Source organism: Streptomyces sp. Ncost-T10-10d (assembly GCF_900091955.1).
GTDB lineage: Bacteria > Actinomycetota > Actinomycetes > Streptomycetales > Streptomycetaceae > Streptomyces.
In genome coordinates, this window is the sequence record NZ_FMDF01000012.1 from 55,740 (window position 1) to 113,410 (window position 57,671).

General features: G+C 70.0%; 47 protein-coding genes and 1 pseudogene (1 of these 48 only partly in view). 19 read left to right on the plus strand and 29 right to left on the minus strand.

Annotation, left to right across the window (positions count from 1 at the left end; genetic code table 11):
- The 3 genes in view from GA0115254_RS01285 to gcvPA are tightly spaced (each overlapping or abutting the next) and all read right to left on the minus strand, a layout consistent with a single transcriptional unit that may run on beyond the window.
- On the minus strand, positions 1-497 hold the 5' portion of the coding sequence (locus GA0115254_RS01285) for an ATP-NAD kinase family protein (RefSeq protein WP_093893394.1). The gene continues 877 nt to the left of window position 1, outside the view; 497 of the gene's 1,374 nt are visible here — the first part of the coding sequence; its start codon is at positions 495-497; its stop codon lies beyond the left edge, outside the window.
- Positions 494-2,086: an aminomethyl-transferring glycine dehydrogenase subunit GcvPB gene (gene gcvPB, locus GA0115254_RS01290; protein ID WP_093893395.1), complete on the minus strand. Its 1,593-nt coding sequence runs from the start codon at positions 2,084-2,086 to the stop codon at positions 494-496. Before gcvPB ends, GA0115254_RS01285 begins: the two co-directional genes overlap by 4 nt.
- The gene (gcvPA, locus tag GA0115254_RS01295; protein ID WP_093893396.1) at positions 2,083-3,474 is read right to left on the minus strand and encodes an aminomethyl-transferring glycine dehydrogenase subunit GcvPA; all 1,392 of its coding nucleotides are present in this window, start codon (positions 3,472-3,474) and stop codon (positions 2,083-2,085) included. Before gcvPA ends, gcvPB begins: the two co-directional genes overlap by 4 nt.
- A 145-nt stretch (positions 3,475-3,619) precedes the next feature.
- On the opposite strand from gcvPA, the gene GA0115254_RS01300 reads away from it, so the two are divergent.
- Genes GA0115254_RS01300 through GA0115254_RS01320 form a run of 5 tightly spaced genes read left to right on the plus strand, consistent with a single transcriptional unit; the run spans position 3,620 to position 10,949 of the window.
- Positions 3,620-4,957: an ABC transporter substrate-binding protein gene (locus tag GA0115254_RS01300; RefSeq protein WP_093893397.1), complete on the plus strand. Its 1,338-nt coding sequence runs from the start codon at positions 3,620-3,622 to the stop codon at positions 4,955-4,957.
- Between the two features lie 4 nt (positions 4,958-4,961).
- A complete protein-coding gene (locus GA0115254_RS01305) occupies positions 4,962-5,888 on the plus strand; it encodes a carbohydrate ABC transporter permease (RefSeq protein WP_093893398.1) in 927 nt (308 codons plus the stop codon).
- Positions 5,885-6,742, plus strand: coding sequence for a carbohydrate ABC transporter permease (locus GA0115254_RS01310; RefSeq protein WP_256102335.1), 858 nt, complete (start codon positions 5,885-5,887; stop codon positions 6,740-6,742). Before GA0115254_RS01305 ends, GA0115254_RS01310 begins: the two co-directional genes overlap by 4 nt.
- Positions 6,739-8,772 (plus strand): beta-galactosidase, encoded by a 2,034-nt coding sequence (locus tag GA0115254_RS01315; protein ID WP_093893399.1) that lies wholly within the window; start codon positions 6,739-6,741, stop codon positions 8,770-8,772. The genes GA0115254_RS01310 and GA0115254_RS01315 overlap by 4 nt, the downstream gene beginning before the upstream one ends.
- Complete coding sequence (locus GA0115254_RS01320; protein ID WP_256102336.1) at positions 8,769-10,949, plus strand: MGH1-like glycoside hydrolase domain-containing protein; 2,181 nt, start codon at positions 8,769-8,771, stop codon at positions 10,947-10,949. Before GA0115254_RS01315 ends, GA0115254_RS01320 begins: the two co-directional genes overlap by 4 nt.
- Before the next feature lie 187 nt (positions 10,950-11,136).
- On the opposite strand, the pseudogene GA0115254_RS01325 reads toward GA0115254_RS01320, so the two are convergent.
- The 6 genes and pseudogenes from GA0115254_RS01325 to GA0115254_RS01350 form a co-directional block, all read right to left on the minus strand.
- A pseudogene (locus GA0115254_RS01325) lies at positions 11,137-12,995 on the minus strand (APC family permease).
- Between the two features lie 179 nt (positions 12,996-13,174).
- A complete protein-coding gene (locus tag GA0115254_RS01330; RefSeq protein ID WP_093893400.1) occupies positions 13,175-17,098 on the minus strand; it encodes a hypothetical protein in 3,924 nt (1,307 codons plus the stop codon).
- Positions 17,099-17,264: 166 nt separating this feature from the next.
- Positions 17,265-18,140: a carbohydrate ABC transporter permease gene (locus GA0115254_RS01335; RefSeq protein WP_256102337.1), complete on the minus strand. Its 876-nt coding sequence runs from the start codon at positions 18,138-18,140 to the stop codon at positions 17,265-17,267.
- Positions 18,137-19,099: a carbohydrate ABC transporter permease gene (locus tag GA0115254_RS01340; protein ID WP_256102338.1), complete on the minus strand. Its 963-nt coding sequence runs from the start codon at positions 19,097-19,099 to the stop codon at positions 18,137-18,139. Before GA0115254_RS01340 ends, GA0115254_RS01335 begins: the two co-directional genes overlap by 4 nt.
- Positions 19,096-20,403: an extracellular solute-binding protein gene (locus tag GA0115254_RS01345; protein WP_093893401.1), complete on the minus strand. Its 1,308-nt coding sequence runs from the start codon at positions 20,401-20,403 to the stop codon at positions 19,096-19,098. The genes GA0115254_RS01340 and GA0115254_RS01345 overlap by 4 nt, the downstream gene beginning before the upstream one ends.
- Positions 20,400-23,318 carry an alpha-L-rhamnosidase gene (locus tag GA0115254_RS01350; protein WP_218105497.1) on the minus strand — a complete coding sequence of 973 codons (2,919 nt, stop codon included), beginning with the start codon at positions 23,316-23,318 and terminating at the stop codon, positions 20,400-20,402. Before GA0115254_RS01350 ends, GA0115254_RS01345 begins: the two co-directional genes overlap by 4 nt.
- Positions 23,319-23,633: 315 nt before the next feature.
- Here GA0115254_RS01350 and GA0115254_RS01355 point away from each other — a divergent pair, with 315 nt between their 5' ends.
- Complete coding sequence (locus GA0115254_RS01355) at positions 23,634-25,232, plus strand: alkaline phosphatase D family protein (protein WP_256102339.1); 1,599 nt, start codon at positions 23,634-23,636, stop codon at positions 25,230-25,232.
- A gap of 115 nt (positions 25,233-25,347) precedes the next feature.
- On the opposite strand, the gene GA0115254_RS01360 is transcribed toward GA0115254_RS01355, so the two are convergent.
- Positions 25,348-27,465, minus strand: coding sequence for a glycoside hydrolase family 6 protein (locus GA0115254_RS01360; protein WP_093893403.1), 2,118 nt, complete (start codon positions 27,463-27,465; stop codon positions 25,348-25,350).
- A gap of 533 nt (positions 27,466-27,998) precedes the next feature.
- Here GA0115254_RS01360 and GA0115254_RS01365 point away from each other — a divergent pair.
- Complete coding sequence (locus GA0115254_RS01365; RefSeq protein WP_093893404.1) at positions 27,999-28,394, plus strand: SSI family serine proteinase inhibitor; 396 nt, start codon at positions 27,999-28,001, stop codon at positions 28,392-28,394.
- Positions 28,395-28,428: 34 nt separating this feature from the next.
- On the opposite strand, the gene GA0115254_RS01370 is transcribed toward GA0115254_RS01365, so the two are convergent.
- The 5 genes from GA0115254_RS01370 to GA0115254_RS01390 all read right to left on the minus strand — a co-directional run bounded on the left by GA0115254_RS01370 (position 28,429) and on the right by GA0115254_RS01390 (position 32,896).
- On the minus strand, positions 28,429-28,587 hold the full coding sequence (locus GA0115254_RS01370; RefSeq protein ID WP_107451288.1) for a hypothetical protein: 159 nt from the start codon (positions 28,585-28,587) through the stop codon (positions 28,429-28,431).
- 66 nt (positions 28,588-28,653) lie between these two features.
- Complete coding sequence (locus tag GA0115254_RS01375; RefSeq protein ID WP_093893406.1) at positions 28,654-29,604, minus strand: cytochrome c oxidase assembly protein; 951 nt, start codon at positions 29,602-29,604, stop codon at positions 28,654-28,656.
- 112 nt (positions 29,605-29,716) lie between these two features.
- A complete protein-coding gene (locus GA0115254_RS01380; RefSeq protein ID WP_093893407.1) occupies positions 29,717-30,745 on the minus strand; it encodes a 6-phosphofructokinase in 1,029 nt (342 codons plus the stop codon).
- 149 nt (positions 30,746-30,894) lie between these two features.
- Positions 30,895-31,623 (minus strand): type 1 glutamine amidotransferase, encoded by a 729-nt coding sequence (locus GA0115254_RS01385; RefSeq protein WP_093893408.1) that lies wholly within the window; start codon positions 31,621-31,623, stop codon positions 30,895-30,897.
- Between the two features lie 34 nt (positions 31,624-31,657).
- A complete protein-coding gene (locus GA0115254_RS01390; RefSeq protein ID WP_093893409.1) occupies positions 31,658-32,896 on the minus strand; it encodes a Mur ligase family protein in 1,239 nt (412 codons plus the stop codon).
- Positions 32,897-33,010: 114 nt separating this feature from the next.
- Between GA0115254_RS01390 and def the strand changes: the two genes are divergently transcribed.
- Entirely contained in the window at positions 33,011-33,556 is a 546-nt protein-coding gene (def, locus tag GA0115254_RS01395) for a peptide deformylase (protein ID WP_093893446.1), read from the plus strand.
- A gap of 12 nt (positions 33,557-33,568) precedes the next feature.
- Here the strand turns inward: def and GA0115254_RS01400 are convergent, their stop codons facing one another.
- Positions 33,569-34,219: a TetR/AcrR family transcriptional regulator gene (locus tag GA0115254_RS01400; RefSeq protein WP_093893410.1), complete on the minus strand. Its 651-nt coding sequence runs from the start codon at positions 34,217-34,219 to the stop codon at positions 33,569-33,571.
- 173 nt (positions 34,220-34,392) lie between these two features.
- On the opposite strand from GA0115254_RS01400, the gene GA0115254_RS01405 reads away from it, so the two are divergent.
- Entirely contained in the window at positions 34,393-35,619 is a 1,227-nt protein-coding gene (locus GA0115254_RS01405; protein ID WP_093893411.1) for an acyl-CoA dehydrogenase family protein, read from the plus strand.
- Between the two features lie 141 nt (positions 35,620-35,760).
- Here the strand turns inward: GA0115254_RS01405 and GA0115254_RS01410 are convergent, their stop codons facing one another.
- From GA0115254_RS01410 to GA0115254_RS01420, 3 genes are all read right to left on the minus strand, one after another.
- The gene (locus GA0115254_RS01410; protein WP_093893412.1) at positions 35,761-36,249 is read right to left on the minus strand and encodes a glutathione peroxidase; all 489 of its coding nucleotides are present in this window, start codon (positions 36,247-36,249) and stop codon (positions 35,761-35,763) included.
- Between the two features lie 96 nt (positions 36,250-36,345).
- Complete coding sequence (locus GA0115254_RS01415) at positions 36,346-36,912, minus strand: GNAT family N-acetyltransferase (protein ID WP_093893413.1); 567 nt, start codon at positions 36,910-36,912, stop codon at positions 36,346-36,348.
- Positions 36,913-36,942: 30 nt separating this feature from the next.
- Complete coding sequence (locus GA0115254_RS01420) at positions 36,943-37,524, minus strand: helix-turn-helix domain-containing protein (RefSeq protein WP_256102340.1); 582 nt, start codon at positions 37,522-37,524, stop codon at positions 36,943-36,945.
- 258 nt (positions 37,525-37,782) lie between these two features.
- Here GA0115254_RS01420 and GA0115254_RS01425 point away from each other — a divergent pair, with 258 nt between their 5' ends.
- Complete coding sequence (locus tag GA0115254_RS01425; protein ID WP_370740807.1) at positions 37,783-38,121, plus strand: DUF7144 family membrane protein; 339 nt, start codon at positions 37,783-37,785, stop codon at positions 38,119-38,121.
- 16 nt (positions 38,122-38,137) lie between these two features.
- On the opposite strand, the gene GA0115254_RS01430 is transcribed toward GA0115254_RS01425, so the two are convergent.
- Positions 38,138-39,523, minus strand: a complete 1,386-nt coding sequence (locus tag GA0115254_RS01430; protein WP_256102341.1) for a chloride channel protein — start codon at positions 39,521-39,523, stop codon at positions 38,138-38,140.
- A 35-nt stretch (positions 39,524-39,558) separates the two neighbouring features.
- Positions 39,559-39,942, minus strand: a complete 384-nt coding sequence (locus GA0115254_RS47350; RefSeq protein WP_370740806.1) for a DUF2252 family protein — start codon at positions 39,940-39,942, stop codon at positions 39,559-39,561.
- A 549-nt stretch (positions 39,943-40,491) separates the two neighbouring features.
- On the opposite strand from GA0115254_RS47350, the gene GA0115254_RS01440 reads away from it, so the two are divergent.
- Together GA0115254_RS01440 and GA0115254_RS01445 are read left to right on the plus strand one after the other, a co-directional pair.
- Complete coding sequence (locus GA0115254_RS01440) at positions 40,492-40,938, plus strand: DUF6325 family protein (protein ID WP_176739929.1); 447 nt, start codon at positions 40,492-40,494, stop codon at positions 40,936-40,938.
- Between the two features lie 59 nt (positions 40,939-40,997).
- Positions 40,998-41,291 (plus strand): SHOCT domain-containing protein, encoded by a 294-nt coding sequence (locus tag GA0115254_RS01445; RefSeq protein WP_093893417.1) that lies wholly within the window; start codon positions 40,998-41,000, stop codon positions 41,289-41,291.
- Between the two features lie 34 nt (positions 41,292-41,325).
- On the opposite strand, the gene GA0115254_RS01450 is transcribed toward GA0115254_RS01445, so the two are convergent.
- Entirely contained in the window at positions 41,326-42,033 is a 708-nt protein-coding gene (locus GA0115254_RS01450) for a hypothetical protein (protein WP_256102342.1), read from the minus strand.
- Positions 42,034-42,101: 68 nt separating this feature from the next.
- On the opposite strand from GA0115254_RS01450, the gene GA0115254_RS01455 reads away from it, so the two are divergent.
- Positions 42,102-42,326 (plus strand): DUF6011 domain-containing protein, encoded by a 225-nt coding sequence (locus GA0115254_RS01455; protein ID WP_093893418.1) that lies wholly within the window; start codon positions 42,102-42,104, stop codon positions 42,324-42,326.
- Positions 42,327-42,338: 12 nt separating this feature from the next.
- Here GA0115254_RS01455 and GA0115254_RS01460 read toward each other — a convergent pair whose 3' ends face one another.
- Complete coding sequence (locus tag GA0115254_RS01460) at positions 42,339-43,211, minus strand: acyl-CoA thioesterase (protein ID WP_093893419.1); 873 nt, start codon at positions 43,209-43,211, stop codon at positions 42,339-42,341.
- 49 nt (positions 43,212-43,260) lie between these two features.
- Positions 43,261-45,774 (minus strand): DEAD/DEAH box helicase, encoded by a 2,514-nt coding sequence (locus tag GA0115254_RS01465; RefSeq protein ID WP_093893420.1) that lies wholly within the window; start codon positions 45,772-45,774, stop codon positions 43,261-43,263.
- 137 nt (positions 45,775-45,911) lie between these two features.
- Between GA0115254_RS01465 and GA0115254_RS01470 the strand changes: the two genes are divergently transcribed.
- On the plus strand, positions 45,912-46,703 hold the full coding sequence (locus GA0115254_RS01470) for a metal-dependent hydrolase (protein ID WP_093893421.1): 792 nt from the start codon (positions 45,912-45,914) through the stop codon (positions 46,701-46,703).
- Positions 46,704-46,771: 68 nt separating this feature from the next.
- Here the strand turns inward: GA0115254_RS01470 and GA0115254_RS01475 are convergent, their stop codons facing one another.
- Positions 46,772-47,830, minus strand: a complete 1,059-nt coding sequence (locus GA0115254_RS01475) for a LacI family DNA-binding transcriptional regulator (protein WP_176739930.1) — start codon at positions 47,828-47,830, stop codon at positions 46,772-46,774.
- 116 nt (positions 47,831-47,946) lie between these two features.
- Here GA0115254_RS01475 and GA0115254_RS01480 point away from each other — a divergent pair, with 116 nt between their 5' ends.
- Genes GA0115254_RS01480 through GA0115254_RS01500 form a run of 5 tightly spaced genes read left to right on the plus strand, consistent with a single transcriptional unit; the run spans position 47,947 to position 51,964 of the window.
- Positions 47,947-48,486: an extracellular solute-binding protein gene (locus GA0115254_RS01480; protein WP_176739931.1), complete on the plus strand. Its 540-nt coding sequence runs from the start codon at positions 47,947-47,949 to the stop codon at positions 48,484-48,486.
- A complete protein-coding gene (locus GA0115254_RS01485; RefSeq protein ID WP_256102347.1) occupies positions 48,369-49,241 on the plus strand; it encodes a sugar ABC transporter substrate-binding protein in 873 nt (290 codons plus the stop codon). The genes GA0115254_RS01480 and GA0115254_RS01485 overlap by 118 nt, the downstream gene beginning before the upstream one ends.
- Positions 49,238-50,149 (plus strand): carbohydrate ABC transporter permease, encoded by a 912-nt coding sequence (locus tag GA0115254_RS01490; protein ID WP_093893425.1) that lies wholly within the window; start codon positions 49,238-49,240, stop codon positions 50,147-50,149. The genes GA0115254_RS01485 and GA0115254_RS01490 overlap by 4 nt, the downstream gene beginning before the upstream one ends.
- 4 nt (positions 50,150-50,153) lie before the next feature.
- Complete coding sequence (locus tag GA0115254_RS01495; RefSeq protein ID WP_093893426.1) at positions 50,154-51,020, plus strand: carbohydrate ABC transporter permease; 867 nt, start codon at positions 50,154-50,156, stop codon at positions 51,018-51,020.
- A gap of 59 nt (positions 51,021-51,079) precedes the next feature.
- A complete protein-coding gene (locus GA0115254_RS01500) occupies positions 51,080-51,964 on the plus strand; it encodes a nucleoside hydrolase (RefSeq protein ID WP_176739933.1) in 885 nt (294 codons plus the stop codon).
- Between the two features lie 98 nt (positions 51,965-52,062).
- On the opposite strand, the gene GA0115254_RS01505 is transcribed toward GA0115254_RS01500, so the two are convergent.
- The 4 genes from GA0115254_RS01505 to GA0115254_RS01515 are packed head-to-tail and all read right to left on the minus strand — an operon-like array spanning position 52,063 to position 57,566.
- The gene (locus GA0115254_RS01505; protein WP_093893450.1) at positions 52,063-53,328 is read right to left on the minus strand and encodes a protein kinase domain-containing protein; all 1,266 of its coding nucleotides are present in this window, start codon (positions 53,326-53,328) and stop codon (positions 52,063-52,065) included.
- A gap of 13 nt (positions 53,329-53,341) precedes the next feature.
- Positions 53,342-55,582, minus strand: a complete 2,241-nt coding sequence (locus tag GA0115254_RS45455) for a WD40 repeat domain-containing protein (protein ID WP_370740808.1) — start codon at positions 55,580-55,582, stop codon at positions 53,342-53,344.
- Positions 55,573-56,919 carry a serine/threonine-protein kinase gene (locus GA0115254_RS45460; protein WP_256102343.1) on the minus strand — a complete coding sequence of 449 codons (1,347 nt, stop codon included), beginning with the start codon at positions 56,917-56,919 and terminating at the stop codon, positions 55,573-55,575. The genes GA0115254_RS45455 and GA0115254_RS45460 overlap by 10 nt, the downstream gene beginning before the upstream one ends.
- Complete coding sequence (locus GA0115254_RS01515) at positions 56,919-57,566, minus strand: DUF7019 family protein (protein WP_093893428.1); 648 nt, start codon at positions 57,564-57,566, stop codon at positions 56,919-56,921. The genes GA0115254_RS45460 and GA0115254_RS01515 overlap by 1 nt, the downstream gene beginning before the upstream one ends.
- Positions 57,567-57,671 lie beyond the last annotated feature (105 nt).

The window sequence follows — 57,671 nt, forward strand, 5'->3', positions numbered from 1 at the left end:
GCGTACACGACCCGCCCCGCAAGCCCTGCGGCGGCGACGGAGTCGGCGCCCAGGGGACCGGCGGCGGTCACGACGAGGAGCCCGGAGCCCGGCGGGTGACCGGCCGGAGCGGTGGCCGCCGCCCCGGCCTGCGTGTCGCTGAGCTCATCCGGATCGGGATCCCCGGTGGCGCACGCCGTGCCCTCCGACGCACGGGGAAGCCCATCCGCCGCGGAGGCCGTCGAAGCGGCGCTCACCCGGGTGCGCCGGCTGGACGCGGGGTGCGCCGCGGCTGTCGACTCGCTGCCTCGCCCGTCCCACGCAGGGCGTCTGATCCCTGTCAACCGACCCGAACGTGCCGCCAGTTCACCCAAGGCGGCGGCGGCACGATCCCCCGCCAAGGGGCGGGCGCCCAGCGAGAGTGCCATACGGGTCCGGTCCGGACCGTCGGTACCGCCCAGGCCCACCCGGCCGCCGAGGCCGGCGACCGGGTTGACCACCAGGCCGATCCTCGTCACCGGCCGGCCTCACCGAGCACCTTGCGGCGGTAGGCGCGCCAGGAGACCGCCCAGGTTGCCGGGTCGTCCAGGGCCTCCGGGCGGACCCGGTGGATGGTCGAGCGGTGCGGCGCCGTGCGTACGGTGTCCGGGTCCTCGTACGCCTCACGGGCGATCTCCGCGAGGATCGCCGCGTACTCGTCGAGGTCGGCGCGTGTGTAGGACTCGGTCGGCTCCAGCGTCATGGGTTCCGGCACGACGTACGGGTGGTGGCTGGTCCAGTAGTGCGTACCGAAGTCCGCGGCGCGCAGGCCGATGTCCTCGGAGTGCAGGCCGGTGTCCTCGTGGAGCTTCTCCCAGCTGTAGCGGACCTGTTCGACGCGCGGGCGCCCCGCCGCGTAGGGGATGGAGACGCCCGGGATCTGCCGCACCTTGTGGAGCAGGTAGTTGTTGTTGAGGACGGCCGTCTCCGCGGCGGCTCGCAGGCCCTGTGCGCCGAGCGACATGATCCAGGCGTAGGCACGGACCAGGTTCGGCACGACGCCGTAGAACGGCCGCATCTTGCCGACCGACTCGGGCCGGTCGTCGTCCAGGCGGTACGTCGAACCGTCGAACTCGACGGTGGGGCGCGGCAGATACGGGGCGAGGTCCTCGGAGACCGCGCACGCACCCGCCGCCGGTCCGCCGCATGCGTGGGGCGTCGAGAACGTCTTGTGCAGATTGAAGTGGCACAGGTCGAAGCCCGCGTCCCGGGCGCGCGTGATGCCGAGGATGCCGTTGGCATTGGCCTGGTCGTACGAGCACAGGCCGCCCGCCTCGTGCACGATCCGTACGAACTCCTCGATGCGTGGGTTGTAGATGCCCGTGTCCTCGGGGTTCGTGACGAGGAGCGCCGCGGTGCGCGGGCCGACCGCCGCCTTGAGGGCCTCGATGTCCGGGTAGCCGTCCGCGTCCGGGTGGAGCGTGATGACCTTGAAGCCCGCCGTTTTTGCGCAAGCCGCGTTCGACGGGTGGGAGAAGATCGTCGTGATGACCTCGTCGCGCTGCTCCAGCTCCCCGCGCGCGGCGAAGTAGGCACGGATCATGGCGACGTTCGTGTAGATCGCGGCGGACCCGGCGCCCGGCTGGAGCGAGACCCGGTCCATGCCGGAGATCTCCTTCAGCAGCTGCTCCAGGCTGTGGATGATCCCGAGGACGCCCTGGACCGTGTCCTCGTCCTGGAGGGGGTGCAGCGCCGCGATCCGCGGGTCACGGACGAACTGGTCGTTGACCTTGGGGCTGTACTTCATGGTGCAGGTGCCCTGGCCGACGTCGATGTTGAGATCGGCGCCCAGATTCTCCTGCGACAGCCGCAAGTAGTGGCGCAGGACCTGTTGTTGGGACATCTCCGGCAGTGCGGGCGGCTCGGCGCGGCGCAGCGCGGCGGGTATCACGGCCTTCCCGATGGACGGGTCCGGGGCCGGTACGAGGACGCCTCGCTCGCCCGGCGAACCGAGCTCGAAGATCAGCTCCTCGTCCCAGGAGGCCTGCTGGAAACGGCGGAGGCGCGGCTTGTCGGCGATGCGCGCCTCCTCGGGGGAGACGGACGCGGGCGCGTGCGGGGCGGTCACTTGACGATCTCCTCCAGGGTTGCGGCGAGCCGGTCGATGTCGGCCTTGGTGTGGACTTCGGTGACGCAGTACGTGGCCTCGTGCCCACCGGTCGGCACGCCGCCGAAGATGCCCCGCTCCTTCAGGCCGGAGCGGATCTCGGCGGCGGTCCTGCCGCCCGTGTAGCGGACGGTGAAGTCGGCGAAGTGCAGTGCGTCGCCGTACGGGACCTCGATGCCGGGCACCTCGGCGAGGCGCCTGCGGGCGTACGCGGTGAGTGCGAGGATCGTTTCGCCGATCTCCCGCATGCCCTGCGGTCCCATCAGCGCGAGATAGACGCCGGCACCGATGCCGTGCAGCGCGGCGGCCGTGCCGACCCACTCCTTGCCCTCCTCGCGCAGCGCGAAAGAGGTCCGCTCGTAGGCGACGTCACCGAAGCCGTACTCGCCCTCGACGGTCGTCGGCACGAGGCCGAACAGGCGTGACGGGTACTCGGCGACCAGCGTCTCGTCGTCGCGCGTGGCGATGAAGCCCGCATTGCCGCCGCCGAAGCTCTGGTGGAGGCCGAGCGGCTGGATGTCGCCGCACGCGATGTCGGCGCCGTACGCGGAGGGCGGCGCGAGCACGCCGAGCGTGAGCGGATTGCAGCCGACGACGAACAACGCCCCTGCTTCGTGGGCGAGTCCGGCCAGGCGGGGCAGTGCCTCGTCGACGATGCCGAGCGCGGAGGGCGCGTCCGCGTACACTGCCGCCGTGTCGCCGGCGGCGAGCGCTCCACGCACCGCGCCGAGGTCGGCGCAGCCGGTGTCCGGGTCGACCGGGACCACCGTCACGTCGTGGTCGGGGCGTACGTAGTCACGTATGCGGGAGAGCTTGTCGGCGTCGATCGCGGTGGCGACGAGCACGCGGCGACGGCCCGTGATCCGGCCGGCCATGCGCAGGGCGGTTCCCGAGGCCTGGAAGCCGTCGTACACCGGGACGTTGACGATCTCGACGTCGAGCAGCTCGGCCATCATCGACTGGTACTCCCACAGTGCCTGGAACCGGCCGTGGTCCTCGTAGGGCTCGCCCGCGTACGCGGTGAGGAACTCGCTGCGGTTGACCACCTCGTCCACGACCGCCGGTACGTGGTGCTGGTAGCAGCCGGAGCCGAGGAAGCTGAGAGCCTGTCGCGTCGAGGTGTTGCGGCCGAGCAACTCCTCCATGTGGCGGGTGAGTTCGGCTTCCGAACGCAGCGGAGCAGGCAGGTCGAGGGGGCGGTGCAGCCGGATGCCGCCCGGGATGTCGGCGTAGAAGTCCTCGACGGTCGTCGCGCCGATCTCCTCGAGCATCGCCTGCCGCACGGCCGGGACTGCGTTCGGGATGTAGGGGTGGACGTAGGGGTGCAGGGAGTCCTGGGATGACGTCATGCCGCGCCTTTCGCGTGAGCCGACTCAGTCAGGTCAGTCATGAACCACAGCAACAAAAGTCTTTGGGTGTACACCTCTTGACGGCAGGCTCCGTCATTCAGTGTTCTGAATACAGCATTAGGCATTCAGGCTCCAGGAGGCAAGAGTGTCAACAAGGCCCACCCGACGGGTTGTTCTGGCCACAGGTCTCGCGACCGCGGCATCGTCACTGGTCAGCGGATGTGCCATGGGCGGCGCGGGCGGCCAGGATGCCCGTGACATCGGCGGCAGGAAGGATGACGAAGGGGGCGAGGTCAGCGGAAAGATCACCATCTGGTCGTGGGACGTGGCCGCCAAGGCCATGAAGCGACTCGCCCGCACCTTCGAGAAGAGTCACCCCGGCACCACCGTCGACGTCGTCGACATCGGCTACGACAACGCCTACGACAAGATCACCGTGGGCCTGCGCGGCGGCTCGGGCCTCGCCGACGTCCTCACGGTCGAGGGCAGCCACATGCCGCGCTACATAGGCAACTTCCCCAGCGGCTTCTACGACCTGACGAGCCTCGGCGGCCGCTACGGAGGCGACTTCGACCGCGCCGCGTGGCGCACCGTCACCGGGAAGAACGGCGCGGTCTTCGCCCTGCCCTGGGACATCGGCCCCTGCGCGCTCTACTACCGCACGGACCACTTCCGCGCCGCCGGAGTCGACCCCAACTCTCTGCTGACCTGGGACGACTACGTAGCGGCGGGCGTCCGCATCAAGAAGGCCACCGGCCGCAAGCTGCTCATCATGGACTCCACGGACGCCGGGATCCTGCCGATGCTGCTCCAGCAGCAGGGCCAGTCCTACTTCAAGGGCGGCCGGGTCGCGGTCGACACCCCGGAGGCCGTCAAGGCCCTGACGCTGATGAAGACCCTGCAGGACAAGGGTCTCGTCGACTACGAGAAGGGCTGGGACGGGCTCGTCACCGGCACCAAGGAGGGCAAGGCCACCACCACGCCCACCGCCGCATGGTGGACGGGCACGCTGGGCGACGAGATGCCCGAGCTGAAGGGAAAGTTCGGGGTGGTGCCGCTGCCCGGATTCACCGCCGACGGCATCCGCACCTCCAACATCGGCGGCTCCACGCTCTGCGTTCCCGCGCAGAGCAAGAACCCCCGACTGGCCTGGGCGTTCATCCAGTTCCTGCTCACCGGCAAGACGAACCAGGTCTCCATGCTCAAGCGCGAGGGCCTCTTCCCCGCCTATCTTCCCGCGCTCGACGACCCGTATCTGAGCACGAAGCAGGAGTACTTCGGCGGGCAGGCGGCCCTCGACGTGTTCGCCCGGCTCGCCCGCAACATCCCGCCGGTCGAGAACAACAAGGACGACGCCAAGGCCACGGACATCATGATCTCCGCCGTCACCGGCGTGATGCTCCGGGGCAAGGACCCGCGCGCCGCCCTGAACTCGGCCGCGCGGCAGCTCGCCACGGCCACCGGCCGCGAAAGGGTGAAGTAGCCCGATGGCCGTCCACACCACCTACGACCGGCCGGTCGCCCCCGTCCGTGCCCCGGCCGGGGCACGCCGCAGGCGCCGACGCCCCACCGCCTGGATCTTCGCCGGACCCGCGGCGGCCCTCTTCGCGCTCTTCTTCGCCTATCCGCTGGGCGCGAGCCTCCTGCAGAGCTTCACCACCGAGGACGCCGGTGCCACCCACTGGGTCGGACTCGACCAGTACCGGCGCATGATCCACGACCCCGCGTTCCTGGAATCCCTGTTCAACACCGGGATCATCCTCGTCGTGCAGGTCCCCGTGATGATCGGCCTGGCACTCGTCCTCGCCGTCCTGCTCAACCAGTCCTGGCTGCGCTTCCGCGGCACCTGGCGAGCGGTCTACTTCCTGCCTGCCGTCACCACACTCGTCGCGTACGCCGTCGTCTTCCAGGTCCTCCTCAAGACCGACGGTGGCCTCGTCAACCAGATACTCGGCGCCGTCGGCATCGGCCAGGCCGACTGGCTCAACAGCCCCACCTGGGCCCGCGTCTCGCTGATCGCATCCCTGACGTGGCGCTGGACCGGCTACAACGCCGTCATCCTGCTCGCCGGACTCCAGGCCATCGGCAAGGAGCAGTACGAGGCCGCCTCCATCGACGGCGCCACCACCCTCTCCACGTACACTCGCGTGATCCTGCCGCAGCTGCGCCCGGTCGTCCTGTTCTGCGTGATCACCTCCACCATCGGGACACTCCAGCTCTTCGACGAGAACTACGTCCTCACCCGTGGCGGCCCCGACGACGCGACCCTCACCCCGGTCGTCTATCTCTACAAAGTCGGCTTCCAGCAGCTCGACTTCGGCTACGCCGCCGCCATCGCCTGGGTCGTCGTGGCCCTCATCGCCGCGATCTCCGCCCTCCAGTACGTCGCCTTCGGAAGGGAGCGCCGCCGGTGACCGCCCTCCAGCAGGCCCCCGTACGTGTCCACCCGGCCCGGCGCGCCGGCCGCTATGCCGTGCGCCTGTTCCTCGCGGCGGGCGCCGTCGTCAGCCTGGTGCCGTTCCTCTGGATGGCGATCGCCGCGACGCACTCCACGTCGGACCTGTTCCGCTCGCCGCCGCCACTCCTGCCCGGCGGCCGTCTGCTCGACAACCTCGCGAGGCTCCAGGACACCATCGGCTTCGGGAGGGTCCTCCTCAACAGCGTCGGCATCGCCGTCGTGCACACCGTGCTCAGCTCGCTGATCTCCGCCATGTGCGGCTACGGTCTCGCCAAGTTCCGTTTCCGCGGCCGGGGTCTGCTGCTCGGCGCCGTTCTCGCCACGATGATGATCCCGTTCCAGGTGCTGCTCGTGCCCCTGTTCCAGATGATGGCGAGCGTCGGCTGGATCGACTCCTACCAAGCGGTCGTCCTGCCGTTCCTGGCGAACTCCTTCGGCATCCTGCTGATGCGGCAGGGCTTCGTCGACTTCCCCGACGAGCTCCTCGAATCGGCCCGCATCGACGGCTCCGGCGAACTGCGCACCTTCTACCAAGTCGTGCTGCCGTGCGTGCGACCGCAGCTCGGCGCCCTGGTCATCTTCACGTTCATGGCGCAGTGGAACAGCTTCATCTGGCCGCTGCTCATGCTCAACTCCGAGGACAAATACACCGTGCCCGTCGCGCTCAACACCCTCACGGGGCTCTCCCATGTCGACTACTCAGGACTGATGCTCGGCTCGCTCCTCGCCACCCTTCCGCTGATGGCCCTCTTCCTTCTCTTCCAGCGGCAGTTCGTGGCCGGACTCCTCGGCGGGGCGGTGAAGGGATGAGCCGCCTGACCCGTGTCCCGGGCGTCCTCTACGGCGGTGACTACAACCCGGAACAGTGGCCCGAGGACGTCTGGGCCGAGGACGCCGAGCTGATGCGCGAGGCCGGCGTCACGATGGTGACCGTCGGCGTCTTCTCCTGGGCACGCCTCCAACCTGGCCCGTACACATGGGACTTCGCCTGGTTCGACCGGCTCCTCGACGTGCTGCACGCCCACGGCATCGCCGTCGACCTGGCCACCGCGACCGCGTCACCGCCCGCGTGGCTGATCCGCGCCCACCCCGAGATCCTGCCGGTCACGGCCGACGGCGTACGCCTCGAATTCGGCTCACGCCAGCACTACTGTCCGTCCTCGCCCGAGTACCGCGCCGCAGCCCTCCGCCTCACCCGAGCCCTCGCCGAACGCTACGCACGCCATCCGGCCCTCGCTCTGTGGCACATCCACAACGAGTACGGCGACCATGTCACCGAGTGCTTCTGCGCGCGCTCCGCCGACCACTTCCGCGCCTGGCTCACCGACCGGTACGACACGATCGACAGCCTCAACCATGCCTGGGGCACGGCCTTCTGGTCGCAGCGCTACGGCACGTACACCGAGATCGAACCGCCGCGCACCGCTCCGGGACCCGTCAACCCGACGCAACTTCTGGACTGGCGGCGCTTCTGCTCCGACGCCCTCCTCGAATGCCACCGCGCCGAGCGCGAGGCACTCAGGGAACTCAGCCCGGACATCCCGGCCACCACCAACTTCATGTCGATGTTCAAGGCACTCGACTACTGGAAGTGGGCCGAACACGAGGACCTCGTCTCCGACGACGCCTACCCCGACCCCGCCGACCCGCGCGCCCACGTCAACGCATCCCTCAACTACGACCTGATGCGCTCCCTCAAGGGCGGCCGACCCTGGCTGCTTCTCGAACAGGCGCCGTCCGCCGTCAGCTGGCGGCCGGTCAACGTCCCCAAGAGGCCCGGCCTGCAACGACTCTGGTCCCTCCAGGCCCTGGCCCGCGGCGCCGACGGCATCATGTACTTCCAGTGGCGCGCCTCCCGCGCGGGCGCCGAGAAGTACCACAGCGCGCTGCTCCCGCACCGCGGCACCGCCTCCCGCGGCTGGCGCGAGACCGTGCGCTTCGGCGCCGAACTCGCCCGGCTCGGCGAAGTCACCGGCGCCACGACCCGGGCCGACGTGGCGATCGTCCTGGACTGGGACTCCTGGTGGGCCCTCGAAGCCGATGACCACCCCTCCGCCCGCATGCGCTGGCCCGACCTCCTGCGCCCCTGGTACGCGGCGCTCCACGCCCGCGCCGTCACCGCCGACTTCGTGCCCCCGCACGCGGACCTCGACGGCTACCGGGCGGTGCTCGCACCCAACCTCCACCTTGTGCGACCCGAGAACGCCGTACGCGTCGCCGCCTACGTACGCGGCGGCGGCCACCTCGTGTGCGGCCCCTTCAGCGGCGTCGTCGACGGCCACGACCACATCCACGACGGCGGCGCACCGGGACCGCTGCGGGACGTACTCGGCGTGTCCGTCGACGAGTTCTGGCCGATCCCCGATGGTGAGGCGGTGCGCCTGGACTCCGGTGCCGAGGCCACCCGGTGGAGCGAGTGGATCGAACCCGACGCCCCGGACACCGAGGTCGTCGACTCGTACGCGTCCGGAGAACTGACCGGCCGCCCCGCCGTCACCCGCCATCCCTACGACGCCGGCACCGCCTGGTACGTGAGCGCCCACCTCGGCGAAGGCATCGCAGCCGTGCTCGACGACGTGCTGCGGGAAGCGGGCGTACGCCCTGTGCTCGACGTTCCCGAAGGAGTCGAGGCGACCGTGCGCTCCGGCACACAGGGCACCTACCTCTTCGTCCTCAATCACAGCGACCACGACACGCAGACGCAACTGACCGGGCCCTACGCGGCCGGCGGCACCGACCTGCTCACCGGAGCCACCGTCCGCGACCACATCGGCCTCGGCCCGCTCGGCGCCGCAGTCCTGCGCATCGCCACCGACTCCCTTGGAGAGACCGACCAGTGACCAGACACCGGCCCCTGAGCGCCCTGACCGCACTCCTCCTCGCCGGCGGCGCCCTCGCCGCACCGCAGACGGCCTCCGCCCATCCGCACCCGAAGCCGCCCTCCTCGTACGCCGACGTCCTCGACCTGCGCGGCACCCCCACTGCCGCCGAGCCGGGCGACGACGAGGACAACAACCCCGTCACCGTCTTCGCCGACCAGGGAGCCTGGCACGCCTACGCCCTGCCGAAGACCGGCGACAAGGACGCCTACGGCGGCTTCTCCGGGCCCCTCTACATCGCACAGGAATACCCCTGGTGGCTCAGCAAGTCCTTCAGCCGCATCCGCCTCACCGAACACGGCCGCACCCTGGACCTGGCCGGAGGAGGCACGCCACGCTTCACCTCGCTCCCGGGCCGGCTCCAACAGTCGTACGACCTCGGCCGCGGCCTGCGCCTCACCCTCGAACTCCGCTTCGCCACCGACCGCAGCGCCCTGGTGCGGGCCGAGGTCCGCAACACCGGCCCGGCGCCCCGCACGCTGGGTGCCGACTGGACGGGCAGCCTGTTGCGGCCGGCCGACCGGCCGATGCGCGACGCACCCTCGCTGACCGCCACCGGCTCCGGAGTCGGCGTCGGTTTCGCGAAGGTCCGGGAGACCTGGGAGTACCTGACCGACGGCACGGAACGCTTCGACGTCACGCACAAGGACGCCGTCCGCACGACGGTGGACGGCGACACGTACCGCACCGAGGCCGTGGAACCGGTGACCCTCGCGCCGGGTCGCTCACACAGCTTCGACTGGACCGAGTCCTACACCTTCACCGCAGCCGAGCGCGCGAAGGAGAAGGTAAAGGTCCGTGGCGTACTCGCACACCCCGATGCCGTCGTCTCCGCCGCCGCAGCACGCTGGCGGGGCTATGTCGCCGGGGTGACCGAGGGCGTGCCGGCGGATCGCCGGCGCACGGCCGTGAAGTCGCTGGAGACCCTCGTCACCAACTGGCGTAGCGCGGCGGGGCAGATCAAACACGACGGCATCACACCGTCGATCTCCTACAAGTGGTTCACGGGTGGCATCTGGGCCTGGGACACCTGGAAGCAGGCTGTGGGCACGGCACGCTTCGCACCCGACCTGGCCGAGTCGCAGATCCGCGCCATGTTCGACTGGCAGACAAGCCCGGACTCCACCACGCGCCCGCAGGATGCCGGGATGATCCCCGACGTCATCTTCTACAACGACCCCTCGCGCGGCGGCGGCAACTGGAACGAGCGCAACTCCAAGCCCCCGCTGGCCGCCTGGGCAGTCTGGGAGGTCTACGCGAAGAGCGGGGACAAGGCCTTCCTGCGTGAGATGTACCCGAAACTCGCCGCCTACCAAGCCTGGTGGTACCGCAACCGCGACCACGACCACGACGGTCTCGCCGAGTACGGCGCCACCGTCGACCCCGCCAACAACTCGCCCGAGGAGCGGCGCCTCGCCGCGGCCTGGGAGAGCGGCATGGACAACGCGCCCCGCTTCGACGCCGGCCTCGGCACCGACATCGTCGCCAACCGAGCGGCCGACGGAACACTCCTCGGCTACTCCCTGAACCAGGAGTCCGTCGACCTGAACTCCTATCTCGCCTCGGACCAGGGCTATTTGGCGCGCATCGCGGGCACGCTGGGCCGCGGCGCCGACGCCAAGCGGTGGAAGCAGCGGTCCGCCGCCACGTCCGCCGCCGTCCGAACGACGATGTACGACCCCGCGGACGGCTGGTTCCACGACACCGCGCTCGACACCGGCGCACCGCTCACGGCCCGCGGACGCGGCATCGAGGGCGCCGTCCCGCTGTGGACCGGAACAGCGTCCGAGGCGCAGGCCCGTGCCGTGCGCGACAAGCTGACGGACCCCGGGGAGTTCGCCACCACCGTCCCGTTCCCGACCGTGGCGAAGAGCTCCCCCTACTTCTCGCCGACCACGTACTGGCGCGGCCCCGTCTGGCTCGACCAGGCATACTTCGCCCTCGGCGGCCTGCGCCGCTACGGCTACGCCAAGGATGCGGACGCCCTGACGGACCGGCTCCTCGCCCACGCGTCGGGTCTCGCGGGCAACGGACCGATCATGGAGAACTACGACCCGACCACAGGGGCACCGCTCAACGCGCCCAACTTCAGCTGGTCCGCGGCGCTGCTGCTGCCGATGCTGACAAGCGAGCGGTAGGAGGCAGGCGGCCGCCGTTCGCTGCGCACGGGGCGCCGCTCGGCGTGTGCCCCGGTGGGTGGACCGCCGCTGCCCCGCCCCTGGATGCCACTCCGGCCTGCGCCGCATCCTCACTGGATGCGTAGTCGGTGTACTGCGCGGCGTGGCCCAGGGCGTGGCGGTTCCTTCTTGACGGTCGTGCAGCCGCTCACACCTTCAGGGGCGGATCCAACAGCCGGAACCGCAGTCGGCAGATCACCGCCCCCGTCTCGTGGCGGACTGCGTGCGCGACGACCGCGCCTCGCTGGTTCTGCAACAGCCGCTGCCACATGTGGGCCGGTTCCACCTCGGGGATGAGCACGGTGATCCGTACGCCCGGATCAGCGGCCGCAACCTCGCGTACATATGCGGCGACCGGGCGGCCGACCGAACGGCGCTGCGAGGTCACACGCACCAGAGGGACGCCCGGGTTCCACAGCGCCCAGTCTCGTTCCAGTGCCTCGGTCCGGATGCGGTCCTCGGCATCGGGGTGGCAGACCGTGACCGCGCGGACCTCGTCGCCGAGGGACACGGCGGCGGTGAGGGCCTCGCTGGTGAGCCGGGTGAGGGAGGAGACCGGAACCACGACCAGCGAGCGGTCACGGCGCGGAGGCTCCGGGATGCGGCCGATGCCCAGCCGCTCGCCGATCCTGGCGTACGCGCGGTGGACACACTCGAAGCCGGTGACCAGCAACGGCAGGGCGACCACGATCAGCCACGCGCCGTCGTGGAACTTGGTGGCCGTGACCACGACCGCGCCGACCCCGGTCAGGAGCGCGCCCAACCCGTTGAGCGCCGCCTTGCCGGCCCACTTGGGCCCGCGCACACCGTGCCAGTGGATGACCATCCCGGTCTGGGCGATGGTGAAGCCGACGAAGACGCCGATCGCGAAGAGCGGGACGAGGGTGTTGGTGTCGCCCCGGGAGAGGACCAGGAGCGCGGCGGAGACGGCCGCGAGGGCGAGGACTCCGTGACGGTGGACCTGCCGGTCGGCCTTCAGACCGAAGACATGCGGCAGATAGTTGTCGCGGGCCAGCAGTCTGAGCAGCACCGGAAGTCCGCCGAAAGAGGTGTTGGCGGACAGTGCCAGCAGCACCATGGTGGCGAACTGGACGACGTAGAAGGCGAGATGGTGCCCGAAGGATGCGTCGGCGAGCTGCGCAAGCACGGTCACACCTTCGACCGGCTGCAGCCCGAACCGGGAGATCAGCACGGACAGACCGATCAGCATCACACCCAGCAGCGCACCGAGTACCACCTCCGCGCGCTGGGCGCGGCGGACGGCCGGGGAGCGGAAGGAGGGCACGGCGTTGGCGATCGCCTCCACACCGGTGAGCGCCGAGCAGCCCGAGGCGAAGGCCTTGAGCAGGAGCAGCGCACGACCGTGGTGGCGTTGCCGGCGAGTACGGAGGCATGGCTGGCGGCTGCCTCGGTACTCACCGGCGCGGACCGGAAGAGACCTACCGCGATCAGCGCCAGGATCGATCCGATGAACACCGCGGTCGGCACGACGAAGGCACGCGCGGAATCGACGATCCCGCGCAGATTCACCGCGGTGATCAGGATCAGCACGCCAAGACAGAGCCACAGCCGCTCGTCGTACAGACCGGGGAAGGCCGAGGTCAGCGCGGCCACTCCGGCGGTGACGGCGACCGCGACGTTGAGGACGTAGTCCAGGACCAGTGAGGCGGCCGCGACCAGGCTGGTGCGGCGGCCGATGTGCGCCCTGGCGACCGCGTAGCTTCCGCCGCCGTCCGGGAAGGCCGCGATGACCTGGCGGTACGAGGCCACGAGGACGGCCAGGAGGACGGCGATGGCGAGCGTGACGGGGAGTGTGAACCCGAGTCCGTGGCCACCGGCCGCTGCCAGGACCAGGACGATCGCCTCGGGCCCGTACGCCACCGAGGCCATTGCGTCGAGCGAGAGGGCAGCGAGGCCGGTGAGGGTGGTGAGCTTGTGGCGGGCCCCGGTGCCGGGGGGTTCCTCGGCACTTGGTGCCGTACCGACGTCTGAGGTCAGAAGAGACATGTGCTTCGCGGTCCTTCGATCGGGTCCGTTCAGGGTGTTCCCGCTTCCGGCCGGTGACAGCGGCCAATGGCACGTTCTTGGCGTGAAACGGTGATCTCTTCACGCGTTCTTGACGGGGTGGCAGGGGCGACGGGAACGGGGTGGCCGGGACGACGTCGACACGGGAGGTCAGGACGGTGTCAATGCTGTCCCTGGCCCCCGTAGGAACCACCGATCCGCAGCCGCACAGGACCCAGCAAACCGCTGACACGCTGGCCCGGGAAGACGAAGTGGGTCGGACTCGTCGCGTCCAGGTGCGGTGCCAGCGTCCCGAACACGGTGATGTCGAGCGTATGGGTGCCGGGCCCGACCAGACCTGTCAGATCGAAGACGTACGGGGAGCACACGCGCACCCCCGCGGCGACGCCATCGACCCGCACCTCCGCCGTCCCGCGGACCCGTCCGAGGTCGAGCGACACATGCCCCGGGGCAACCTCGGCGGGCACGGTCACCACCCGGCGGTACCGCACACCGCCGCTGTACTCGGCGAGGCCGTGCGTCTCCCAGTCGCCGACGCGAAGGCGGCCCGGCCCCACCTCACAGCGCACGGGACCGGCCAGCGCGGCACCGCCTTCGTACCCGGGGCGCGTCCGGACGCGCAGGGCCGCGGTCCGGGGCCCGCAGGGGCCACCGGCCGAAAGGCCGACGGTCACGGTCAGCACGCCCCGCGAGTCGACGGTGGTGACCGGCCCGGTGCACTCGGAGCCGTCCACGAAGACAGTCGTCTCGCCGCGCACGAGCGCAGTCAACCGGGTGGTGCCCGGCGGTAGTTCGCACCACAGCCACTCCACCGCCCCCCGGCTCCCCGGGACCGCGAACCGGACCGGCACCACCGAGCCGTCGTCCACGGTCGGCTCCAGCCAGGCGGCGCCCGGCAGCGGATGAGGGCGGCGGCGCAGATGCAGGGCGGCCGGGTCACCCACCGGCTCGCGACGTACCGCGACCGGCACACGCCCCTCCGCGTTCTCGGTCCACCAGCGGGCGTCGCTGTGCAGGGTCGCGACACGGTTGCCGTTCCCGTCGTCGAAAACCGCGTCCACCAGGACCGCGCGGTCGCCGCCCCCGGACGTCTCGACCGTGATGTCGTTGTCACCGAGGCGCAGGGCCACCGCCACGTCATGCCGTCGCACGCGCGGGACCGCGTGATCGGCGTACGGGTCGAATCCGCCCTGCCTGCCCACCACTTGTCCATTGACGCGCAGTACGCAGGGCACGCGCGCGGCCACCTGGACGACGGCCCGGGCGGGGAGGGCGGAGAGACGCAGCGTGGTGCCCATCGTCCCGGAGGCATGAATCCATTCCGGACGCCTGTAGCGCTCCGGATCCCGTACGAGCGCCACATGCGCCCGCATATCGCAGTCCTGATCAGGCGTCAGCTCCAGTTCGAGCAGACGGCGGCCCGCTGCCACTCCTACCGGGCCCATCGCGAGGTGGCCTCCGTCGTCCAGGGCGACGGGTGCCCCGTCGAGCCGGGCCCGCTTCGCCGCCGCGGCCCCGATCGCGAGGTGTCCGTCGAAGGCCTCGTCGAGGTGCAGTTCCATGCGCACTCGCACCAGCTCTTCGGCGGCGGTGGAGCCGATGTGCACGAACTCCTCCGGCACATGACCCTTGGGCCCCAGAACGGCGCGATGGATCGGGTCCTTGTACACGCCCAGGGTGTCGGACCATTCGAGGGCCGACGGGACATCGGGGCCGGGGCCGTCGCCGAGCACGAGCGCGTGCGGGCCGAACGTCGCGTGGACCGTGGTCGCGACCGGCACATCGGCGCGATCCGGCACGGCCCAACCGTCGCGTACGCCGTCCTCCCCGTCCTCTTCCACGCGGTGCCGGAACGTCCGGCATTCGGTGACGGCCGGACCGGCGGGCGGGCCGGTCGCGGGGCGGGCGAAGTCGCCCCAGGTGTTGTCGAGGGTCGGCACGAGCGTCATGTCCCAGTCCGCGTCCGGAGGGATCTCGATGGTGGTGATGTCCGGCGCGGGTACGTCGGCCGCCAGAGGCATGGCCGTCTCCCGGGTCCCCGCCGGAAAGACCAGCACCGCTGCCGGGCCCGTATCGAACGGGACATCGACCTCCACGGCCCGGTCGTCGTCATCGGCGGCCCGCACCGGAAGCGTCCGGGGAGCGCCGCCGAACGGATCCAGCAGGACCGCCGGGCCCACCACGTCCCGCACCCGCACCCGTGCGCCGCGCGCATAGCGGTCCGGATCGAAGTCGTATCGGGCATCCAGCCAGCCCAGTGCGGCACCCCGCTCGTCGGGGGCCGCGACGGCCGCTCGGGTTGCCCGTGGGGCGGCGGCGGTCAGGAACACCACCGTGGCGCCGTCCACACGGCGCGCGAGTGCGGGGACCGGGGCCCGGACCACCGGGTGCGCCCCGGCGAGCGCCGCGGCGAGCGAGCCGGACGGATCGTCCGTCATGGGGACGGCGACGGCCCGGCCGTCCGCGAAGCACGCGCGCAGCTCGGCGAGCACGGCCGCCGATCCGGGGCCGATGACGTGTTCGGGAAGGGCGCCGACCGCGATCAGCTTCCCACCGGAGGAGGCGAATTCGATGAGTCGGCGTGCTGTGTCCCGTTCCAGGACGGTGCACGAGGGCAGCACGATCGTGGCGTACGCCTCGTCCGCGACCTTGAGCCGTACACCGCCGTCGGCCGGAGCGATCAGAGCACGCGCCAGGGACGCGTCGTCGATGACGTCGGCGTCGAGACCGAGACGGTCCATGATGCCCGGCCGGGTACGGAACCAGGCCATGTCACCGGTGAGTTGGAGATATGCCGACTGGGCCCGCGCCGCAGCATCCGTGACCCCGTCCAGAGCGGTACCGGCCTGGGCCGTGGTGGTGGGCAGGAGGATCGCGATGTCGCACAGGTGATGGCCGAGGCTCAGGATCGCGCACAGCCGGGTCACGGCGTCGGCGAAGACGCGGTGGTGGCGCCAGTACGGCTGACGCCAGTCGGTCGCAGGTGGCGCCCACTCCCACCAGCCGCCCTTGGTCGTGTAGTAGACGGCATGCGGGTTGTAGAGGGTCGCACCCGCGCGGAGCCACGGCAGCAGCCAGTCGAAGGTCTCCTCCGGTGTGCCGCCCCAGCCGGTGGAGTGGAAGGCCTCGATCCAGGTGCGGGGGCGGCCGTAGAGGTGGGCGAGCGAGGAATGGATGCGGGCGTCCCCGTGGTGGTCGGAGCCGGGGGCCGAGAACCAGCGGTGGGTGCGGGCGTAGTCGGCGTACAACTCCACGCCCGCGACCGGGTGTCCGGCACGGGCGGGGTCCTGCTGGTCGCAGCCGATGAGCAGGCCGTGGCGGTCGTGCCAGGCGGCCAGCGGCCGGAAGAACGCCTCCTCGGCCAGCTCGGCACGGGTCACCTGAAAGTCACGCCGGACCCGGTGGGCGTCCGGATCCGTGCTGTCGTCGTACAGGGCATCGAGCCGTGCAGTGATGTCGTACCCGCGAAGGCGCACGAAGGCGTCGGCGAAACCGGTGGACCAGGTCGGCAGGGAAGGCAGCTCGTCCTGGAACGAGCCGACGACGACGGTCCCGAGCCGGTCGCCCAGGCGGCGCTCGAACTCCCCGTGCACCCGGTCCAGCAGCGCCGCACACGCCCGAGTACCGAGGTAGTCGAAGCCGAGCGGCCTGTGATGATGGAGCGTCAGGCGCCAGCGTCCGGGACCCGGCGCCCGTACGACTCCGTCGTCCACCGCGACCGTGACCGCCGGGCCGACTGTCCGGCCGTCGGCGTCGACCGGTTCGGCGCGGCCCGCGAGCGGCAGGCCGTCCGGGGGACACCGCAGCTCTCCGGCCCGTATCGCTGTGGAGTCGACGACGGCACGCAGGCGGTCGAGCCGGCGTCCCGCGTGCGCGGGCTGCTCGTCGACGAGGCGCGCCTGGAGGTCGGCACCGGAGAAGCCGAGCTGATCGTAGAACCACAGGCTGACGCCGAGTTCGCGGGCGTCGTCGCACACGCCGTCGAGCAGGGACCACCACGCGTCGGACATGAAAGGCGGGTCGTCGGCGTCGGAGCCGAACAGGGGGCCCGACGGAGCCAGGTTGAGGAGCACGAGGTTGTGCACCCCGCCCCCGCGAACCGTTCCAGCTGCGCCCGCAGCCGTGCGCGGTCGAGCCGTTCCCCGCTCCACCACCAGATGGCGGTGGGCGAGAAGGCGCGCGGGGGCTCGGCGAGTACCGCCGCAATGCTCGGGGGAGTGGTGGGCGCGCCGGTTGTGTCATGAGATGCCCTCAGCCCTTGAGACCGCCCGCGAAGCCCTTGATCACATATCGCTGAAGGACCACGAACACCACCAGGATCGGCAGGGCGGCCAGCACCAGTCCGGCGAAGACGAGTCCGTAGTCGGAGACGTACTGGCCGACGAACGCGAACACACCGACGGGCACGGTCTCCTTGTCGGAACCGCCCAGGTACAGCAGCGGGGTGAAGAAGTCGTTCCAGATGAACACGGCGTTCAGGATGATCACGGTGCCGGTGATGGGGCGCAGCAGAGGGAAGACGATCCGGGTGAACGCCTGCCGGTGGTTGCAGCCGTCGATGAGCGCGGCCTGTGCGTAGTCCTGCGGCAGGGCCCGGATGAATCCGGTGTAGAGGAAGACGGTGAAGGGCAGTTGGATGCCCGTGTAGAAGAGCACCATGCCCTGGTAGGTGCCGAGCCAGCCCAGATCGTCGACGAGTTTGTAGAGCGGGATCATGCCGAGCTGGAAGGGCAGCACGATGCCCAGCAGGAACAGGATGTACAGGCCGTATCCGATGCCGCGGGCGCGGCGAGCGAGGTAGTAGGCCCCCGTGGAACCCAGGACGACGAGGATCAGCAGACTCACAGCGGTGATGACCGTGCTGTTGAGCAGGGCGGCCCCCAGCGACGCGGAGGACCAGGCATTGCCGAAGTTGGCGAAGGTGGGTGGGGAGGGCAGCGAGAGGGGCGAGACGGAGATCTGCTGCGGGTCCTTCATCGCCAGGGTGATCAGGGCGTACACCGGGAACAGGAACATGACGGCTACCGCGATCATGACAAGTTCGAGGGCGTACCGCCCGAACCGTGGTCTGCGGCCCCTGCGTCCGGATTTCTGCTTCGCGGGTCTGCGGGACGTTTCGGTGATCACGCGGTCACCTCCCTCGCGCGCAGATGGCGAAGCTGGACCAGGGAGACCGCGGCGACGAACAGCGCGAGGACGAGGGCGACGGCGGTGCTGTAGCCGAACTTCCCGTAGACGAAAGCTTCCTTGTACAGCACGGTCGACAAGGTTTCGCTGGAGGTGCCGGGTCCGCCGTTGGTGGCCGCGTAGACCTGGTCGAAGAGTTTGAGACCGCCGATGGTCGACAGCATGAGGTTGATCGTCAAGGCCGGGGCCAGCAGCGGCCAGGTGACATAGCGGAAGCGCTGCCAGGTGCCGGCGCCGTCGATTCTCGCGGCCTCGTGGAGCTCGGCGGGTACGCCCTGCAGGCCGGCGAGGAAGACGACCATCGAGTATCCGGCGTACTGCCATACGACCATCGCCGCGACGGACCACAGGGCGAGCGAGGGATCGCCGAGCCAGTCCTGACGCAGACCGCCGAGTCCGACCGCGCCGAGGACACCGTTGAGGCCTGCGCCGTTCTCGGGGTTGTAGACGTACTTCCACAGGATCGCGACCATGACGGGGCTGACGACGGCGGGCGCGAAGAAGATCAGCCGCAGCAGCGCGCGGGACTTGATGTCGGCGTGGACGCCGAGTGCGAGCAGCAGGCCGACGCCGTTCTGGACTACGACCACGGCGACGGTGAGCAGCAGTGTGTTGCTCACGGACTCCAGTGCCCGGCTGTCGTCGAGCAGGGCCCGGAAGTTGTCCAGGCCGGTGAAGGAGAAGCTGCCGATGCCGGACCAGTCGGTGAAGGCGTACATCACCCCGGCGAGGCTCGGGTACAGGACGACGACGCCGTAGACGACGAGCGCCGGAACCACGAAGAGCCACGGTGGGACCGTGTGATCGCGGTGCCGGGCCGGGCGGCCGGAGCCGGTCCGCGGCCCGCCTCCGGCCTTGCCGACCTGGCCGTAGGCGGCCTTCTCGGACGTGGTCGTCACGATTTCTTCCCGTAGGCCTTGTCCATCTGACTCAGGGCGCCGTCGACGTCCGTCTTTCCTGCGAGCAGGTTCTGTACGGCGGCGAAATGGGCGGGCTGCACCTCGGCGTTGGGCCAGCTCTGGTCCATGAAGGGGACGGCCCGGTTGTCGTCGATGATGGGCAGGAAGTCATTGAGGACGGGGTCGATCTCGGTGGACGCATCGCGCTTGAACGGAATCGCGGCAACGGACTGCGCCCAGCGGTCGACGTTCTCCTGCTTGCCGAGGAACTCGATGAACGCCTCTGCCCCCGCTGCCTTTCTGGACCGTGCGGAGACACCGAGGCCGACGACGATGCCTGCCGGGATCCACAGGTTCGAGGCGTCGTCACCGCCGGGGAACGGGAACATGCCGAGGTCGTCCGGTGTCCGGGTGGCCCGACGGAAGTTGGCGAGCACGGCGGAGACCTGGACGGCCATCGCCGCTTTACCACTAGCGACCATGGATGTCTGCTGCTCGTACGTCGTTCCGTTGGGGTTGTCGTTGAAGAACCCCCGGCGCTGCAACTCCTGGTACTTGCCCATCGCGCCGGCCCACCCGGAGCCGCGGAAGTGCGCCCGCCCGGCGGCCATCTCGGCGTCGAAACCGGGGTTCTTCGCGTAGACGGCGTTGGGGACCAGCGCGTAGGTGATCAGTTGGGTGACCCAGGCAGTCTGCGCGCCGAGCGCGATCGGAATCACGCCCTTGGCCTTCAATTTCGCGCAGACGTCAAGGAGTTCACTCCACGTCTTGGGTGGCTCGACGCCGGCCTCGGCGAAGGCCTTCTTGTTGTAGATGGCGCCGATGACGCTGCTTCCCGCCGAATACAGATACGTCTTGCCCTTGTACCGGTACGCAGGATGGAAGTTCGCCGGGACCTCCTTGGTCCACGCCTGGTCACTGAGGTCGGAGAGCAGCCCGGCCTTGGCCAGCTCGACCATGGACATGGCGCTTCCGCTGCCGGGATAGAGCACATGCACATCGGGGGCGTTGCCACCCGCGAGTTGGGTGCGCACCACTGTCTGCACCTGGTCCGTGGGTGCGAACGAGGTGGAGAAATCGTCGTCGGGGTGGGACTTGCGGTACAGCGCGACGAGTTCCTCGATCGGTTTCTGCTGGTCGGCGACGCCGACGATGCGCAACTTGCCGGAGCCGTTGCTCGAATCGGAGCAGGCGGTCAGTGCGGAGGGAAGGGCAGCGAGCGCCGCGACCCCACCGCCGATACGGAGAAATCCCCGGCGGCCGACCGTGCCCCGGCCCGGCCGGCTGTGAGAACCCGTCGTCATGGTGTGTCCTCCTCGTGCGAACGGGCGGACGATGGTTTCGCCGCCGGTCCTGATGTGCGTCGGCTCGGGGTGAGCGATGGCTCGGGCCGGTCCGCAGGAGATGTACCGGCGTGGCCGTCTGCCGGTGGGTGAGTCGCGGTGAAGCGGTAGACGCCGGAGGACACGCGGTAGAGAACGTGGTCGGAGGCGGTCGCGAGCAGCGTGATGTGACGGTCGTCGGCCCTTGGGACAACGCCCGATTCACGGATCGAGCGGGGGTCCGTGGTGGGCACGTACACATCGGCGGTGGAGCCGGGCGGCACCAGTACGTGCAGGGCGAGCAGGCCGCCGCGCCTCTCCCAGGTCACCTCGACGGTGCCGCGGACCGATTCGTGGCGGGCGCTCGCGTGGCGCAGGGCACCGGGGCGGGGCCGAATCCGCAGATGCCGGTATCCGGTGGAGTCCGGCGCCTGATCGAGGCCGGCGACACCGCGGTAGAGCCATTCGCCGATCGAGCCGAGCGCGTAGTGGTTGAAGGAGTTCATCGACGGTGCGCGGAACCCGGCATCGGGGGTCCACCCGTCCCAGCGCTCCCAGATCGTGGTGGCGCCGTGCCGCAGCGGAAACCGCCACGACGGCACTTCGTCACGGTTCAGGAGCGCATGGGCGAGGTCGGCGCGTCCATGGGTGTCGAGGACGGGCGCGGCGAGCGCGACCCCCAGGAATCCGGTCAGGAGGGCGGGTCCGGCCGACTCGACGAGTTCGGCGAGACGGTGTGCGGCGGCATCGGCGAGGTCCGCGGGCAGCAAATCGAAGGCGAGGGCGATGAGATAGCCGGTCTGGGTGTCTCCTGCGATACGTACGGCAGGAGGTGCGTCAGCATCCTCGACGGTGACGAAGTGCTCGGCGAACGTGCGGCGAATGTCGTCGGCCAGCCGGTGGTAGTGATCCGCGACGTCCTTCCGGCCCAGGGCATCGGCAGCCTTCGCGGTGAGGTGGGCACTGTGCGCGAAGCAGGCCGTGGCGATGACATCGCGCGGGGTGGGGGTGCCGGGGGCGAGCCAGTCGGAGAAGTGCGGACCCACCCGCCTGCGCCAGACCAGATCCGCGTTATGACGGTGAATCAGGTCTACCCACGCGCGCATTCCCTCCAGGGCCCGGGCGAGGAAGCGCGGGTCGTCATAGGTGCGGTAGAGGTGCCACGGGATGATCACACCCGCGTCGCCCCAGCCGGGCGCTCCTTCGGCGCAGACCCCCACGAGGCGTGGGGCGACATTGGTGAAACCGCCGTCGGGGGTGCGGGCGTCATCGATGTCGCGCAGCCACTTGGTGAAGAACGCGGCGACTTCCGCGTTGAGCGCGGCCGTGGGCAGGAAGACCTGCGCGTCGGCCAGCCAGCCGAGCCGTTCGTCCCGCTGCGGACAGTCCGTGGGCACACTGACGAAGTTCGAGCGCTGTCCCCACGCCACACAGTCGTGGAGCCGCCGGAGCTCGGCGTCCGAGCAGTCGAACTCCCCGGCCCACGGGGTGTCGCTGTGCAGTGCCACAGCCACGACATCGGACTCGGTCAGCTCCGCGATTCCACTGATCTGCGCGTAACGGAAGCCGTGATAGGTGAATCGCGGCTCGAACACGATGTCCGGGCGCCCGTCCCCGACGAGCACATCGGTCGCGGCGGCAGTCCGCAGATTGGCCGTGTACAGCTGGTGCGACTCGTCCAGCACCTCGGCATGGCGGATCACCACCCTTGCCCCGGCGGCGAGTTCATCGATCCGGAGCCGAACGCGACCGGCGAGGTTCTGGCCGAAGTCGACGATGTGGGTGTCCGGGGAGACGCGTCTGACCGAGCGCGGACGCAGTTCGGCCATCGCCCGCACGGGCTCGTCGACGGACGCCACGAGCAGATGATGGTCCCTCCCCGCGACCAGGGCCGGGGACCAGCCGGTGTCGTCGAAGCCCGGCAGATCCCAGCCGTCGGCCGAGTGCCGCAGGTCATGGCACTCGCCCATCAGCAGATCCGCGTGACGGACGACTCCCGTGCTGGTGCGCCACGTCTCGTCGGTGACGATCGCGGTACTGCGGCCATCCGGGCCGGTGAGGTGAAGTTCGGCCAGGAGCTGGGGGAACGAGCCGTAGTGTGCTCCGGCCCTGCGCGGCTCGAAGCCGACGAATCCGCTCCACCAGCCGTCGGCGACCGTCGCGGCAAGAACGTTCTCACCCTCACGCAGCAGCTCGGACACGTCATAGGTCTGGTACTGGATGCGGCAGTGGTAATCGGTCCAGCCGGGGGCGAGTTCGGCGTCGCCGACCCGTACGCCGTTGAGCCGGACCTCGTACAGGCCGCGCGCGCTGACAAGGAGCCGGGCGCGCGTGCCGGGCGAGCCGGTAAAGGTGCGTCGCAGGACGGGGCAAGGGGCGAGCCCGTGGTCGTCGAGGGCGAACTCGCCCTCGGTGGGTGCGTCCATGACGTCGACCGGATGCGGGTCGTGGGTGATCCACGATGCCCGCCACGCCCCGCTGTCGGTGAAGGCCGTCTCGAACCAGGACGTGGCCTCGGCGGGCACCGCCGTTCCGGCCGGCCATACGGAGACCCGCCAGTGACAGCGGGTACGGCCGGGGAGAGCGGGGCCGGCGTACTCCACGGCGGCCGCATGGGAATCCGACACCCGTCCTGTGTCCCACAGGAGTTGACCGTCCCTGTCCAGCTCCTCGGGGCGTTCGGCAACACGGACCCGGTAGGCCACCGGGTCGTCGCCGCGGCGGTCGGACGCCAGCCGCCAGGAGAGCCGGGGCGCGGGTTCGTCGATTCCCATCGGAGTGGTGCGGTGCTCGCATCGCAGGCCGTACGGCCGCAGCGTCCGGTCTTCGGGACGTCCGGCCGTTGATCCTTCGGCGGGGCGGTGGGCGGGCACATCCGCTGCCGAGGGACCGGACACGAGCACGTCCTTCCGTCGCACCGATTTTCCCGATGTGAAATCTAACGTTAATTCTGTGGCGTGGAGACTATGAGCCCCCCTGAGGGGTGTCAAGGGTGTTGCCGTCCCGTCCTCGGTCGCCTCGGGAAATGGTCGATGTCTCCCCAACTAACCGCCTGTGAACGGTATTGCGACCACCGGCGTGTGGTCTTGTGGCGTGTGATTCCCCTGTGATATTCAGCCTGTGATTACCACATGAGCGGACGTGAAATCACGCGTCGATCCCACCTCGTACCGCACGGGATCCCGCCCGACGAAGGGACGAGTTTCATGCAAATGAACAGTGGGTCAGGCGGCACCGGAGGATTCGGCAGACGGGCGATGCTCGGTGGGACGGTCGGGATGGCCCTTGCCGCGGCCGGTCTGTCGGCGGGCCACGCCTGGGGTGACGCCCCCTTCCACGACGATCCGTTCGCCCTGGGAGTCGCCTCCGGCGACCCATGGCCGGACGGATTCGTGCTGTGGACCCGCCTCGCGCCCCAGCCCCTCGCCCCCGACGGGGCCGGAGGAATGCCGCCGTACTCCGTCGACGTCCAGTGGGAGGTCGCCCGCGACGAACGCTTCCGATCCGTCGTACGCCGGGGACGGACCCGCGCAGTGCCCGAACTCGCCCACTCCGTCCATGTCGAGGTCTCCGGGCTGCAGCCGGGAAGGCACTACTACTACCGCTTCCGCGCCGGCGGTGTGCACAGCCCCGTCGGCCGCACCCGCACCGCACCCCCGCCGCACAGCCGCCCCAAGGAACTCGACTTCGCCTTCGTCTCCTGCCAGGCGTGGTTCGAAGGCTTCTACACCGCCTACCGGCACCTTGCCGAGGAGGACGTCGACCTGGTCCTGCACCTCGGCGACTACATCTACGAGAACGCCATCGACGCGATGGGCGGTGTACGCAACGTCCCCGTCGCCGCCGAACTGCGCCCCGAGCCGATGGACCTCGTCCAGTACCGCAACCGCCACGCCCTCCACCGCTTCGACCCCGACCTCATGGCCGCCCACCGGGTCCACCCGTTCGCCGTCGTCTGGGACGACCACGAGGTCGAGGACAACTGGGCGCGCGACAGGTCCAAGGCCGACACCGAACCCGACCAGGACCCGGCGGTCTTCCGGCAACGCGCGGCGGCGGCCTTCCAGGCGTACTACGAACATCTTCCGCTGAGGCTGCCGAACAAGCCGAACGGCTTCGAGGCCCGGATGTACCGCAGCCTGCGCTACGGGCGGATGGCCACGTTCCATATCCTCGACACGAGGCTCTTCCGCGATGACCAGCCCTGCGGCGACGGCACCAGGAGTGGCTGCGACGAACGGCTGACACCCGGCCGCACCATCCTCGGCCCGGAACAGGAGCAGTGGCTCTACCGCGGCCTCGGACGGTCGGACACGACGTGGAACCTGATCTCCCAGCAGATCCCCGTGACCCAGGTCGACACCGACCCGGGCCCCGGCCAGGCATTCGTGATGGACTTCTGGGACGGCTATGTGGACGCACGCCAAAGGTTGTTCAAGGAGATCACCGACCGCAGCGTGAGCAACCCCGTCGTGCTCACCGGTGACATGCACCGTCACCTCGCCGCCGATCTCAAGCAGAACTTCGACGACCCCGAATCGCCCACGCTCGGCGTCGAGTTCGTCGGTTCGTCCATCTCCACCACGAAGGACGGGATGGACCTGGACCCCTCCGGAGCCAGGCTGCTCGCGGCGAACGAGCACATCAAGTTCACCAACTTCCAGCGCGGATACGTACGTTGCTCGCTGACCAAGGAGAGCTGCCGCGCCGACTTCCGGGTCCTCCCGTACGTCACCACCCCCGGCGCCCCCGTCTCGACCCGCACCTCGCTCGTGACCGAGGCGGGCCGTCCCGGGATTCAGTCCGCCTGAGAAACATCGGCCGCCCCCTGCCGGGAGAGCGACAGGGGGCGGATCGTGCCGGGCGTGTCCCTCACCCGGCCCTCGCCCCGTCGCCGCCCATACGGACGGCGACGGGGAGACCAGGTCAGGGAGCGGTGCCCCAGGAGAGGGTGCCGCCCGCATAGACGGCGATCTTCGAAGCGTCTGCGTAGGCCGTGTTGGTTCCACGGCTGTAGTCGTCGGCCTCGTCGAAGTTGGACCAGTCGGTCTTGTTCAGCCGCAGCTGGATCTCCCCGGTGGAGGCTCCCGCGGCCAGGCTGCCGCTGCCGAAGCCGACCTCCAGGTAGTGGCTGGCACCCGCGGCCGAACCGCCCGAGGAGGACACTCCGCTGTTCACATGGGAGCAGCCGATGACCGCGTAGTCGCACGCGGTGGAGAACGTGCGCGCACCGGCCTCGGGTGTGAACCAGTACCGCACCTTCACCGTGGACAGATCCACCGCGGTGGATCCGGTGTTGACCAGTTGCAGACCCATCCGGATCTGGTTGTCGGTAGTGGAGGAATCGGTGTTCTTGTACTGGACCTTGAGGGCGCCGTTCCCGGTGCCGCCGCCCTGGTCGGTCGTGGCCGAGACCGCCGCGGAAGCCGCCGAGACATTGCCGGCAGCATCCCGCGCCCTGACCGTGTAGCTGTACGCGGTCGAGGCCGTCAGGCCCGTGTCCGTGTAGGAGGTCGAGGCGGAGGAACCCACCCGAACTCCCGCCCGGTACACGTCGTACGCGGTCACCGCGGTGTCGTCGGTCGACGCCGTCCATGACAGCGAGACGCTGCCACTGGTCTTCCCCGTGACCTTCAGACCCGTTGGCACGGTGGGCGCCTGGGTGTCGTCGTTCCCGCCGCCACTGCCGTCGAGCGGCGGGTAGGCGTTGCGTACCAGCTCCTGGAACTGCGCGGAGAACCAGTGACCCGCGAGCGGGGAGTTCGGCAGGGCGCCGGTCAGGTTGTTGCCGTTACGGCCGTTACCGGTGTACGTGGGGTCGCACATCCGGTCGAATCCCTTGCCCTCGTCGTTGTCGATGGGCCGGCTGTTGCCGTCCGACTCGCCCGGCGGCTTCGCCCAGACGTAGGCGTCGATACCGGGTTCGGGGGCACTGGTGGGCCGCTCACCGATGCCCGCACCGCTCTGGTTGCACCAGTTGCCCGCGTGGATGCGCCGGTCGACGCGGCCCCCGTTGACATAGTCGTCCACGCTGGTCAGCGGTCCTGCACCGGTGGGCCGGGCGGAACCGCCCCAACCGTTGCGGGCCGTGTCGATCAGCATGCCGATGTTCGAGGCAAAGCCCTGGCTGACCAGCTCCGTGCGCAGAGCCTGCGCGAAGGAGAGCTCATCGACATAGAAGTTCCAGTCGACCCACGTGGACTGACGTACCGTTGTGCCGTTCACGGTGTCGCTGACCTTGAAGTTCGGCTCCTTCAGGGCCGAGTAGTTGGCCGTGTTCACGATGAAGCCCTGGACATCGGCGACCGTGGCGCCCTCCGTCGTCGCGGCCTTCTTGAACTCCTGGGCCGCCGGGACGAAGTTGGAGTCCCAGCCCAGCCAGCCGTGGTGGGCCGCATCGATGTAGTTGTACACGTTGGGAATCGCACCGAGGGCGTGCAGGGCGTAGCCGACACCCTTCTCGTAGTTGCCGTTCGCCTTCATCGTCGCGCACGCCTCGGTGGATCCGGCCGAGCCGCCGGCGTTGGTGACCAGGTTCGGCAGCGAATCCGGCTCGATGACGGTGACGATGCGCAGACTCGCGTAGGCCGGGTCGGCAAGGATGCCGGCGATGGGGTCGATGTACTCGGTCTTGTACCGGTCGAGCTCGGTCGGGCCGAGCTCACCGTTGGACGCCAGCGCGGCGCAGTCCCGTCCCGGCAGGTCGTAGATGACCACCTGGAAGAGGTTCGCGCCCTGGTCCAGGGCGGTGTCGAGGTGCTCGCGCAGGCTCATCGCGTCGCCCGCGCCCTCGATGGCGGCTATGCGGTCCATCCAGACGAAGGAGGGCTCGTCGGCGATCGCACTGCCGCCCGGTTCGGCCGCCGCCTTGGCGGACCAGTCGGGGTTCACGTACGCGGTGGCGCCCGCGTACGGGTTGTCGACCCGGGCTGCGGCCGACGCCGGCGAGGGTATGGCCACCGCCAGCGCCGCGCCCAGCGCCAGGGCGGAGAGCGCGGCCATTGTGCGGCGTACTCCATGCAGGGTGGTGCCTCTGGTTCTCATTGGGGCTCCGTGCTCCTCTCGTACGCCTGCGGAGGTTCTCCGCAGACGGGTTCGTGGGGGTGTTGCTCAGGGGCGGCGGCCTGGTCATGGGAGCGCTCCCAAAGTGGCGCGATGATGCGCACCTGTCAAGAGTCGAATCACAACTGCTTTACGGGTTCGTGAACGTGACGCCCTGTCGAACGGTCGGCCCTCGGCACGCGATTGCTGGTGACACGAGGTGCGCCTGAGGCCGCAACCGTGTGTTGCGCCCGCGCGGGATTCCGTGCGCGTCATCGGACAGTGAGCGAACCCTTCATGCAAGGGTGAATGGTGCAGATGTATGGATACGTGCCGGCCTTGGCCGGTGCGGTGGAGATGACCGTTCGCCCTGCCGCGACATCGCCGGCGCCGAAAGCCTTGCTGCCGCTCGTTCCGGCGGCACCGATCAGAAGATCATCTTGCCGGGTTCCCGAATGCGGGCCGTCCAGGGCGCCCGAGACGTACCCGGTCCATCCCCTGGACGCCCCCGACCCCCGAGCCACAGGAGTTCTCCAATGCGCCTGCGCGCCGCTGTCGCCGCCGCTGCCCTGCTCGCTCTCACCGTCGCGGTGCCTGCCGCGGCCGACGAGTCCAATGCCCCGGTGCCGGACCGCGGGCTCCTCCTCACCGTCTCGGGCAGTGAGGACACCTGGATCCGCGGCGTCGCACTGTTCTGCCCGCCCGCCCCGGACGCCCATCACCCCCATGCGGCCGCCGCCTGCGCGGCGATCGACCGGGCGGAAGGCGACCTGGACGCCCTGCCCGGCAGCCCGCGCCTGTGCGTCGAGGGGTACGCCCCGGTGACGGCCACCGCCACCGGCACCTGGGACGGGCGCCCCGTCAGGTGGCAGCGGACGTTCCCGGACGCCTGCGTGATGGACGCGGTCACCGGACCTGTCTTCCGCTTCTGAGCCGGACCGGCCCGGGCCGGGTGACCCACCCGGCTCAGGACTCGCGCGTCGCGGCCATCCCCAGGGTGATCAGGCCGAGCACCACCCATCCGAACCAGAGCCAGCCGCTGCTCCCCAGCGCCACCGTGTAGCCGGTGACCGCCACCAGGGCCGCCACGGTGATCACTCCCATGGTCTTCGTGGATCCGGACATGCCCGCACCCTCCTCGTCGGCCACGCGGCCGTGGATGCCATCGTCACCCCGGAGGCATGCCCACCGCTACTGCCCGCGCGCCTGCAACGAGGCGAGATAGGCGTTGTACGCCTGCAGCTCCTGGTCCCCGTCCCGTTCGGCCGCCCGGTCGGAGCGCTTCGCCGTCCGCTGCTCGGAGCGGTACCACTGGAAGACCAGCGCGATCAGCACCAGCACCGACGGGATCTCGCTGAATGCCCAGGCGATACCGCCTGCCCAGTTCTGATCGCTCAGAGCGTCGATGCCGAGCGAGGCCGGCGGATTCTTGTACGTCTCCACCATCGGGGATGTCGCCATCATCAGCGCGATACCGAAGAACGCGTGGAACGGCATCCCCGCGAACAGCTCCAGCATCCGCATCACATAGCCGGGCCGGTGCGGCCCCGGGTCGACGCCCATGATCGGCCAGAAGAACACCAGACCGACCGCGAGGAAGTGCACCATCATCGCGATGTGCCCGGTCTTCGAACCCATCAGGAAGTCGAAGAGCGGGGTGAAGTACAGCGCGTACAAGCTGGCGATGAAGAGTGGAATCGTGAAGACCGGATGCGTGATGATCTTCATGTACCGGCTGTGCAGCAACATGAGCAGCAGCTCGCGCGGGCCGGTGCGGTCACGCCCCGCGACCGGGAGTGCACGCAGCGCCAGAGTCACCGGAGCGCCCAGCAGCAGCAGAATAGGCGACAGCATGCTGATCACCATGTGCTGCACCATGTGCACGCTGAACATGACCATGCCGTAGTCGTTCAGCTTGGTGCACATCACCAGGGCGATGGACAGCACACCGACGACGAAGAAGACGATCCGGCCGGCCGGCCAGCTGTCCCCGCGCCTGCGCAGCCGCAGCACGGCGTACCCGTACAGGCCGATGGCGAGCACGCAGCCGATGAGAAAGAACGGGTCCGCGGAGAATTGGAGCCCACGTCCCAGCGTGAACGGCGGCAGATCCATGTTCATGCCGTGCCCGCTGTGATCCATCTGTTCACTCCTGCTGGGGACGTCCCCGATTCGCGCCGGTTGTCCCGACCAGAGTAGAACTGCCCCCGGCCGCAGCTGCGGCCGGGGGCAGTTCGTCGGACAGGGGTGTCACTCAGAGCACGCACTCCGCCTCGGCGTACCGCTCGGCCGGGACCGTCTTGAGGGTCTCCACAGCCTCACTCAGCGGCACCATGGCGATGTCCGTGCCGCGCAGCGCCGTCATCATGCCGAACTCGCCACGGTGCGCGGCCTCCACCGCGTGCCAGCCGAAACGGGTGGCGAGAACACGGTCGTACGCGGTCGGGGTGCCGCCGCGCTGCACATGGCCGAGGATCACCGGGCGGGCCTCCTTGCCCAGGCGCTGCTCCAGCTCGATGGAGAGCCGCGTGGCCACGCCGGCGAACCGTTCGTGCCCGTAGATGTCCTTGGTGCCCTGCTCGAATTCCATGGAGCCGCCCGGGCGCGGCTTGGCGCCCTCGGCGACGACGACGATCGCGAACTTCTTGCCGGCCGAGAAGCGCTTGCCGACCAGCTCGGTCAGCTCGTCGATGTCGAAGGGGCGCTCCGGCACGACGATGGCGTGCGCACCGGCCGCCATGCCCGAGTGCAGGGCGATCCAGCCGGTGTGGCGGCCCATGACCTCGACGATCAGCACCCGCTGGTGGGATTCGGCGGTGGTCTTCAGCCGGTCGAGGGCCTCGGTGGCGACACCGACGGCGGTGTCGAAGCCGAAGGTCACATCGGTGGAGGCGATGTCGTTGTCGATCGTCTTCGGTACGCCGACGATCGGCAGACCCGCCTCGGAGAGCAGATTGGCCGCCTTGAGTGTGCCCTCGCCGCCGATGGGGATGATCGCGTCGAGACCGAGATCTGCGACATGGCCCCTGGCCTGTTCGACGCCACCGCGCAGATGGGCGGGCTGGACCCGGGAGGAGCCGAGGATGGTACCGCCGCGGGCGAGAATGCCGCCGACCGCGTCGAGGTCGAGCTTGCGGTAGTCACACTCGAGGAGACCCTTCCACCCATCGTGGAAGCCGATGACCTCGTCGCCGTGGTCGACCACCGCGCGATGGACGACGGAACGGATGACGGCGTTGAGGCCGGGGCAGTCGCCGCCGGAGGTGAGCACACCAATTCGCATTGCCCGGGAAACCTTTGCAACGTGGGCCGACGACCGGACCACGTCGTCCGGTTGGATCCCCGCCACCCTACCGGCGCAGGGTGGCGGGACCGAACCGGGCGTCCGCCTGCTGGACTCCGCTCAGTTGAGCGAATTACGCGTCATACGGGTCACGCGGGCTGGGTCGCCGAGGCGATGCGCTCGGCGCGCAGCGCCTCGTACCAGCGGTCGTCCGTCGGCGGCAGGGCGTTGACATCGAGTGCAAGCTTCAGCAGCAGATCCGCGATCAGCGGGTTGCGCGCCATCACGGGCCCGTGCATGTACGTACCGAAGACGGTGTCGTTGTACGCACCCTCGGTGCCGTCGCCGGTGCCGTTGCCGCCGCCGAACTGCACCCGGGCGAACGGCCGTGCCGTCGGGCCGAGATGGGTGATGCCCTGGTGGTTCTCGAAACCGGTCAGTGGCGGCAGGCCGAGGCGCGGGTCGATGTCGGCCAGTACGTCACCGACGCACCGGGCCCCCTCGCCGCGGGTGGAGACCACGTCGAGCAGCCCGAGGCCGGGCTCGCGCTCACCCAGGTCGTTGATGAACTCATGACCGAGGATCTGGTACCCGGCGCAGACCGAGAAGATGATCGCGCCGTTGGACGCGGCCCGGCTGAGCCCGCCGTCGCGGCGCAACCGCTCCGCGGCGAGGCGCTGCGGCCGGTCCTCACCGCCGCCGATCAGATAGATGTCGCCGGACGTCGGGACCGGCTGGTCGCTGCGGACGTCGACGCGCTGCACGTCGAGACCGCGCTGGCGGGCCCGGCGCTCCACCACGAGCGCATTGCCCTGGTCGCCGTAGGTGCTGAGGAGGTCGGGGTAGACCCAGACCAGACGCAGACCGTTGTTGCTCATGCTTCGTCCTCTCCGGAGGTGGCCGGGGCCGGGGTCAGTTGCCGACACGACGGCGCAGGTCCTGGAAGGCGGTGTAGTTGGCAATGACCTCGATACGGCCGGGCGGAGCCTGCTGCACGGCTTCGTCGAGGTTCTCGCAGACCCGGAAGTCGAGACCGGCGACTTCGAGGCGGACCGCGAGGTCCAGCTTGCGGTCGCCGAGCACGAAGATCGGGTGACCGGCGAGCTGGGTGTAGTCCACGTCCCACAGCCAGGAGGTGTCCGTGCCGTCCGCGCCACGGGCGTTGACGGAGAGGATCACCGGGGTGGGCGGCGGGTCGATCAGGGAAAACGTTTCGAGCCAGCCCGCAGGGTTCTTCGCCAGCAGCAGCCGCAGCTCACGGCCGAGGAAGCTGACCACGTCGTAGCGGCCCGCGACGGCCTGCACCTGGTACATGCGCTCCAGCGCGACCTGCGGCGGCACACCGAAGACGGCGGCCACGGCGGCGGAGCTGGTGGCGTTGGCCTTGTTGGCGCGGCCGGGGAGCTGGAGGTGGATCGGCCACGCCGAACCGTGCGGGTCCAGGACGTAGTCGCCGTGCAGCACCCAGCTGGGGGCGGGGCGGCGGAATCCGCACTCGCCGCAGAACCAGTCATCACCGGGACGCTGCATCACACCGCCGCAGGACGGGCAGGACCAGGCGTCGTCCTTCCACGCCTGGCCGGCCGCGACCCACACCACATTGGGGGAGGAGGACGCCGCCCAGACGATCAGCGGGTCGTCGGCGTTGGCGACGATCACGGCCTTCGAGCCGGACAGCCCCTCACGCCACTTCTCCGCGAGCATCCGGGTCTCCGCGGCGCGGTCCAGCTGGTCGCGGGAGAGGTTGAGCAGCGCGATCACCTTGGGCGTCGTGTCGCGAGCGACCCCGGCGAGGTATTTCTCGTCGACCTCTATCACGCCGTACTTCGCGTCCGAGCCGCCTGCCAGTGCCGAGGTGATGCCCGCCGGCATGTTCGCTCCGAGCGCGTTCGACACGACCGGGCCCGCAGCCCGCAGTGCCTCGGCGATGAGCCGGGTCGTCGTCGTCTTGCCGTTCGTCGCCGACACGAGGATCACATCCAGGTGCTGCGCCAGCCGCCCCAGCAGGTCGGGGTCGAGCTTGAGCGCCACCCGGCCGCCGATCACCGATCCGCTGCCGCGCCCCGCAGCGCGCGACACCGCTGCCGCGGCCTTACCCGCCGTCACGGCCAGCTTGGCCCGCGGCGACAGCGGCTCCGTGTTGCCTGCCATCGTCCTAGATCCTCCTTGCATCGGTCCGCGCCCAGCCTATCGATGTCCGGCGCGGCGACTGCACCGCGGCACCGCCGGGAAGGTGGAGGTCACGTGGAACGTACGATTGCCTCCATGCGAAACCGCCCGATCCCCGGCAGTTCCGGACTGATTCGTGCCATGAGTCTGCTCGGTGATCCGGTGCTGCACGGTGCCTGCGAACCCGTCACGGACTTCGGTCCCTCGCTCGCCCGCCTCGTCGAGGACATGTACGCCACCATGTACGCGGCCCAGGGGGTCGGACTCGCGGCCAATCAGGTCGGCGTTCCGCTGCGGGTGTTCGTCTACGACTGCCCGGACGACGACGACGTCCGTCACCTCGGGCATCTCGTCAACCCGGAGCTGGTCGAGGCGGACGGCATCACCGTACGCGGCCCGGAGGGCTGTCTTTCGCTGCCCGGCATCGAGGCCGGCACCCCGCGCTTCGACCGCGCCGTCGTCGAGGGCGTGAACGTGGCGGGCGAGCCGGTGCGGGTCACCGGGACCGGCTTCTTCGCCCGTTGCCTGCAGCACGAGTGCGACCACCTCGAAGGCACGGTGTACACGGACCGGCTGACCGGGCTGCGCCGGGCGAGAGCGCTGCGCGCGGCCCGCCGGGCGCCCTGGGCGCCGGGCGGCTGACCGCACAGACCCTCAGAATCCCGGGCCGCCGGGCCGGTCGCCCGCCTCGGCCAGCCTGCCCCACAGCAGATCCGCCAGGCTGCGTACCAACTGCTCGCGGGAGCAAGGGCGTTCTCCCAGCCACCAGTCGCCCGCGGCGTGCATCATGCCGACGATGCCGTGGCCCCAGATGCGGGCCATGGCCTCGCTGTCCGGGCCCAGATCCACCCGCTCGGCGATCACGAGGGCGAGCTCCTCGCCGAGCCGGCGCAGCAGCGGTGCGGAGTGCCTTCCGACATCGAAGCCCTGCTCGGTCGAGGGGGCCGCGTCGTCGGACGGGTGCATCAGGAAGCGGTAGACCTGCGGGCGGGCCTCGATCGCCGCGAGATAGGTGTCGAGCGTCGACTCCACGCGCCGACGGCGCTCGGCGGGTGCGTCGAGCGCGGCCCGCAGAGCGATGAGCAGGGCATCGGTGTGGCGCTTGGCGAGGGCGCGGTAGAGGCCGCCCTTGTCGCCGAAGTGCCGGTAGAGGATGGGCTTGGTGATTCCGGCCTCCGCCGCGATGGCGTTCATCGAGGCGCCCGGCCCGTCCCTGAGCACCACGCGGTCGGCGGCCTCGAGCAGCTCTCGGCGGCGGCTCTCGGCCGCTGTCCGCTGGCGCTCGGCCTGTCGTGTGGTCTCCATGTCGCCTCTCCCCACCCCTGGCCATGCAATTGCGTCCTGCCTGCGCAACGTAACACCCTGCCCTGCGGGGTGCGGATCGGCACCCGGGCGGTTGACAGAGGCTACTTGTCGGTAACAGACTGCGGTTACCGCAAGTAACGATTGGCTTTTCAGGGCAGTACGTGGAGGGGAACATGGCCGAGTTCACGCTCGAACTCAACGATGACCAGAAGCAGGTCCGTGACTGGCTTCACGGCTTCGCCGCGGATGTGATCCGGCCGGCGGCTTCGGAGTGGGACGAGCGTGAGGAGACGCCCTGGCCCGTCATCCAGGAGGCGGCCAAGGTCGGCATCTACTCCCTCGACTTCTATGCCCAGCAGTTCTTCGACCCGACGGGCCTCGGCATCCCGATGGCGATGGAGGAGCTCTTCTGGGGGGACGCGGGCATCGCCCTGTCGATCGTCGGTACGGGCCTGGCGGCCGTGGGCGTCCTCGCCAACGGCACCGAGGAGCAGATCGGCACCTGGATCCCGCAGATGTATGGCGACGCCGATGATGTAAAGGTCGCCGCCTTCTGCTCCTCCGAGCCGGACGCGGGTTCCGACGTCGCCTCGATGCGCACCCGTGCGGTCTACGACCAGGCCAAGGACGAGTGGGTGCTGAACGGAACCAAGACCTGGGCGACCAACGGTGGCATCGCAGGCGTCCATGTCGTCGTCGCCGTGGTCGACGCGGAGCTCGGCTCCAAGGGGCACGCCTCGTTCATCGTGCCGCCGAACACCCCCGGCCTCTCGCAGGGGCAGAAGTTCAAGAAGCACGGCATCCGTGCCTCGCACACTGCCGAGGTCGTCCTCGAGGACGTCCGTGTCCCCGGCCACTGCCTGCTCGGCGGCAAGGAGAAACTCGATCAGCGTCTGGCCCGGGCCCGCGAGCGCGCCTCGTCCGGTGGCGAGCGAGTGAAGAATGCCGCGATGGCCACCTTCGAGGCCTCCCGCCCCGCGGTCGGCGCCATGGCTGTCGGCACCGCCCGTGCCGCGTACGAGGTCGCGCTGGACTACGCGAAGACCCGCACCCAGTTCGGCCGGCCGATCATCGACAACCAGGGCATCGCCTTCCAGCTCGCCGACATGCGTACCCAGATCGACGCGGCCCGGCTGCTGGTCTGGCGCGCCTCCTGGATGGCGACCACCGGCAAGCAGTTCACCTCGGCCGAGGGTTCCATGTCCAAGCTGTACGCGAGCGAGACGGCGAAGAAGGTCACCGCGCAGGCCGTGCAGATCCTCGGCGGCAACGGCTTCACCCGTGAATACCCGGTGGAGCGGATGCACCGGGACGCGGCGATCTACACGATCTTCGAGGGCACGAGCGAGATCCAGCGCCTGGTGATCGCCCGCACCCTTTCGGGCATGCCGATCCGCTAGGGGGGCGGTGGTGTGCAAGGTTTCGCGCTCGTGCGGCCCGCGCCCCGGCGCCGGCTGTCCTCGATCGCCGGGCAGGCCGAACTTCCGGCCCGCCCGGCGATCGAGCGCAGAGCGGCCGTCCGGTGTCGAGGACGGAATCGGTCAGGCGGGCAGCTGGGACTCGATGGCTGCGATGAGCTCCGGGGCCTCCGGCTCCGTGCGCGGGCGCAGGCGCGCGACCGGCTCGCCCGCGGGCGAGATGAGGAACTTCTCGAAGTTCCACTGGACGTCACCGGCCTCGCCGTCCTCGTCCGCGAGTCCGGTCAGCGCGGCATAGAGGGGGTGGCGCCCTTCTCCGTTCACGTCGGTCTTCTCCAGCAGCGGGAAGCTGACACCGTACGTCGTCGAGCAGAAGGTCTGGATCTCCTCCGCGTTCCCCGGCTCCTGGCCGGCGAACTGGTTGCACGGCACGCCGAGCACGGTGAAGCCGCGGTTCGCGTACTCCTTCTGGAGTCGTTCCAGGCCCGCGTACTGCGGGGTGAGTCCGCACTTCGACGCGACGTTCACCAACAGGACCGCCCGGCCACGGTAATCGGCCAGGGAGGTGGGCTCGCCGGTGAGCGTGCGCAGGGGGATGTCGTGCAGCGTCATGAGGTTCTCCTTGTGAGGGTGACTTCCACAGCCATTGTCACGCCCGCAAGTTGATCGGCACGAACCCGATCGCCCGGATTCAGCCGAGGGTGTTGCCTACAGGGACGTCGATGGACTCGCCGCCCCATCCGATGTTCCCTGCGCGGAGCCGACCGCCTTGTAGTAGAGGGTCGTCGGTTTCAGGATGCCTGTCGGGTCGCAGGCGTAGTCCGGAATCGATCCGCACTCCGCCCAGCCCGCCGAACGGTAGAGCCGTTCGGCAGGACTGCCGCTCTCGGTGTCCAGCACCAGCAGTGTCACTCCCGCATCGGCGGCCGACCGCTCGGCGGCGGCGAGCAGCGACCTGCCGAGACCCCGGCCGCGGGCCGACGGACGGACCATCAGCTTGGCCACCTCCGCACGGTGGCGGGCGTTCGGCAGCGGAGCCCGGACCAGGCCGATGGTCCCGGCCAGCCGTTCCGCGTCCCGGGCGATCCAGACCTGAAGGTGTCCCGCATCGACGGCCTCGGCCCTCTCCCGCCACCAGGCGGCGGCCACGTCACGGTCCAGCGGTGCGAGAAATCCCACCGACGATCCGTCGTTCACGGTCTCCACCAGGAGCGCGGCCAACTCATCGGCGTAGGTGACCAGTTCGGGTCCGGAGACCGGGACGATCTCGGTCATGAGGCGGGTCCTTTCACGGCTTCACAACATTCACGGCAGGACGATCATCAGTGCGTAGCGGACCTGTTCCGGTCCCGGGCAGTGGAAGCGCGAAGGGCCGCGCAGCCGGAAGCGCAGACAGTCGCCTCTGCGCACGGTGTGCACGGAGCCGTCGACGGTGATCTCGACCGTTCCTTCCAGCACCCAGACATGCTGTTCCACGCCGGACACGGGCGCTTTCTCGTACGCGATGGCGGCCCCGGCGTCGAGAGTGCCCTCGATGACCTCCGCGCGCAGACCGGTGTGCGGCGGCGAGACCGAGCGGCGCACGAAGCCCGATGCCTCGTCCCGCCACACCGGTTGCCGCGCGGCGGGAACCAGCTGCGGTGGTTCCGCCTCCACCTCCATCAGCAGCCGGGACATCGTCCGCTCGTAGACCGTGCACAACTTGCCGAGAAGGGAAGCGGTCGGGCTCAACTCGCCGCGCTCCAGCCGGGACAGCGTTGAGCGGCTCACCGCGCTGCGCCGGGACAGCTCATCCAGCGACCAGCCGCGTTCGCTGCGCAGTTCGCCCAGCCGCGCGGCGAGCCGGGCGTCGACGGTGCCGGGCTCCGCCTCTTGGAATTCTCTCACAGTGGAGACGATATCCCTGATCGGAGAAGGTTGTGTCATGGGTGGCGGCCGGACATGGTTGTTCTGCTGACCGGGTGCTGTCGTGCCACGCTTGTTCGGAGAGGTCCCGGCGGGCCCACCCGGGTCTGCCGGGTTGCTCTGCTACCCGAGGAGGCCGATATGGCCAGTGCCAGCACCGGGCCGAGTGTGGCGCGTGATGCCACCCCGAGTTCGCATCATCCCTTCCGGTACGGCTGGACCGCCTTCGCGGCGGTTCTGATGATCTTCGGCGGAGCGATGGCGATCTTCGAAGGGATCGCCGCCATCACCAAGGACAACGTCTTCGTCGTCAGACGCAACTATGTGTTCGAGTTCAGCCTCACCGGCTGGGGCTGGATCCACCTCATTCTGGGCATCGTCATAGTCCTCGCCGGCTGTGCGCTGTTCACCGGGGCCGCATGGGCACGCGTCGTGGGTATCGTGCTCGCAGGCCTGGTTGCACTCGCCAACTTCCTGTGGCTGCCCTTCTACCCGTTCTGGGCCATCGTGCTCATCGCCATCAACGTCTTCATCCTCTGGGCGCTCTGCGCGGGTCTGCAGGAGGAGGAATGGGCCTGAGGCCACGGCCTGCCCGTCATCCTCGATCCGGTCCGGAGCCGGCACCCGACGGAGCATCGGGTGCCGGAGGCAGGGCGGCCGATGACGGAGCGAGCCTGAGCGTGACGACATAGGAGACCACGACCGAGACGATCACCAGCGGCATGACGGTGAGGCCCTCGGACCCCAGCAGCAAGGTGGCCAGCAGCACCGAGGTCATCGGCAGTTTCAGCATCGCCACACACATGGCACCGATGCCCATCGCGAAGCCCGACGTCAGATTCAGCCCGGGGAGATGGGACAGCGCGATCCCGCCCGCCGCTCCTACGAACATCGCCGGAAAGACGGGGCCTCCCCGGAAACTGCTCAGGGACGCGCAGTACGCCAGTGCCTTGCACAGGGCGAGCGCCAGGAGCGCGGCAATCGAGTAGCCCGCGCTCCGGGAGAGCAGCGGGCCGAGCGCGCTCTCCCCGGAGAACAGCACCCCGGATGCGTCCCTTCCCGTGCCCTGCGCGTACGCGAACGCCACCAGGCCGACGACCAGGCCCATGACCACGGTGGTCACCACCGTCCGCCGCTCGACCCGAGCCTGCAGGAACAGGGCGAGCCGCTGAATGCCCGTGCCGGCGAAGGCTGCCGCGAGGCCCAGCACGACTGCCCAGCCGAACTGCGCGATGTCGGGCTCCTCGGCGTGGGGCACATGGCGCAGCGCCAGGGAGTAGGTTCCCAGGCCGGTCCATGAGCCGAGGCCGGTGAAGATGAGCGACCCGATACCGGCGGCGAGCAGTCCCGGCACCAGGACCGTCCCGAGCATCATCCCGGCCAGCCCCGAGGCCTCCATCAGGAGAAAGGCGCCCAGGAGCGGAGAGCCCAGCAGTGCGCTGATGGCGGCGAAGCTCCCCGCGGCTGCCACCACGGCACTCGCCTTGGGGCTGATGCCGGGCTTGACCAGACGCACCGCGTACACGGCCAGACCGCCGCCGAGCGCGATGAGCGGCGCCTCGGGACCGAGCACCGCCCCGGCACCCAGCGAGGCGAGCGCCGCGACTGCGATACCGGGCAGCTCCACCGCAGAGGGCGCCCCCGTGTGCATGAGACCGTCGGCGGGCCGGTGTCCGCCTCTTCCGGGGAGGTGGCGGACGGTCAGCCCGACCAGCAGACCGGCCGCGGCCAGCAACGGCACCGGCCACCAGGAGGGCGTGCCGGTGAAGCCGAGCACCCTCGGCAGATCGTCGTAGGTGAGCGACTGGAGTTCGTGGACGAGGGCGAGGAAGCCGAACGCCGCCGCCGAGACCGGTACTCCGAGAAGCGCCGCCACCACGAGGAGCATGGTGTATGCGCGGGTGCGGATCAGCGTGAAGGGGTCCGGCGGCGCCTTGGTGGTGGCCGGCATGATCGTTGTCTCCTCAGCGTCGGAACCCATCTGGAACACGCTGTTCCGCAAGCGCCCACAAGGAGTTAGCACAATGCGGGGGCGCGGCCGTGATGCCCCCGCTGTGTGCGGGCGGCGATTTCCGTACGGCCATTCGCTTGGACCAGCGCCGGGGGCGGCCCGTCGCCCAGGGGGTCAGCATGCGTGCCGACGCCTCCCACGCCGACCACCTTGCGTGCCATGTCCACGAATCGGAAGTCCGCCGGCAGGGTCCGCCGGTCCGACGGGAGGCTGCGGCCACCTGGTCGGTCAGGCCCGGCGGGCTCACCGCGCGAACATGGATCACGTCCATCGTGAACGTCCGCGAATCCCGCCCCGGCACCGCCGGACGGTCCCGGACCGGAGGTGCCGGGTGGACTCCCTTCCGGTAACACCGCAGGCGACACGTCCAGCAATCCGGCCCCTGGCATCGGGAGCCCCGGGTGCCGCGTCGGTGAGGCCACATCAGGCGATCAACGGACGCCGGACGGATGGCGGATCGCACCGGGACGAACCCTCGGCGAGGCGCTGGAGCGGGCACGCGACCGGGAGCGTCGCCGAAGACGGCCGCCATCAGGCCGACAGCTGCCTGGGCGGGGGGCTCAGCAGGACGGCGATGTCTCCCGGATGTACAGCCGGGATGCGGTCGTTCGTGACCGGGGCGAGTCGCCCGTCCGGGCGCACGACGAACAGCACGTCGTGCCCGGCCGGGACGGCTCCGTCGACCCGGTCCCCGCAGGAATCCGGGCCCGCTCCGCAGGCCGTCCGCGCGCGACAACCATCCGTGGCGGCGGGGGACGGGAGGGGTGTGGCTCGCACCACTCGGCCGTGGGAGGGACCCGCTGTCCGTCCAATGGCCCAACAGGGCCCGGGCTCACCCACGTCCATGGCCGAGATGCGCTGCGGTCCACCCGCTGGTGCAATGGCCAGGGCCGTGGTCTCCGGCGGAACCGGGGCAGTCGACATTCTGAGGAGCTGGCGTGAGCGGCGAGAGCGACGAGACGGGACCGATCGACTACCTGGTGATCGAGTTCCCGGCGGGAAGCCGGATGACGGGAGAAGGACTGCCCCTGTTGGTCGACCTGGTCGACCGGGGCATCATCCGGATCCTGGATCTGATCTTCGTCAGGAAGAACCAGGACGGAACGGTCGAGGGCGTGGAACTCTCCGAGGCGACCGGCGACGGCGGCGATGGCCTCGCCGTGTTCGAAGGGGCGTCCTCGGGCCTGCTCGGCCAGGACGACATCGACGAGGCGAGCACGGTCCTCGAACCCGGCAGCGCTGCCGGAATCCTCATCTACGAGAACGTGTGGGCGGGACCGCTCGCGGCCGCGCTGCGCCGCTCCGGAGGCCGCCTCGTCGCCAACGGGCGTATCCCGATCCAGGAGGTCCTGGCCTCGCTCGACGCGGCCGAGTCCAGGGTCTGAGCCGTTCACGGTCCCGTCGGGCCGACCGTCCCCGTAGAGCCAGTCAAAGGAGATGCACCATGCCAGGCCTTCTTCGCGGCGTCGCCCGTACAGCGGTGATCGCCGGAACCGCCACCTCGGTCTCCAACCGGGTCTCCCGGCGGCAGGCGGGCCGCTGGGCTCAGCAGGACGCCGCGCAGGCACAGGCCCAGCCCGCCCCTGCGGCGCCGCCGCCCGCTCCCACGTCTCTCGCGCCGGAGGACGAGATGAGCAACAAGATCGCTCAGCTCAAGGAACTCGGTGACCTCAAGAGCCAAGGAGTGCTGAGCGACAGCGAGTTCGCGGCTCAGAAGGCCAGAATCCTCGCCCCCTGACGGGTCCGGGCCGACCACCGGCGCCCGCTGCGGCTCACTGCCGCTTGTCGTCCCAGGGAGTGCCCATCCAGCTGTCGAAGGTGCGGATCAGCGCCGTCAGCGCGGCTGCGAGCCGCCAGTCGACCCATGGTGCGTGGACATGGATCTCGTCGTCGTCCGACCGGAACTCCAGCGGGACATCCTGGCCGGCCCGCCAGATGATGCGCCGCGGCCCCCGCGCCACATCGCCGCCGCCGCTCAGGAGGCTGCCCACGCCGATGGCCACCTGGACGGGGAACAACAGCCACCACACGTACCACCAGAAGATCCGGCCCTTGAGGCCGACCGCCTCCTGGCAACCGGTCTGCGCGACCGTCCAGCGGGTCCGCAGCCCCTTCCCGGAGAGGGCCTTCTCGCGGACGACTGTGCCGATGGGCTCACCCTGCGCGCCCAGCACCTGGTACGTGGCGACGCCATCGGCTGCGGACGTGGTCACCAGGGTCGCCAGCCGGGCCCGGCGATCGGGGTCGGCCCACAGGACGAAGGAACGCGCACCCGTCTTGCGGGCCGCGAGGTACGCGGGTATCCCGCCCTGCGGCAGCTCGCGCTCCACATGGGCGACCACCCGGGACTCCCCGCCCGGCTCGTCCGCGAACTCGATGACATGGCCGATGGACGCGACCGCATCCGGGGCGATGTCCTGTTCCGCCTTCTTGTCCTTCTTCGGCCGGGGGACCGACTCCAATGTCAGCACGCTGCTCACCCGCGAACTCCTCCGTTGTGCGCTGTCGGAAGTCGCAGAGTAGACGGGCGTCTTGAGAAGATCGATCCGTGGAGTCCGCTGAACCCTTCCCCGAATCCGGTGTCGAGCCGTCGCCCGACCGGACCGCCCGCCGACAGGTGGTGCGCTGCCGCATGTGCGGGCGCCCGCTCACCGGTACGGAGTCACGCCGCACCGGCCTCGGCCCCGCCTGCGACGCCAAACTGCACCCGGCGCCCCCGGACATCCGCACCCGCCGCCACGAGGTCGAGCAGGACCCGCTCCCCGGCATCTGAGCCCGGGCACGGCTACTCGCCCAGGCGGCGGAACAGCCCCTCCTGCACCACGGACACGAGCAGATTGCCTCCGCGGTCGTAGATCCGGCCGCGCGCCAGCCCTCGCCCGCCTGTTGCGATCGGCGACTCCTGGTCGTAGAGGAACCACTCGTCCGCCCGGAACGGCCGGTGGAACCACATCGCGTGGTCCAGCGACGCCATGTCGAAACCGCGCGGCCCCCAGAGCGGCTCCACCGGGATACGGACCGCGTCGAGCAGCGTCATGTCACTGGCATACGTCAGCGCACAGGTGTGCACCAGCGGATCGTCGCCCAGCGGGCCGACCGCACGCATCCAGACCGCGCTGCGCGGGTCCGCGCCCTCGGTCTCCTCCTGAGTCCAGCGCAGCCGGTCGACGTACCGGATGTCGAAGGGCTGGCGGCGGGCCATGCGCTCCAGTGCCTCCGGAAGCGCCCCGAGGTGCTCACGCACCTCCTCGGCGACGGTCGGCAGCCCCTCGGGGTCGGGGACCTCGCGGGCGGGCGGCAGCTGGTGCTCGAAGCCCGCCTCCTCCGGCCGGTGGAAGGACGCCGTCAGATTGAAGATCGTCCGGCCCTGCTGGACGGCCGTGACCCGGCGGGTGGTGAACGACCGGCCGTCCCGGACGCGCTCGACGTCGTAGACGATCGGCACGCCCGGACGCCCCGGACGCAGGAAGTAGGCATGCAGCGAGTGGACAGGCCGGTCCCCGTCGGTGGTACGGCCGGCCGCCACCAGCGCCTGCCCGGCGACCTGGCCGCCGAAGACCCGCTGCAGGGACTCCTCGGGGCTGCGCCCGCGGAACATGTTGACCTCGATCCGCTCCAGGTCGAGCAGGTCGACCAGGCGCTCGGCGGGGTTCGTCATGCGTTGCGTCTCCGCTCTCGCAGGGGTTCCGGATGCACGGCGGGCGCGGTCACAGCTGGCCGACCGAGGTGACCCTGACGACCGCCCGGCCCTCTTCGTCGGAAGCCGCCAGATCGATCTCGGCGCTGATGCCCCAGTCGTGGTCGCCGTTCGGGTCGGCGAAGGTCTGCCGGACCCGCCACAGGCCGTGCGCGGCGTCCTCGTCGATCTTCAGCAGCTTCGGCCCGCGGGCGTCCGGACCGGTGCCCAGGTCCTCGTACTCGTCCCAGTAGGCGTCCATCGCATCGCCCCACGCGTCCTCGTCCCAGCCCGCGTCGCCGTCCAGCAGGCCCAGCTCGCCGACCTTGTCCAGCGCGGCCAGTTCGACCCGGCGGAACATCGCGTTGCGTACGAGCACTCGGAAGGCGCGGGCGTTGGCCGTGACCGGCTTCACCTCGTCGGCCCGCTCCTGCGCCTCCTCGGCGGTCTCCACCTCCGGGTTGGCGAGCTGCTCCCACTCGTCGAGGAGGCTGGAGTCCACCTGACGGACCATCTCGCCGAGCCAGGCGATCAGGTCCTCCAGGTCCTCGGACTTGATGTCGTCCGGGATGGTGTGCTCAAGAGCTTTGTACGCGCTCGCGAGATAGCGCAGCACGATGCCCTCGGTGCGGGCCAGCTCGTAGTTGGAGGTGAACTCCGTGAACGTCATGGCGCGTTCGTACATGTCACGGATCACGGACTTCGGCGACACCGGGTGGTCACCCACCCACGGGTGGCTCCTGCGGTACACGTCGTAGGCATGCCACAGCAGCTCGCTCAGCGGCTTCGGATACGTGACGTCCTGGAGCAGCTCCATGCGCTCCTCGTACTCGACTCCGTCCGCCTTCATCTGCCCGACCGCTTCGCCGCGCGCCTTGTTCTGCTGGGCGGCGAGGATCTGCCGCGGGTCGTCGAGCGTCGACTCGGCGACGGAGACCATGTCCAGCGCGTACGAGGGGGAGTCGGGGTCCAGCAGGTCGAACGCGGCCAACGCGAAGGTGGACAGCGGCTGGTTGAGCGCGAAGTCCTGCTGGAGATCGACGGTGAGCCGGACGATCCGGCCCTCCGCGTCCGGCTTGTCGAGCTGCTCCACGACACCGCCGTCCAGCAGCGAGCGGTAGATCGCGATGGCCCGGCGGATGTGACGCAGCTGCGCCCTGCGCGGCTCGTGGTTGTCCTCCAGCAGCTGCCGCATCGCCTCGAAGGCATTGCCGGGGCGCGCGATCACGGACAGGAGCATCGTGTGCGTGACCCGGAAGCGGGAGGTCAGCGGCTCCGGATCGGACTGGATCAGCTTGTCGAAGGTGGTCTCCGACCAGGCGACAAAGCCCTCGGGGGCCTTCTTGCGGACCACCTTGCGCTTCTTCTTCGGGTCGTCGCCCGCCTTCTTGACGGCCTTCTCGTTCTCGATGACATGCTCGGGCGCCTGCGCCACGACGAAGCCCGCCGTGTCGAATCCGGCCCGGCCCGCGCGGCCCGCGATCTGGTGGAACTCACGTGCGCGCAGTGTACGGACGCGGGTGCCGTCGTACTTGGTGAGCGCCGTGAACAGCACAGTGCGAATGGGTACGTTGACGCCGACGCCGAGGGTGTCGGTACCGCAGATCACCTTCAGCAGGCCGGCCTGGGCGAGCTTCTCCACCAGGCGCCGGTACTTCGGGAGCATGCCCGCGTGGTGCACCCCGATGCCGTGGCGCACATAGCGGGAGAGGTTCTGGCCGAACTTGGTGGTGAAGCGGAAGTTGCCGATCAGATCGGCGATCTTCTCCTTCTCCTCCTTGGTACACATATTGATGCTCATCAGCGACTGCGCCCGCTCGACGGCCGCGGCCTGGGTGAAGTGCACGATGTAGACCGGCGATTGCCTGGTCTCCAGGAGTTCGGTGAGGGTCTCGGTGATCGGGGTCAGCCGATACTCGTAGCTGAGCGGCACCGGCCGGGTCGCGGAGCGCACCACGGAAGTGGGGCGGCCGGTGCGGCGGGTCAGGTCCTCCTCGAACATCCTGACGTCACCGAGCGTGGCCGACATCAGGATGAACTGGGCCTGCGGCAGCTCCAGGAGCGGGATCTGCCAGGCCCAGCCCCGATCCGGCTCGGCGTAGAAGTGGAACTCGTCCATCACGACCTGGCCGATGTCGGCGTACTTCCCGTCGCGCAGCGCGATGGAGGCCAGCACCTCGGCCGTGCAGCAGATCACCGGGGCGTCGGCGTTGACGGAGGCGTCGCCGGTGAGCATCCCGACGTTCTCCGTACCGAACAGCTTGCACAGGTCGAAGAACTTCTCCGAGACCAGCGCCTTGATCGGTGCGGTGTAGAAGGTGACCTTGTCCTGGGCCAGGGCGGTGAAGTGCGCAGCTGCCGCGACCAGGCTCTTGCCGGAGCCGGTCGGGGTGGAAAGGATCACATTCGCGCCGGAGACCACCTCGATCAGCGCCTCCTCCTGAGCGGGATAGAGGGTGATGCCCTGCGTCTCGGTCCATGACGAGAAAGCCTCGAAGAGGGCGTCGGGGTCGTCGGTCGGGGGCAGCTGATCGATAAGGGTCACGCCCCCATCTTGCCTGGCTTCCGCCCGGATGAGGGAACCGGACGACCGTATGAAGATCACGGACGATACGCTGCCCACTCAACTCGGCCGTGCCCGGGCGGCAATGGCAGCAGGACAACTTTGGGGGCGGGAAGACAATGATGGGACCGGCACACTCACTGTCAGGGGCGGCGGCCTGGCTGGGGGTGGGCGCGGCGGCGGCCGCCGCCGGCCACGCGATGCCGTGGCCCGTCCTCGTCGTCGGTGCGCTGATCACCGCCGGAGCCGCGCTCGCCCCGGACCTCGACCACAAGTCCGCGACCATCTCGCGCGCCTTCGGGCCGGTCTCCCGGGGACTCTGCGAGATCGTCGACAAGCTCTCGCACGCCGTCTACAAGGCGACCCGGGGCTCCGGCGACCCGCGCAGGAACGGCGGCCACCGGACCCTGACGCACACCTGGCTGTGGGCGGTCCTGATCGGCGCCGGGGCCTCCGCCGCGGCGATCACCGGCGGCCGGTGGGCGGTCCTGGCGATCCTCTTCGTCCACCTGGTGCTCGCCGTCGAAGGACTGCTGTGGCGGGCCGCCCGGATGTCCAGCGACGTCCTGGTGTGGCTGCTCGGCGCGACCAGCGCCTGGATACTCGCCGGCGTCCTGGACAAGCCGGGGAACGGCTCGGACTGGCTGTTCAGCGCCCCCGGCCAGGAGTATCTGTGGCTCGGGCTGCCGATCGTGCTCGGCGCCCTCGTCCATGACATCGGTGACGCGCTGACCGTCTCCGGCTGCCCGATCCTGTGGCCCATCCCGCTGGGCCGCAAGCGCTGGTACCCGATCGGGCCGCCGAAGGGCATGCGATTCCGGGCCGGCAGCTGGGTGGAGCTGAAGGTGCTGATGCCGGTCTTCATGGTGCTCGGGGGAGTGAGCGGGGCGGCCGCGCTGAACTTCATCTGACCGCCGTGGTCCGACGGCTGTGGTCCGACCGCCGGGTTCCGGCCGCCCGGATCAGGCCGTCGGAGCGCTCAGGCCGACTCGCGGGGTACCAGGCGGTGGGCCAGGACGATCTCCCTGGCCGTTCCCGGACCGTCCCCGTCGAGCCGGTCGACCAGCAGCTGCGCGGCCGAACGGCCGATCTCCCGGGCCGGGTTGAGGACCGTGGTGAGGGCGGGGGAGACCAGTGAGGCCGCCTCGATGTCGTCGTATCCGGTGATCGCCACGTCGTGCGGCACCCGCAGCCCGGCGGCCCGCGCCGTGTCCAGCGCGCCGATCGCGATCAGGTCGTTGGCGCACACCACGGCGTCCGGCCGTTCCGTGGCGCTCAGCACGGTGGTGGCCCCGGCCCGCCCGCCCTCGCGGGTGAAGCCGGTCCAGGCGACCAGCTCAGCGGGCACCGGCAGCCCGGCCGCCTCCAGCGCCTTCCGATAGCCCGCGAAGCGTTCCTCGCCCGGCTCCACCCCCGGCGCACCGCCGATGAAGGCGATACGCCGGTAGCCGCGGCTCACCAGATGGCTGACCAGGTCGTACATCCCCTCGGTCTCGGCGGCCCTGACCACGTCGCCGAGCGCCGGCTCCAGTCGTCCGCCGAGCCGTACCAGTTTCGATCCCGAGGCCACGATCCGGTCCAGATCGCGCCGGGTGGCGCCGTACCGGCCGATCACGATGCCGTCGATGCGGCGCGCAACCAGCTGCCGGATCACCGCGGGCAGGTGCGGGCCGTCCATCGGGGCCTCGCAGACCACCGTCAGATACTCGTGGGTCAGGGCGATCTCCTGCATGCCCGCGGCGATCGAGGTGTTGAACGGGTTGGTGATGTCCGGGACGACCAGGCCCAGGGTGCGGGTGCGCTGGGTGCGCAGACCGCGCGCCGAGGGGTCGGCCTGGTAGCCGAGTCGCTGTATGACGTCCTCGACCCGGGCGCGGGTGGTGGCCGAGACCGGGCGGCGGCCGCTCAGCACATGGGAGACCGTGGTGACGCTGACGCCCGCTTCGGACGCCACATCCACGATCTTGATCCGGCTCCCGCCCTGCACCATCGACCTCCCGTTGTCGTCCAGGATCGTTGTCCTGGTGTTCGAAGTCACTCTACCCATTGTGCAAAACGTTTTGTATGGTGCTCGCTATCGCGCCTGACAGAGGCCGAGCCAGGCTATGCAAAACGATTTGGAGAACCGATGTCCATCGCAGGCCGGAGAGCCGTATGACGAGCTCTCCCAGCCGCAGAACCGTGCTCGGCGCCGCACTCGGCGTGGCGTCCGCGGCGGCCCTGGCCGGCTGCTCGGGCGGCCGCCCGGCGGACGGCAGAACAGCGGTACGGTTCCTCGGCCCGGAGACCCCCGAGACGTTCCGGGCGGTCATCCGAGGCTTCGAGCGCGCCAACCCCGACCTGCGGATCGACTACACCCCCGTACCTCCTGACCAACTCGGCGACGTCCTCCAGCTGCGGCTCTCCGCGAAGGACAGCGCGATCGACGTGTACACCGTCGACCAGCCCCGAGTACCCGCCCTCACCGCCCGCGGCTTCCTCACCGACCTCGACGCGGTCGCGGACCGCACCAGGCCGCCGTCACCCCCGAGCAGTACGGCGTCAGCTCCTGGCAGGGCAGGCTCCGTTCCCTGCCGATCTGGACCTCCACCCAGTACCTCTTCTACAACGCGGACCTGCTCACCAAGGCCGGTGCACCGCTCCCCGGAGAGGCCCCCGCGGACCGCTGGAGCTGGGAGCGGACCAAGAGCGTAGGCCGCCGGACGATGGACAGGGCAGGCGCCGACTACGCCCTGCTGCTGGAACAGACCGACCTCTATTACGGGCTCCAGCCGCTCATCGAGTCCCTGCACGGCGGCTCCGGCATCACCGGCAAGGACATGCTCACCCCCGCCGTCACCACCCAGGGCTGGATCGACGCCCTCGACTGGTACCGCACGCTCTTCGCCGACGGCTCGTCGCCGCGCGGCATCCCCTCGTACCAGCTCTCCTCCCTCTTCACCTCGGGCCGGGTGCCGTTCTTCGTCGGCGGCCCGTGGAACCTCGGCGCCTTCGCCGGACTCAAGGACTTCGCCTGGGGCACCGCGCCGCAGCCGAAGTTCGCCCACGGCCGCGCCGTCACCCCCACCGACTCCTGGTCCTGGGGTGTGAACCCGTACGCCGAACACCCCGACGCGGCACTGCGGTTCATGGAGTACGCCGCCCTGACCACCGACGGCAGCCTCGCGACCGTCGAGGCGTCCCCGCTCATCCCGTCGAACCGCAAGGCCTTCGACCGCTATGCGGCGGATCTGGATCACAAGGCCACGAGGAGCACCGCCGGCGTGGCCACGATCATGCGGTACGAACTCGCGCACACCGCCGTCAGCCGGCCGCGCAGCATCGGTTACACCCAGTTCGAGACCGTCATGGGTTCCGCCTTCTCCGACATCCGCAACGGCCTCGCAGTGGAACCCCGGCTGGCGAAAGCCTCCGGAGAACTGGTGCGCACCTGGGAGCGACTGCGATGACCACCCCAGCAACCCGCTCCCCGAAGCGCACGTGGCGCCGCCGCTCCACCTCACAGGGCAGGACCGCCCTGTACTTCCTGGCGCCCGCGCTGATCGCCCTCGTGGTCCTGCGACTGCTGCCCGCCGCGATGGCACTCGTCAGCAGCCTGCGCCACCACAGCCTGGTCGACGGCGTCACCACCTTCGTCGGCTTCGACAACTACGCGGACCTCATCGGCGACAGCCAGTTCTGGCAGAGCGTCCGCGTGACACTGCTCTTCAGCCTGGTCATCAACCCGCTCCAGGTACTGATCGCCCTCGGCCTCGCCGTTCTGCTGAACCGCCGTTTCGCGGGTGTCCGCTTCTGGCGGTCGCTGGTCTTCGCGCCCATTGCCGTGCCGCCGGCCGTCTCCGCGGTCATCTGGGGCATCCTCTACCGTCCCGAAGGGCCGCTCAACGCGATCCTCGGCACGATGGGCATTCCGCCGCAGCCCTTCCTCACCAGCTCGCAACAGGCACTCTTCGCGCTCATCGTCCTGATGTCCTGGGTCGGCGTCGGCTACTGGATGATGTTCCTCATCGCCGGGCTGCAGGACATCCCGCAGGAGTGCTACGACGCGGCCGCCGTCGACGGCACCTCCGCCTGGCAGCGGTTCGTCCATGTCACACTGCCGCTGCTGCGCCGCCCGCTCGCCTTCGTGCTGGTCGCCGACACCGTTTCCAACTTCCTGGTGTTCGCCCCCGTGCAACTGCTGACCCGCGGTGGTCCCGACGGCTCGACCAATCTCATGATGTACGACGTGTTCCGCCGCGCATACAGCGTCGGCGACATCAACTTCGCCCAGGCCGAAGTGGTGGTGCTCGTCGCGATCACCCTCGCGGTCGTCGCCGTCCAGTTCCGGATGATGCAGGGCAAGGGCGAGGAGTGAATCGATGAAGACAACGACCGTCCCCCAGCAGTCGATGGGACGCCGCCCCTCCGCGCTGAGACACATGCCGCTCGCCACCGCCGTCGTCATCGGCGTGCTCTTCGCCCTCCCGCTCCTGTGGGTGCTCATCGGATCGCTCCGCCCCGGCGACAAGGTCCTGGCCGGACTCGACCGGCTCTCCTGGAACAGCCTGATCCCGACCGACGCCACGCTGCACAACTATGTGACGCTCTTCCAGGGCGACTTCGGCCGCGCCGTGCTCAACTCCATCGGCGTGGCAGCCGCCACAGTCCTGCTCGGGCTGCTGCTCTCCGCGATGGCCGCGTTCGCGCTTTCGGTGTTCCGATTCCGTGGCCGCGGCCTCGTCTTCGCCGTGATCCTGCTCAGCTTCATGATCCCGTTCGACGCCATAGCGATCCCGCTCTCGGACATCTTCCGCGACTGGGGCCTGCAGAACACCTACACCGGACTGATCCTGCCCGGCATCGGCAACGGCCTGGCGATCTTCCCGCTGCGCCAGTTCTTCCTGGCCATCCCGCGCGAACTCGTCGAGGCCGCACGGATGGACGGGCTCGGCTGGTGGGGCATCTTCCGGAAGGTCTACGTACCCCTGTCGTGGCCCGCCTTGATCGGCGCCGGGCTCACCCTGTTCACCTTCCAGTGGCAGTCCTACATGTGGCCGCTGCTCGTCGGCACCGAACCGGACAGACAACTCGGTCCGATCGCCCTCGGCACCCTTCAGGGCCAGATGGTCGTCGACTACGGCCAGGTGTTCGCCGCCGCCGTCGTCCTGACCGTCATCCCGCTCGTCGTCCTGCTGCGCCTGCAGCGCTATTTCACACAGTCGATCGCGGGCAGTGGTCTGAAGTGACGGCCGCCGGACCGACCGCCGGAACACCGAAACCCATCCCCACCGACCCGAGGAACACCGTGACCCACCCCCTCGCCGACATCCTCCTCGACACCGACATCGGCAGCGATGTCGACGACGCGCTCGCCCTCGGCGTGCTGCTCGGCTCACCCGAGGCCCGGATCACCGGCATCACCACCGTCTACGGCGACACCCTGCTCCGGGCCCGCCTCGCGCACCGGCTCGGTGCCCTCGCCGGACACGACCTCACCGTCGTCCCCGGAGCCACCGAGACCCTCTCCGGCAAGGAGGTGTGGTGGGCCGGACACGAGGGCAGGGCCTTCACCGACCTGGAGACCGAGCCGGTACGCGACACCGTCGCCGCCGACCGCTTCCTCGTCGACTCCGTCCTTGCCCGGCCCGGCGCGACCGATATCATCGCCATCGCCCCGCTCGCCAACATCGCCCGCGCGATCAGGCTCGACGACCGCTTCGCCGCAGGCGTACGCACTCTCTACATGATGGGCGGCAGCTTCGGGCCCGGAGCCAAGGCCGAGCACAACATCGTCAGCGACATCACGGCCGCCCGTGCCGTCTTCGGCTCCGGCATCCGTACCGTCGTCACCGGCCTGGACATCACCACGCGGCTGCGCATCGAACAGCCCGGCATCGAAGCGATCCGCGAGGCCGGTGCGTACGGTGCGGCGCTCGCCCGTGAGATCGACGCCTGGACCGGCTTCACCGGCGAACCGTGGAGCGTCCCGCACGACCCGATCACCGCGCTCTCCCTGCTGCGCCCCGACCTCTACACCACCGAGCGCGGCACGGTCGAGGTCACCGACGAAGGGCTGACCGTCTTCACGGCCGATCCGGACGGCAATGTGGACCTGGTCGTGGACGCCGATGTGGAGGCCGTCGCGCAAGAGATCGTGACCCGGATCGTCCGGGCCTCGAAGCGCGACTGAGGAGCCGTCATTCGATCGCCGCGGAGACGGTCCGTGTGCAGTCGCAGATGCCCACGCAGGGGACCTCAGGCCTCCTCGGTTGCGGTGGAGGGTGCGCCTCACATGGCCCGACGGATCGCGCTCCGAAGGTCGGATGCGGTGGTCGGAGTGATCCGGGGGCGGTCGACGAGACCGGCGTCGATCAGCTCGGCGAGCCGCCGGGGGAGGGAGGGCAGTCGGTCACGTACCGGCACCGGCGGCTCGCGCAGGACGACGGCGACTGGGTCGGCGCCGGGCGGGAAGTCACGTGGGGCCGAGCCGGTGAGCATCCAGTACAGGCAGGCCGTCACGGCCCACAGATCGGCCTCCGGGCGCACGTACTTGAAGTCGATCACCTGGCCGCGCGGCATGAAGGCCAGGCTTCCGCCCATTGCGCCGGTCAGGGTGTGCCCGGACAGTCCGGCGCTGTCGAACGCCTTGGCCAGGCCGAAGTCCGCGATCTTGAGTGTCATCCGCTCCCGGTCACCGGTGAGCAGCAGATTCTGCGGTTTGATGTCGCGATGCACCAGCCCGCGACGCACAGTGACGGTCCCGTCGGGGAGCCGTACGGGTACCTCTGCGGCATGCGCGTAGTCGAGGCCGCGCAGCGTCTGCAGAGTGATCGCCACCGCCTGTTCGACGCCCAGTCTGCCGCCGGCCCGGACGGCCCGGTCGGCGACACTGCCCCAACGGCAGAATTCGCAGGTGAAGTAGAACGTGCTGCCGTGCACGCCGCCACCGTGGAAGGCGACCACATTGCGGTGCCGCAGCGCCCGTGTGCAGGCGAACTCGCGCAGGAACCCGTCGCGGGCCGCCCGGCTGACGGAACCATGGGCCGACAGCGTCTTCAAGGCGAGGAGTTCACCGGTCTCCTCTCGGCGGGCGAGGTGGACGACGCCCTGGCCGCCACGGCCGAGCTCCTGGAGCAGTTGGTAGCCGCGGATCTCGGTGAGGTCGGTTTCGCCCGCCTCCGCGGCGGCCAGCAGCGTGTGCAGGGCGTCGGCGGGGTCCTGGCGGGCATCGGGCACGGTCGCGGGCTTCGCGTCGGTGACAGTGACCAGCAGGTGCGCATTTCCGAGGCGGATCTCGTCTCCATCGGTCAGCTCCCGGGCGGCCGGGCTCCCCTGCAGCGGCCTCCCGTTGACGTACGTGCCGTTGCGGCTGCCGAGATCCTTCACCCGCAGGTGCGGCGGATTGACGTCGAACATGCAGTGATGGCGGGAGACCTTCTTCTCGCTCCGGGCCAGCCGGATGCCGCATTCCTCGCCACGCCCGACCAGGCAGGTGGTACGGCGGGTGAAGGTGTGGACCTCGGCGGACGAACCGGCGCGGACTGTCAACGACACCGAGGCGGGCACGCTACTCGCAGCCTTCCCCGCCCGGTGACGGCTGTGGCGTGAAGTCGAAGTCCCAGTTGAGCTCCCACCCCCGCACAGTGCCGTGGTAGTCGCCGCTCACCAGCCGGTGGTCGTCTTCACCGAGGGCCAGGGTGTGCACCTTGCCCCGATGTCCCTCCAGAGCGCGCAGCAGGCGACCGGTGTCCAGATCCCAGACGCGGATCTGCCGTCCGCGGACGCCGGTCACGGCGAACCGGCCCTCGCCGGTGAGGGCGAGCGCCGTGGTCTCGCCCGCGTCGGGGATCGATCGCAGGACGCGACCCGTGGCGAGGTCGAAGACGGTCAGCGTCGAGTAGTCGGCGGTCACGCCCCGCCGGCTGTCGGCGCTGGTCGCCAGAATGTGTTCGTTGTTGGTGCCCTCCACCGAGTAGAGCTGCCGGCCCGTCAGGGCGTCGAAGGCCCACAGGCCGTGGGCGCCGTAGTCCAGCAGCGTTCGGCCGTCGGGGCTGAAGTCCAGGCTCAGGCCGGGAGGCCGCTCGGTGCGACTCCACAGCCGCTCGCCCGACCGCAGATCCCACAGGCAGATCTCGTCCTCATGGCGGTACCAGGTCTCGGACACATCCTCGCGGGTATGGGCCCTCGACGCCGCGAACCGGCCGTCGACGCTGATGGCGACGGCGGCCACAGCACGGCCATGGGACCTGACAGCGTTCCAACGCGCATTGACCGTGCGCTGCGCCCTGTCGATCACCAGATCGCACCAGCGCAGTTCGCCGCTGCTCTCGCCGATGAGCACCCGGTCCCCCGCCGGAGTCATCGCCATCGCTTCGGCCTTGCCGGAGCTCGACAAGGGGTAGGCGCAGTCGCCGACGAGATCGAGCAAGGACACGTTGCGGCGGTAGTTGTCGTGGAGGACGGCCGCCTGGTCGTCGCCGGTCAGAAGGAGGGCGCTCGCCGTCCCCATATCCCAGGTGAATTCGGCGAATCGTCGGCCGTCGGCCGCATTCCAGACGTCGATCGGTCCCCCGAGCCGGACGGTGGCGAAGTAGTTGCCGTTCCGGCTGAGCGCGAGGGTGAGCGGATCGGGGAAGTGCCCGGCCCCGTCGAGGTCGAAACCCGACCACGCGCCGCGCAGCCCCACGCGGCGCCCGTGCCGGCCCACCTGCCTCCAGGCGTCCCGCAGTTCGGGGTGCCGCTCGAAGCCGGGAACTGCCTCCGCGGCCCGCAGGCAGTCCGCGGTCTGCGCGAACCGCCCCTGGCGTGCGAGCCGGAGCGCCTGCTCCATCCGGGCCCGGAACCGCTCGCCGTGGTCGGTCAGTTCCCCTGCGGCCTTGGGACGGGCATACGCCCAGGGGGCCCGGTAGCCGACCGACGGCATCGGCTGCACGCGGATGGCCTCGTACAGCCCCAGAACGGCGGTGCGGCCGTCGGCACTGACCGCGGCGGATCGGGCAGATGCCGTGTCGTCCGCGCGATCCGGATCCTCGGATTCGAGCGTGCGCAGGCAGCGACCGGTCAGCGGTTCCCACACGCGCACCGGCGCGCCGCTGATTCCCACGACCGCGAGGGAGGCGCCCGGGGCGAGCGCGCTGATGTGCACGTGCCGGAGGTGGTGCTGTACCTCGGCGACGACACGGCTTGTCCGGGAGTCCCACAGGACCATCGGTCCTTCGGCCCAGATCTGCAGCGCGTGCCGCGCGTCGGCCGAGAGGGCGCTGCCGTAGTGGACCACCCCCCAGGCCCCCTGTCCCCGCGCGTCCCGCGGCGCGGTCAGAACCGCATGACACCGTCCGGTGGCGACGTCCCAGGCACGGACCGTCTGATCTCGCGGCACGTCGGACGAGGCGGACAGCGCGACGGCGCCGTCGACGCTCAGGCTCATGGCGTCCACGGGCCCTCCATGGCCCCGCACCCGCCGCAGGATCTTCCCGGTGCGGAGGTTCCAGAACTGCAGGGTGCCGTCACCGTGACCGGTGGTGCCGACCGTACCGTCACCGCTGAGCGCGACAGCGGTGACCGACGCGGTTTCGATCCCGTCCGGCAGCGGCACCCGCTCACCGCGGGTGAGGTCCCACATCTCCAACGGCGCCTGGTTGCGGACCACCAGGCCGGTCAGGCCCTCGGCGTCGACGGCGGTTGCGACGACATCGGCGCCGTCGGGAGTCAGCTCGTGCAGGCAGCGACCAGTGTCCACCGCCCACACACGTACGCGTCCGTGGTAGTCGCCGGCCAGCACCCGGCGCCCGTCGGCGGTCACGGCCACTGCGGTGACGCTGTTGACGTGCCCGGTGAGGACGATCGGCCGCAGGCCCGGACGGCGCTCCGCCTCGGCGAGCGCCTGGGCGATCTCCGCCGACTCCGGCTCCTCACGCGCGGCCTCTCGCAGCAGTTCGACGGCCCGCTCCGGGTCGTCGCGCTCGAGGTGGACGAATCCCAGCAGGCGGCCGGCGAGCCGGGCGTCCCCGCCGACGTCCCGGGCGGCCTCCAACTCGGCGACCAGCTCCAGGTCGGTCTTGTCCCCCTTGCGCCACTGGTACAGGCCGTAGTTGAAGCCGGCTGTCGGATGGTGAGGGTCGGCTGCGATCGCCTCCCGCCACAGTGCCTCCGCCTCCTCGGCGCGCCCCAGGTCGAGCAGCGACAGTGCCTGGTTGGACAGCCCGTCGGCCAGCAGCCCGACAGCCTGCGGCGCCTCCGGGGGAACGGCGTGCCCGTGAGGTCTCCGTAGAGATCACCGAGGACGTCGGCGAGATGCCCCGGAGCCGGACGGGCCTCGGGGGCGGTCACGAAGCACTGGCGCAGCAACCCGACGACCGCCGGGGGCACGGCGGGCACCCGGGCATCGGCCGGCCCGCCCGCCATCAGTTCCTCGAGCGCTTCGGCGGCGGCCTGGCCGTGCCGGGTCGGGCGCCGGCCGGTGAACAACTCCAGTACGGTGAGCGCCCACGACCACACGTCGGTGGCGGGCGTCAGCCGGATCTCCCGCCGCCCGGTGGCGGCGAGTGCCTGTTCGGGGGAGCAGTAGGCGGGCGTCATCCCGCCGAAGGTGACGTCGGGGGGCGCGTCGTGCGGGGTCCCGTTGCCGGCCGGGCGTATCCCGGCCAGGCCGAAGTCGGTGACCTTGGCGGTGCCGTCGGGTTCGAGCATCACATTGGCGGGTTTGACGTCCTGGTGGACCAGCCCGGCGGCGTGCGCGTGGTCCAGGCCCCACGCGATCTGCACGGCGATGTCGAGGATCCGCCGCAGGGCGGTGACCGGGCCCCCCTCGTAGAGCCTCCCGCCGGTGACGGCCTCGGCGAGGCTGCCGCCGTCGACCCACTCGGCGAAGACCCGGGGCAGGCCGTCGACGGTCCGGACGTACGAGCAGTTGACCGTGTGAGGGTGCAGCCCGAGACCGACCCAGGTGCCCGCCTCCGCCTCGAACCGGCGTCTGCCCCCGGCCGAGGCGACCAGTTCCGGGCGGGGTGTCTTCACCGCGAGGTCGACGTTCCAGCCGCGGTGCCGCACCCGGTGGACCACGCCCATACCACCGCTGTGCACGACGTCCAGCACCTCGTACAGGTCGAGGATCACCTCGCCGGGCTGCCAGCTCTCCGGTGCCATCAGTCGGCCATGGCTACGTACAGAGGACTGCCCAGGAGTACCCGCATGTCCGGACGGGGGTCCAGTTCGGGGTACGGACTGGCGCCCTCCAGCAGGCGCCGGGCCACGAATTCCACGGACTGCGCCGGACCGCGCAGAAGGCGTCCGGCGGAGTGCACCCAGGCCAGTGCCGACGGGTCGGTGGGCATCTCGACGCCGTCAGCGGCGAAAGCCGCGGCGAGACCCGCGAGCAGTGACGGCATCGAGGACGCCGCGAACACCGGATCCTGCGGAGCGCTCCCGCCGAACACATGGCTGCCGGCCCCACCGAGCCCGACGATCGTCCGCGCGGTTCGTCCGCCGAAGTACACCGTCGAACCACCGCCCTCCCCACGCAACGGTCCCCACTGCATCGGCAGGGTGCCGCGGAAATAGGGACCCGGATCGTCCACCGACCCTGTCTGTTCGTGCTCGCGCAGGTACGCGAGCACCCGCTCCAGCCTGGCCACCCGGTCCGGCGCGGACGCCTCGACACTGCGCTTGAAGCTGAAGAGCTTCAAGCTCATGCCGGCCTCCGTGGTGCGTCGACCGGCGAAGGACGGGTCGATCTGCGAGAGCAGCATGTCGACCTTGGCGTCGCTGATGTAAAGGTAATAGCGAATCGACACCCCGTCAGGCTAGCGCCACCCCGCATCTCCTGACCCGGTTTTTGTCGAGGAGATGGATGACTCGCGAGGCCTCGTCGAGGGGGTTCTGGCCCCCTGTTGGGGGGT

What these genes read in the sequence shown, in the direction of transcription:
- GA0115254_RS01365 (WP_093893404.1), top strand. Translation starts at nt 27,999, where the DNA reads ATGCGCCTGCGCGCCGCTGTCGCCGCCGCTGCCCTGCTCGCTCTCACC.
- GA0115254_RS01380 (WP_093893407.1), bottom strand. Translation starts at nt 30,745, where the DNA reads ATGCGAATTGGTGTGCTCACCTCCGGCGGCGACTGCCCCGGCCTCAAC.
- GA0115254_RS45460 (WP_256102343.1), bottom strand. Translation starts at nt 56,919, where the DNA reads ATGGCACCGGAGAGCTGGCAGCCCGGCGAGGTGATCCTCGACCTGTAC.
- GA0115254_RS01390 (WP_093893409.1), bottom strand. Translation starts at nt 32,896, where the DNA reads ATGGCAGGCAACACGGAGCCGCTGTCGCCGCGGGCCAAGCTGGCCGTG.
- gcvPA (WP_093893396.1), bottom strand. Translation starts at nt 3,474, where the DNA reads ATGACGTCATCCCAGGACTCCCTGCACCCCTACGTCCACCCCTACATC.
- GA0115254_RS01410 (WP_093893412.1), bottom strand. Translation starts at nt 36,249, where the DNA reads ATGACGCTGCACGACATCCCCCTGCGCACGCTCACCGGCGAGCCCACC.
- GA0115254_RS01405 (WP_093893411.1), top strand. Translation starts at nt 34,393, where the DNA reads ATGGCCGAGTTCACGCTCGAACTCAACGATGACCAGAAGCAGGTCCGT.
- GA0115254_RS01315 (WP_093893399.1), top strand. Translation starts at nt 6,739, where the DNA reads ATGAGCCGCCTGACCCGTGTCCCGGGCGTCCTCTACGGCGGTGACTAC.
- GA0115254_RS01415 (WP_093893413.1), bottom strand. Translation starts at nt 36,912, where the DNA reads ATGACCGAGATCGTCCCGGTCTCCGGACCCGAACTGGTCACCTACGCC.
- GA0115254_RS01425 (WP_370740807.1), top strand. Translation starts at nt 37,783, where the DNA reads ATGATCTTCGGCGGAGCGATGGCGATCTTCGAAGGGATCGCCGCCATC.
- GA0115254_RS01370 (WP_107451288.1), bottom strand. Translation starts at nt 28,587, where the DNA reads ATGTCCGGATCCACGAAGACCATGGGAGTGATCACCGTGGCGGCCCTG.
- GA0115254_RS01355 (WP_256102339.1), top strand. Translation starts at nt 23,634, where the DNA reads ATGAACAGTGGGTCAGGCGGCACCGGAGGATTCGGCAGACGGGCGATG.
- GA0115254_RS01495 (WP_093893426.1), top strand. Translation starts at nt 50,154, where the DNA reads ATGAAGACAACGACCGTCCCCCAGCAGTCGATGGGACGCCGCCCCTCC.
- GA0115254_RS01430 (WP_256102341.1), bottom strand. Translation starts at nt 39,523, where the DNA reads ATGGGTTCCGACGCTGAGGAGACAACGATCATGCCGGCCACCACCAAG.
- GA0115254_RS01445 (WP_093893417.1), top strand. Translation starts at nt 40,998, where the DNA reads ATGCCAGGCCTTCTTCGCGGCGTCGCCCGTACAGCGGTGATCGCCGGA.
- GA0115254_RS01400 (WP_093893410.1), bottom strand. Translation starts at nt 34,219, where the DNA reads ATGGAGACCACACGACAGGCCGAGCGCCAGCGGACAGCGGCCGAGAGC.
- GA0115254_RS01470 (WP_093893421.1), top strand. Translation starts at nt 45,912, where the DNA reads ATGATGGGACCGGCACACTCACTGTCAGGGGCGGCGGCCTGGCTGGGG.
- GA0115254_RS47350 (WP_370740806.1), bottom strand. Translation starts at nt 39,942, where the DNA reads ATGCCAGGGGCCGGATTGCTGGACGTGTCGCCTGCGGTGTTACCGGAA.
- GA0115254_RS01360 (WP_093893403.1), bottom strand. Translation starts at nt 27,465, where the DNA reads ATGAGAACCAGAGGCACCACCCTGCATGGAGTACGCCGCACAATGGCC.
- GA0115254_RS01305 (WP_093893398.1), top strand. Translation starts at nt 4,962, where the DNA reads ATGGCCGTCCACACCACCTACGACCGGCCGGTCGCCCCCGTCCGTGCC.
- def (WP_093893446.1), top strand. Translation starts at nt 33,011, where the DNA reads ATGCGAAACCGCCCGATCCCCGGCAGTTCCGGACTGATTCGTGCCATG.
- GA0115254_RS01480 (WP_176739931.1), top strand. Translation starts at nt 47,947, where the DNA reads ATGACGAGCTCTCCCAGCCGCAGAACCGTGCTCGGCGCCGCACTCGGC.
- GA0115254_RS01460 (WP_093893419.1), bottom strand. Translation starts at nt 43,211, where the DNA reads ATGACGAACCCCGCCGAGCGCCTGGTCGACCTGCTCGACCTGGAGCGG.
- GA0115254_RS01345 (WP_093893401.1), bottom strand. Translation starts at nt 20,403, where the DNA reads ATGACGACGGGTTCTCACAGCCGGCCGGGCCGGGGCACGGTCGGCCGC.
- GA0115254_RS01490 (WP_093893425.1), top strand. Translation starts at nt 49,238, where the DNA reads ATGACCACCCCAGCAACCCGCTCCCCGAAGCGCACGTGGCGCCGCCGC.
- GA0115254_RS01375 (WP_093893406.1), bottom strand. Translation starts at nt 29,604, where the DNA reads ATGGATCACAGCGGGCACGGCATGAACATGGATCTGCCGCCGTTCACG.
- GA0115254_RS01385 (WP_093893408.1), bottom strand. Translation starts at nt 31,623, where the DNA reads ATGAGCAACAACGGTCTGCGTCTGGTCTGGGTCTACCCCGACCTCCTC.